Annotated in this window: 58 protein-coding genes and 3 pseudogenes (1 of these 61 only partly in view); 26 read left to right on the top strand and 35 right to left on the bottom strand. The window is 38.0% G+C overall.

Features of this window, described 5'->3' with window-relative positions; translation table 11 throughout:
- From HMPREF2574_RS02660 to HMPREF2574_RS02635, 7 genes are all read right to left on the bottom strand, one after another.
- Positions 1–187: the 5' portion of an IreB family regulatory phosphoprotein gene (locus HMPREF2574_RS02660; RefSeq protein WP_009569646.1), read on the bottom strand. 80 nt of this gene lie to the left of the window's left edge; the window shows 187 of its 267 coding nt (coding positions 1–187); its start codon is at positions 185–187; the stop codon falls past the left edge of the window.
- A 280-nt stretch (positions 188–467) separates the two neighbouring features.
- On the bottom strand, positions 468–605 hold the full coding sequence (locus tag HMPREF2574_RS10795; protein ID WP_024053217.1) for a hypothetical protein: 138 nt from the start codon (positions 603–605) through the stop codon (positions 468–470).
- Positions 606–632: 27 nt separating this feature from the next.
- Positions 633–1,025 carry an SP0191 family lipoprotein gene (locus tag HMPREF2574_RS02655; protein ID WP_224784203.1) on the bottom strand — a complete coding sequence of 131 codons (393 nt, stop codon included), beginning with the start codon at positions 1,023–1,025 and terminating at the stop codon, positions 633–635.
- 103 nt (positions 1,026–1,128) lie between these two features.
- Positions 1,129–1,698 (bottom strand): SP0191 family lipoprotein, encoded by a 570-nt coding sequence (locus HMPREF2574_RS02650; protein ID WP_024053219.1) that lies wholly within the window; start codon positions 1,696–1,698, stop codon positions 1,129–1,131.
- Positions 1,699–1,783: 85 nt separating this feature from the next.
- Complete coding sequence (spx, locus tag HMPREF2574_RS02645; RefSeq protein WP_003026638.1) at positions 1,784–2,182, bottom strand: transcriptional regulator Spx; 399 nt, start codon at positions 2,180–2,182, stop codon at positions 1,784–1,786.
- 86 nt (positions 2,183–2,268) lie between these two features.
- Positions 2,269–3,414 carry a recombinase RecA gene (gene recA, locus HMPREF2574_RS02640; protein ID WP_003026640.1) on the bottom strand — a complete coding sequence of 382 codons (1,146 nt, stop codon included), beginning with the start codon at positions 3,412–3,414 and terminating at the stop codon, positions 2,269–2,271.
- A 44-nt stretch (positions 3,415–3,458) separates the two neighbouring features.
- A complete protein-coding gene (locus tag HMPREF2574_RS02635; protein ID WP_070812169.1) occupies positions 3,459–4,730 on the bottom strand; it encodes a competence/damage-inducible protein A in 1,272 nt (423 codons plus the stop codon).
- Between the two features lie 658 nt (positions 4,731–5,388).
- Here HMPREF2574_RS02635 and HMPREF2574_RS02630 point away from each other — a divergent pair.
- Positions 5,389–5,750, top strand: a pseudogene (locus HMPREF2574_RS02630) (EamA family transporter).
- 102 nt (positions 5,751–5,852) lie between these two features.
- On the opposite strand, the gene HMPREF2574_RS02625 reads toward HMPREF2574_RS02630, so the two are convergent.
- Both HMPREF2574_RS02625 and ruvA read right to left on the bottom strand, forming a co-directional pair.
- Positions 5,853–6,431, bottom strand: a complete 579-nt coding sequence (locus HMPREF2574_RS02625; protein WP_070242127.1) for a DNA-3-methyladenine glycosylase I — start codon at positions 6,429–6,431, stop codon at positions 5,853–5,855.
- Positions 6,432–6,441: 10 nt separating this feature from the next.
- Complete coding sequence (gene ruvA / locus HMPREF2574_RS02620) at positions 6,442–7,032, bottom strand: Holliday junction branch migration protein RuvA (RefSeq protein WP_003026647.1); 591 nt, start codon at positions 7,030–7,032, stop codon at positions 6,442–6,444.
- 161 nt (positions 7,033–7,193) lie between these two features.
- Here ruvA and HMPREF2574_RS02615 point away from each other — a divergent pair, with 161 nt between their 5' ends.
- Positions 7,194–7,637, top strand: a complete 444-nt coding sequence (locus tag HMPREF2574_RS02615) for a helix-turn-helix domain-containing protein (protein ID WP_024053224.1) — start codon at positions 7,194–7,196, stop codon at positions 7,635–7,637.
- Positions 7,638–8,085: 448 nt separating this feature from the next.
- Here HMPREF2574_RS02615 and mutL read toward each other — a convergent pair whose 3' ends face one another.
- The gene (gene mutL / locus HMPREF2574_RS02610) at positions 8,086–10,032 is read right to left on the bottom strand and encodes a DNA mismatch repair endonuclease MutL (protein ID WP_024053225.1); all 1,947 of its coding nucleotides are present in this window, start codon (positions 10,030–10,032) and stop codon (positions 8,086–8,088) included.
- Positions 10,033–10,285: 253 nt separating this feature from the next.
- Here mutL and HMPREF2574_RS02605 point away from each other — a divergent pair, with 253 nt between their 5' ends.
- Positions 10,286–10,726 (top strand): LytTR family DNA-binding domain-containing protein, encoded by a 441-nt coding sequence (locus tag HMPREF2574_RS02605; protein WP_070242129.1) that lies wholly within the window; start codon positions 10,286–10,288, stop codon positions 10,724–10,726.
- The gene (locus tag HMPREF2574_RS02600) at positions 10,723–11,181 is read left to right on the top strand and encodes a DUF3021 domain-containing protein (protein ID WP_024053227.1); all 459 of its coding nucleotides are present in this window, start codon (positions 10,723–10,725) and stop codon (positions 11,179–11,181) included. The genes HMPREF2574_RS02605 and HMPREF2574_RS02600 overlap by 4 nt, the downstream gene beginning before the upstream one ends.
- A gap of 188 nt (positions 11,182–11,369) precedes the next feature.
- Here the strand turns inward: HMPREF2574_RS02600 and mutS are convergent, their stop codons facing one another.
- Both mutS and argR read right to left on the bottom strand, forming a co-directional pair.
- Positions 11,370–13,931: a DNA mismatch repair protein MutS gene (gene mutS, locus HMPREF2574_RS02595; protein WP_070812168.1), complete on the bottom strand. Its 2,562-nt coding sequence runs from the start codon at positions 13,929–13,931 to the stop codon at positions 11,370–11,372.
- Positions 13,932–14,301: 370 nt separating this feature from the next.
- Positions 14,302–14,742 carry an arginine repressor gene (gene argR / locus HMPREF2574_RS02590; RefSeq protein ID WP_070812167.1) on the bottom strand — a complete coding sequence of 147 codons (441 nt, stop codon included), beginning with the start codon at positions 14,740–14,742 and terminating at the stop codon, positions 14,302–14,304.
- Positions 14,743–14,845: 103 nt separating this feature from the next.
- On the opposite strand from argR, the gene argS reads away from it, so the two are divergent.
- Positions 14,846–16,534 carry an arginine--tRNA ligase gene (argS, locus tag HMPREF2574_RS02585; RefSeq protein ID WP_024053229.1) on the top strand — a complete coding sequence of 563 codons (1,689 nt, stop codon included), beginning with the start codon at positions 14,846–14,848 and terminating at the stop codon, positions 16,532–16,534.
- Between the two features lie 54 nt (positions 16,535–16,588).
- Here the strand turns inward: argS and nrdI are convergent, their stop codons facing one another.
- The 4 genes from nrdI to malQ form a co-directional block, all read right to left on the bottom strand.
- On the bottom strand, positions 16,589–17,044 hold the full coding sequence (nrdI, locus tag HMPREF2574_RS02580; RefSeq protein WP_024053230.1) for a class Ib ribonucleoside-diphosphate reductase assembly flavoprotein NrdI: 456 nt from the start codon (positions 17,042–17,044) through the stop codon (positions 16,589–16,591).
- 75 nt (positions 17,045–17,119) lie between these two features.
- Positions 17,120–17,629, bottom strand: a complete 510-nt coding sequence (locus tag HMPREF2574_RS02575) for an ABC transporter permease (RefSeq protein WP_024053231.1) — start codon at positions 17,627–17,629, stop codon at positions 17,120–17,122.
- Positions 17,630–17,780: 151 nt separating this feature from the next.
- Positions 17,781–20,039, bottom strand: a complete 2,259-nt coding sequence (gene glgP, locus HMPREF2574_RS02570) for a glycogen/starch/alpha-glucan family phosphorylase (protein WP_070584098.1) — start codon at positions 20,037–20,039, stop codon at positions 17,781–17,783.
- 25 nt (positions 20,040–20,064) lie between these two features.
- Complete coding sequence (gene malQ / locus HMPREF2574_RS02565) at positions 20,065–21,588, bottom strand: 4-alpha-glucanotransferase (RefSeq protein WP_070584096.1); 1,524 nt, start codon at positions 21,586–21,588, stop codon at positions 20,065–20,067.
- Between the two features lie 329 nt (positions 21,589–21,917).
- Here malQ and HMPREF2574_RS02560 point away from each other — a divergent pair, with 329 nt between their 5' ends.
- From HMPREF2574_RS02560 to pulA, 6 genes are all read left to right on the top strand, one after another.
- A complete protein-coding gene (locus tag HMPREF2574_RS02560) occupies positions 21,918–23,180 on the top strand; it encodes an extracellular solute-binding protein (protein ID WP_070242133.1) in 1,263 nt (420 codons plus the stop codon).
- A gap of 73 nt (positions 23,181–23,253) precedes the next feature.
- Positions 23,254–24,549, top strand: coding sequence for a sugar ABC transporter permease (locus HMPREF2574_RS02555; RefSeq protein ID WP_070812166.1), 1,296 nt, complete (start codon positions 23,254–23,256; stop codon positions 24,547–24,549).
- Between the two features lies 1 nt (position 24,550).
- Positions 24,551–25,393: a sugar ABC transporter permease gene (locus HMPREF2574_RS02550; protein WP_003026676.1), complete on the top strand. Its 843-nt coding sequence runs from the start codon at positions 24,551–24,553 to the stop codon at positions 25,391–25,393.
- A gap of 97 nt (positions 25,394–25,490) precedes the next feature.
- The gene (locus tag HMPREF2574_RS02545; protein WP_070584092.1) at positions 25,491–26,303 is read left to right on the top strand and encodes a DUF1189 domain-containing protein; all 813 of its coding nucleotides are present in this window, start codon (positions 25,491–25,493) and stop codon (positions 26,301–26,303) included.
- Between the two features lie 10 nt (positions 26,304–26,313).
- On the top strand, positions 26,314–27,300 hold the full coding sequence (locus tag HMPREF2574_RS02540; protein WP_003071525.1) for a LacI family DNA-binding transcriptional regulator: 987 nt from the start codon (positions 26,314–26,316) through the stop codon (positions 27,298–27,300).
- 13 nt (positions 27,301–27,313) lie between these two features.
- A complete protein-coding gene (pulA, locus tag HMPREF2574_RS02535; RefSeq protein WP_070812165.1) occupies positions 27,314–29,389 on the top strand; it encodes a type I pullulanase in 2,076 nt (691 codons plus the stop codon).
- Between the two features lie 221 nt (positions 29,390–29,610).
- Here pulA and HMPREF2574_RS02530 read toward each other — a convergent pair whose 3' ends face one another.
- The 4 genes from HMPREF2574_RS02530 to hisS form a co-directional block, all read right to left on the bottom strand.
- On the bottom strand, positions 29,611–30,546 hold the full coding sequence (locus HMPREF2574_RS02530; protein ID WP_024053240.1) for a YitT family protein: 936 nt from the start codon (positions 30,544–30,546) through the stop codon (positions 29,611–29,613).
- The gene (gene aspS / locus HMPREF2574_RS02525; RefSeq protein ID WP_070812164.1) at positions 30,533–32,287 is read right to left on the bottom strand and encodes an aspartate--tRNA ligase; all 1,755 of its coding nucleotides are present in this window, start codon (positions 32,285–32,287) and stop codon (positions 30,533–30,535) included. Before aspS ends, HMPREF2574_RS02530 begins: the two co-directional genes overlap by 14 nt.
- 119 nt (positions 32,288–32,406) lie before the next feature.
- Entirely contained in the window at positions 32,407–32,613 is a 207-nt protein-coding gene (locus tag HMPREF2574_RS02520) for a hypothetical protein (protein WP_003027825.1), read from the bottom strand.
- Between the two features lie 80 nt (positions 32,614–32,693).
- Positions 32,694–33,974, bottom strand: coding sequence for a histidine--tRNA ligase (hisS, locus tag HMPREF2574_RS02515; RefSeq protein WP_024053242.1), 1,281 nt, complete (start codon positions 33,972–33,974; stop codon positions 32,694–32,696).
- Between the two features lie 228 nt (positions 33,975–34,202).
- Here hisS and rpmF point away from each other — a divergent pair, with 228 nt between their 5' ends.
- Positions 34,203–34,385, top strand: coding sequence for a 50S ribosomal protein L32 (gene rpmF, locus HMPREF2574_RS02510; RefSeq protein WP_003026691.1), 183 nt, complete (start codon positions 34,203–34,205; stop codon positions 34,383–34,385).
- A gap of 15 nt (positions 34,386–34,400) precedes the next feature.
- Positions 34,401–34,550 (top strand): 50S ribosomal protein L33, encoded by a 150-nt coding sequence (gene rpmG, locus HMPREF2574_RS02505; protein WP_003026692.1) that lies wholly within the window; start codon positions 34,401–34,403, stop codon positions 34,548–34,550.
- Positions 34,551–34,719: 169 nt separating this feature from the next.
- Here the strand turns inward: rpmG and HMPREF2574_RS02500 are convergent, their stop codons facing one another.
- From HMPREF2574_RS02500 to HMPREF2574_RS02480, 4 genes are all read right to left on the bottom strand, one after another.
- Entirely contained in the window at positions 34,720–35,835 is a 1,116-nt protein-coding gene (locus HMPREF2574_RS02500; RefSeq protein WP_001124256.1) for a site-specific integrase, read from the bottom strand.
- A complete protein-coding gene (locus HMPREF2574_RS02495; RefSeq protein ID WP_000498227.1) occupies positions 35,828–36,031 on the bottom strand; it encodes a DUF3173 family protein in 204 nt (67 codons plus the stop codon). Before HMPREF2574_RS02495 ends, HMPREF2574_RS02500 begins: the two co-directional genes overlap by 8 nt.
- Before the next feature lie 216 nt (positions 36,032–36,247).
- On the bottom strand, positions 36,248–37,576 hold the full coding sequence (locus HMPREF2574_RS02485) for a Rep family protein (RefSeq protein ID WP_000746010.1): 1,329 nt from the start codon (positions 37,574–37,576) through the stop codon (positions 36,248–36,250).
- Between the two features lie 430 nt (positions 37,577–38,006).
- Positions 38,007–38,417: a hypothetical protein gene (locus tag HMPREF2574_RS02480; RefSeq protein ID WP_000157870.1), complete on the bottom strand. Its 411-nt coding sequence runs from the start codon at positions 38,415–38,417 to the stop codon at positions 38,007–38,009.
- Positions 38,418–38,667: 250 nt separating this feature from the next.
- Here HMPREF2574_RS02480 and HMPREF2574_RS02475 point away from each other — a divergent pair, with 250 nt between their 5' ends.
- On the top strand, positions 38,668–39,120 hold the full coding sequence (locus HMPREF2574_RS02475; RefSeq protein WP_000108044.1) for a helix-turn-helix domain-containing protein: 453 nt from the start codon (positions 38,668–38,670) through the stop codon (positions 39,118–39,120).
- Positions 39,121–39,326: 206 nt separating this feature from the next.
- Here the strand turns inward: HMPREF2574_RS02475 and HMPREF2574_RS10790 are convergent, their stop codons facing one another.
- Complete coding sequence (locus tag HMPREF2574_RS10790; protein ID WP_002892741.1) at positions 39,327–39,512, bottom strand: hypothetical protein; 186 nt, start codon at positions 39,510–39,512, stop codon at positions 39,327–39,329.
- Positions 39,513–39,540: 28 nt separating this feature from the next.
- On the opposite strand from HMPREF2574_RS10790, the gene HMPREF2574_RS02470 reads away from it, so the two are divergent.
- The 3 genes and pseudogenes from HMPREF2574_RS02470 to HMPREF2574_RS10785 all read left to right on the top strand — a co-directional run.
- Entirely contained in the window at positions 39,541–40,155 is a 615-nt protein-coding gene (locus tag HMPREF2574_RS02470; RefSeq protein WP_002911684.1) for a CadD family cadmium resistance transporter, read from the top strand.
- Positions 40,156–40,166: 11 nt separating this feature from the next.
- Entirely contained in the window at positions 40,167–40,505 is a 339-nt protein-coding gene (gene cadX / locus HMPREF2574_RS02465) for a Cd(II)/Zn(II)-sensing metalloregulatory transcriptional regulator CadX (protein WP_070242139.1), read from the top strand.
- 50 nt (positions 40,506–40,555) lie between these two features.
- Positions 40,556–41,767 (top strand): annotated as a pseudogene (locus tag HMPREF2574_RS10785) (helix-turn-helix domain-containing protein); the annotation flags it as partial.
- A gap of 390 nt (positions 41,768–42,157) precedes the next feature.
- Here the strand turns inward: HMPREF2574_RS10785 and HMPREF2574_RS02445 are convergent.
- Positions 42,158–42,457 carry a tyrosine-type recombinase/integrase gene (locus tag HMPREF2574_RS02445; protein ID WP_042754219.1) on the bottom strand — a complete coding sequence of 100 codons (300 nt, stop codon included), beginning with the start codon at positions 42,455–42,457 and terminating at the stop codon, positions 42,158–42,160.
- Positions 42,458–42,646: 189 nt separating this feature from the next.
- On the bottom strand, positions 42,647–43,510 hold the full coding sequence (locus tag HMPREF2574_RS02440; protein WP_049508792.1) for a cation diffusion facilitator family transporter: 864 nt from the start codon (positions 43,508–43,510) through the stop codon (positions 42,647–42,649).
- Between the two features lie 170 nt (positions 43,511–43,680).
- Here HMPREF2574_RS02440 and HMPREF2574_RS02435 point away from each other — a divergent pair, with 170 nt between their 5' ends.
- From HMPREF2574_RS02435 to HMPREF2574_RS02430, 3 genes are all read left to right on the top strand, one after another.
- Positions 43,681–44,202 (top strand): TetR/AcrR family transcriptional regulator, encoded by a 522-nt coding sequence (locus HMPREF2574_RS02435; RefSeq protein ID WP_037593732.1) that lies wholly within the window; start codon positions 43,681–43,683, stop codon positions 44,200–44,202.
- 65 nt (positions 44,203–44,267) lie between these two features.
- Positions 44,268–44,606, top strand: coding sequence for an MFS transporter (locus HMPREF2574_RS10780; RefSeq protein ID WP_257374145.1), 339 nt, complete (start codon positions 44,268–44,270; stop codon positions 44,604–44,606).
- Positions 44,506–45,441, top strand: a complete 936-nt coding sequence (locus tag HMPREF2574_RS02430) for an MFS transporter (protein WP_306806737.1) — start codon at positions 44,506–44,508, stop codon at positions 45,439–45,441. The genes HMPREF2574_RS10780 and HMPREF2574_RS02430 overlap by 101 nt, the downstream gene beginning before the upstream one ends.
- 66 nt (positions 45,442–45,507) lie before the next feature.
- Here HMPREF2574_RS02430 and HMPREF2574_RS02425 read toward each other — a convergent pair whose 3' ends face one another.
- Positions 45,508–46,092, bottom strand: coding sequence for a DNA-3-methyladenine glycosylase (locus HMPREF2574_RS02425; protein ID WP_024053261.1), 585 nt, complete (start codon positions 46,090–46,092; stop codon positions 45,508–45,510).
- A 252-nt stretch (positions 46,093–46,344) separates the two neighbouring features.
- Between HMPREF2574_RS02425 and HMPREF2574_RS02420 the strand changes: the two genes are divergently transcribed.
- Complete coding sequence (locus tag HMPREF2574_RS02420) at positions 46,345–47,169, top strand: Cof-type HAD-IIB family hydrolase (RefSeq protein ID WP_024053262.1); 825 nt, start codon at positions 46,345–46,347, stop codon at positions 47,167–47,169.
- Between the two features lie 128 nt (positions 47,170–47,297).
- Here the strand turns inward: HMPREF2574_RS02420 and dltD are convergent, their stop codons facing one another.
- From dltD to HMPREF2574_RS02395, 5 genes are read right to left on the bottom strand one after another with little or no spacing between them, the layout of a single operon-like run.
- Entirely contained in the window at positions 47,298–48,566 is a 1,269-nt protein-coding gene (gene dltD / locus HMPREF2574_RS02415; protein ID WP_070812163.1) for a D-alanyl-lipoteichoic acid biosynthesis protein DltD, read from the bottom strand.
- Positions 48,559–48,798 carry a D-alanine--poly(phosphoribitol) ligase subunit DltC gene (gene dltC / locus HMPREF2574_RS02410; RefSeq protein WP_003026725.1) on the bottom strand — a complete coding sequence of 80 codons (240 nt, stop codon included), beginning with the start codon at positions 48,796–48,798 and terminating at the stop codon, positions 48,559–48,561. The genes dltD and dltC overlap by 8 nt, the downstream gene beginning before the upstream one ends.
- A gap of 15 nt (positions 48,799–48,813) precedes the next feature.
- Positions 48,814–50,058 (bottom strand): D-alanyl-lipoteichoic acid biosynthesis protein DltB, encoded by a 1,245-nt coding sequence (gene dltB, locus HMPREF2574_RS02405; RefSeq protein WP_024053264.1) that lies wholly within the window; start codon positions 50,056–50,058, stop codon positions 48,814–48,816.
- Positions 50,055–51,581: a D-alanine--poly(phosphoribitol) ligase subunit DltA gene (dltA, locus tag HMPREF2574_RS02400; RefSeq protein ID WP_206151501.1), complete on the bottom strand. Its 1,527-nt coding sequence runs from the start codon at positions 51,579–51,581 to the stop codon at positions 50,055–50,057. Before dltA ends, dltB begins: the two co-directional genes overlap by 4 nt.
- A gap of 33 nt (positions 51,582–51,614) precedes the next feature.
- Positions 51,615–51,746 (bottom strand): teichoic acid D-Ala incorporation-associated protein DltX, encoded by a 132-nt coding sequence (locus HMPREF2574_RS02395; RefSeq protein WP_021002226.1) that lies wholly within the window; start codon positions 51,744–51,746, stop codon positions 51,615–51,617.
- A gap of 303 nt (positions 51,747–52,049) precedes the next feature.
- On the opposite strand from HMPREF2574_RS02395, the gene HMPREF2574_RS02390 reads away from it, so the two are divergent.
- The 3 genes from HMPREF2574_RS02390 to HMPREF2574_RS02380 are packed head-to-tail and all read left to right on the top strand — an operon-like array spanning position 52,050 to position 53,985.
- Entirely contained in the window at positions 52,050–52,376 is a 327-nt protein-coding gene (locus HMPREF2574_RS02390; RefSeq protein WP_003075404.1) for a PadR family transcriptional regulator, read from the top strand.
- On the top strand, positions 52,363–53,358 hold the full coding sequence (locus HMPREF2574_RS02385) for a DUF4097 family beta strand repeat-containing protein (protein ID WP_070812162.1): 996 nt from the start codon (positions 52,363–52,365) through the stop codon (positions 53,356–53,358). Before HMPREF2574_RS02390 ends, HMPREF2574_RS02385 begins: the two co-directional genes overlap by 14 nt.
- Positions 53,359–53,367: 9 nt before the next feature.
- Entirely contained in the window at positions 53,368–53,985 is a 618-nt protein-coding gene (locus HMPREF2574_RS02380; RefSeq protein WP_070812161.1) for an HAD family hydrolase, read from the top strand.
- A 148-nt stretch (positions 53,986–54,133) separates the two neighbouring features.
- On the opposite strand, the pseudogene HMPREF2574_RS02375 reads toward HMPREF2574_RS02380, so the two are convergent.
- Positions 54,134–54,457 (bottom strand): annotated as a pseudogene (locus HMPREF2574_RS02375) (hypothetical protein); the annotation flags it as partial.
- A gap of 484 nt (positions 54,458–54,941) precedes the next feature.
- Here HMPREF2574_RS02375 and HMPREF2574_RS02370 point away from each other — a divergent pair.
- Together HMPREF2574_RS02370 and HMPREF2574_RS02365 are read left to right on the top strand one after the other, a co-directional pair.
- A complete protein-coding gene (locus HMPREF2574_RS02370) occupies positions 54,942–55,823 on the top strand; it encodes a helix-turn-helix domain-containing protein (RefSeq protein ID WP_083307007.1) in 882 nt (293 codons plus the stop codon).
- A 17-nt stretch (positions 55,824–55,840) separates the two neighbouring features.
- Positions 55,841–56,614: a Cof-type HAD-IIB family hydrolase gene (locus HMPREF2574_RS02365; RefSeq protein WP_024053271.1), complete on the top strand. Its 774-nt coding sequence runs from the start codon at positions 55,841–55,843 to the stop codon at positions 56,612–56,614.
- 39 nt (positions 56,615–56,653) lie between these two features.
- Here the strand turns inward: HMPREF2574_RS02365 and HMPREF2574_RS10775 are convergent.
- The coding region (locus tag HMPREF2574_RS10775; RefSeq protein WP_257374141.1) for a YhgE/Pip family protein at positions 56,654–57,671 on the bottom strand (1,018 nt) is incomplete at its 5' end.

Here is a 57,671-nt window from a genome sequence, read left to right as displayed (position 1 = left end):
GATTTCGTGCATTATTATAGCGAGGTACATACGCAGGATCACCACTAAGTACGTATCCTACGATTTGGTTGATTGGGTTATAGCCCTTTTCATTCAGCGACACATAGACATCTTTCAATGTTTCACTAATCTCTTTTTTGTTTGAATCATCAAGATTAAAACGTACTGTCTCATCTGTAAATCCCACAATTACACCTTCTTTCACTAGAATACCTATATTATAGCACATTTCAAGACTTTTCACAAATGAAAGGTGTTGAAAAAGGGAGTGGGACAAAAATCGGTAATTTCGAAGAAATTTGATTTTGTCGTCCCACCCCCGCACAGTTGAGTAGGGCTGTAACGGTTGATTTATCAACCGCATAGAACTCACTCAACCACTGCAACTTGCAAGAAACTCATAAAAATCTGCCGAGGTTAAGGATTTTTGTCCCAGCCTCTTTTTGTTTCATTATACACCTATAAAATCATGGATTTGCAACTTCTTTAGCTCCAGCTGCTTTGACAGATTCAATATATTGTTTGGTTGTTAAATTTTTAATAGTTGAAAACATAGAGCCATATGTATCCAGTTTTGATGCTTCATCAAGGTTGATTTTGCTCATATCAATATTGATTGTAACTTTAATAATTTAGTCTTTTGTAATGTCTGTTTTAACATCAACACCGCCCAAAGACTTAAATTTATCCAATCCTGCAGCCTTTTCAAAAGCAGAAATCAAGTGCGGCTTAGTGCTTTCTAAATCTTGACCCGCTAATACACTCTTCATATTTTCAGGAAGTATTTGTTCAAGATTTATCACAAACTTCTTAAAGGGTTTTCCCTCATAAGAAATAGTTTGCGTAAGTGTTTGTTCAATCCCTTGGACAGTCTGTTTTTGTTGAAAAGACTTGGTCACAACAGAATCCTTTTTCACAATACTCAAACCAGTCTTACTATCCCCTGACTGATTCTGACCGGATTTTTGACCACAAGCTGTGAGCAGCAACAAACTTGCTCCTAACAAAACAACCGATTTTCTCATAAAAATATCCTCCTTGTATTTTAGAACTTTATAAGAATAGTATACCAGCTTTTGTAAACGTTGTTAAAACGACCTGTCTAAAAAGGCAACCAATGATTGACAGTTATTGATTGACTTCCGTTGCACCACTGGCAATCTGATCTTCAACATATTCTTTTGGTTTCATTTTTAAAAATTCTTTTAATTTCATATTCTTTAAATACTCAGTATTTGCGGCTTTATTAACATCCAAAACTTGAAAATCAAACGTATGAGTTCGCTTCAATTCTTGCTCATTTATAATTTCCAAAGAGGTTGAAAAGCCTTGCAAATTTTTTGCTTGTGTAACTTTTTCATCTTCAGCCAAAGATTTTTCCAATAATTTTTGCGCCTCAGCAACTCCAACTTCCGCAATTACTTTTTTCAATTCTTCTTTCATCGGCATGATTTGCTCAATCGTTAAACTTAAAAATTGATCGCCTTTGTAAGTAATTGTTTGTGTTTGTTGAACCCCTTCAGCTGTTTTAGGGAATGATAAGTTTTTTGTCACAACTGTTTCTTTTTCAGCGTTTGCAATAACTGGCAACGTACTATCAATTGATTGCTTGCTTGTTTTTGATTTTGTTTCTTTCTTTTGACCACAACCTGCTAAGACTGTGAGAATAATGGTTAATAGAATCAGGCTTCTTTTCATGGATTAACTCCTCCTCATTCTTTATTTTATCATATTTTTAATATCAATAAACATCGAAATAAAAAAAGAGTGGAAATTCCACTCTTTACAAGGCTGCGCGTAAACGCGCTTCTGTATTTTCAACATTACGAACCGAGCGAGGTAAGAATGCACGAATATCATCTTCTTTGTATCCTACTTGAAGACGTTTATCATCTACTAGAATAGGACTTTTCAAAATACGTGGCGTTTCCATAATCAAATCAATCACTTCACTCACACTCAATTCTTCGATATCTACGCCTAAACCTTTTGCATAACGATTTTTTGAAGACACAATACTTGCAACTCCATTTTCAGTTTTTGTTAGAATATCTAACAACTCTTCTTTTGTAATCCCTTCTTTACCAAGATTTTGTTCTTTATAAGTTAACTGGTGAGCATTGAGCCATGTTTTTGCTTTTTTACAACTAGTGCAACTTGAGACAGTATAAATTGTAATCATGTAAGTACTCCTTTCGCCACACGGTACTATTATCATACTATATTATACCACAAAATCCCTCCGTCTTGCGACCTATTTTTAAAAAATTATTCCTCAATCTCAATCGCGTCATCCAAATCTAGTGTGACTTCCTCTACTTTGTTTGTTGATTTGGTTGCTTCTGCATTTTTTTCATCTTCAGCATCATCCTCAATCAAACCATAATGCACTCGAACTTTATGATCAATTTCATCAAAAATTTCTGGATGATCCGCCAAGTATTTCTTAGCATTTTCAGACCCTTGACCAATCTTTTCATCATTATAAGAATACCAAGCACCCGCTTTTTTGATAATATCAAGGTCTGTCGCAATTTTAATCAACTCGCCTGTTTTAGAAATTCCTTCACCATACATGATTTCTACGAAAGCTTCCTTGAATGGCGGAGCAACCTTATTCTTCACAACCTTAATCTTAGTTTCCTTACCAACATTGGTATCTTTTTCATCACCAGTTCCCTTGATTTGGGTATTTCCGCGAACATCCAAACGAACAGACGCATAGAATTTCAAGGCACGACCACCAGGTGTTGTTTCTGGATTTCCAAACATAATACCAACTTTTTCACGCAATTGGTTGATAAAAATCGCAATTGTCTTCGTTTTGTTAATAGAAGCAGACAATTTACGCATAGCTTGACTCATCATCCGCGCTTGCAAGCCAACGTGGCTATCTCCAATGTCTCCGTCAATTTCAGCACGCGGTACGAGGGCAGCCACGGAGTCAATAACTACCAAATCTACCGCACCAGAGTCAATCAATTTACCAGCAATTTCAAGGCCTTGCTCGCCTGAGTCAGGTTGAGAAAGTAAGAGTTCATCAATATTAACCCCAAGAGCTTGCGCATAAGCTGGATCAAGAGCGTGTTCTGCATCAATAAAAGCTGCAATACCGCCTTCTTTTTGAGCCTGCGCCACCGCATGAAGAGCTACGGTCGTCTTACCAGAAGACTCTGGTCCATAGATTTCAATAATCCGCCCCTTTGGATACCCTCCTGCACCAAGAGCGATATCTAATGCCAAACTACCTGAACTCATGACTTGAACTTTTTGTTCAGCACGCTCACCTAGGCGCATAATTGCTCCCTTACCAAAATCTTTTTCAATATTTTTAAGTGCAGTGTCTAGCGCTTTTTGACGTTCCTCGCCAAATTTTTTTGAAATTTCTTCTAATTTTTTTTGTTTTTTCGCCATTTATTTCTCCTGTATAATGATAAATTATTTTTTTGCCTATCTAATTATTGTAGCATATTTTCGTTTTTTAATAAAGTTTTTCGTAGCAGATTGAAAGCATGCAGAACGGCTATTTTACGTACATCTGTCCGACTGCGACCGGCAATATTAACCTTAATAGACTGAACATCCCCTGTGGTTGCTAAACCGATATAAACTGTCCCTGCTGGATGTCCTTCTAAGCTGTCTGGACCTGCCACACCTGTCAAGCTCACCGCATAGTCACTAGCGGTCAATTTTCTTGCCTGCTCAGCCATTTTCTCCGCTGTAAAAGCTGAAACTACCCCATGCTTTTCTAAGTCTGCCAAGGGAATGCCCAGCATTCGGCTCTTTTCCTCCATACTGTAGGTAACAAAGCCACCACTAAAAACATTGGAGGCTCCAGCAAAGTTTGACAAAGTTGCTTGAAAGAGTCCTGCAGTCAAACTTTCAGCTGCTGTGACGGTCTTTCCTGCTCTTCTCAACAGTTCAAAAGCTGTTTGTCCCAGAGAATTATCATCTCCATAAGTATAGAAAAGATCTGCTAAATGTTGTTTCTCAAAAGTCTGTACAGATAAAATTTTCTTTTCTAAATGGGCAAACTTAATATCTGCTTCATTTTGACTAGCAGCCTTGGTGGACAATCGCAATGTCACCTCTCCCGTCTTAGCATAAGGAGCAATGGTCGGATCGGTCTGATTATCAATTAAATCTCCTAAAAGGGTTACTAATTGACTTTCACCGATACCAAAGAATCGCAAGACTCTTGAATACAATTTTTGACCAGTTGCTAACAGCGGAACCAGCTCATTATTTACCATAGGCTTTAATTCACTAGGCGGTCCGGGGAGAACAACATAAGTCACGCCACCGACTTCAATCACGCCTCCCACCGCAAGTCCGGTTTCGTTTTGGAGAGGAGTCGATCCTTCCACTATCTGAGCTTGCCGATCATTGTTTGGTGTTCGAGCATAATCCGGTCGACTTGCGAAAAAGCAGTCCAATTTATCCGTAGCCATTCGGTCAAATACCAACCTACGATTTAAGAATTTTGCCAAAGTTTGCTTAGTCAAGTCATCTTCTGTTGGGCCTAATCCTCCAGTTAAGATGACCAAATTACTACGATTTCGAGCAATTTCTAAAATGGATAACAGACGAGCTTCATTATCTCCAACCGCTGTTTGGAAATACACATCTACACCCAGACTCGCTAATTTTTCCGATAAAAATCGGGCATTTGTATTGACAATCTGACCTGTCAGAATTTCAGTACCCACAGCAATAATTTCTGCTTTCATAGAACCTCCTACCTTACTATTCGCAATTGATTTTATTTTATCACAAAAAATCTTAAAAACTTCATTTTAAGAAAAGAATCTGTAAGCAAATTGATAAGACTAAGAATTTTTCAAAAAGAAAAAGTCTGGAATTGCCAGCCTTCTAATTTATAACTATAATTGTGTCACATCAATAATATGATTACCTCGATTATGGGAGTGAGGTAGAACTCATCTTGAAAATTTTTAGTTCGTAATCTCACCTCCGCAAGCTTGCTCAACAGTCTGGGAGACTGTTGAGACGGTGGATAAAGAAAATAAAGTTTTCGTCAAAAGTGTTTTTGCGAGCTTGAAAAGCTAATACCCTGAGACTTGCTTCGCATCACCACAAAGCCGTGCTTTGAGCAATCAGCTACTACATCATTGATTTATCGCTTTATATACTTTGAAGTTGGAGACTTTCGCCCCAGCCTCTTCAAAAATGAGGATTAGCTTAGCAAAACTAGGGTTTATATAAAAAAACAGAGAATTTTGTACTGCCTGAGTGCCCTTAGTTTGCTGTGTTAGATAGAATCAAATGTGATAAAATAAAGAAAACAAAACATTTAAGGAGATTTAATGATGTGGGCAGTTTTTGCATTCCTTTCTGCTTTATTTGCAGCACTAACATCTATCTTATATCTTAGCCAAAATCGGGATTTCTGGCGTCAATTCTAATCTAGCGACAGCTATTCGGACAGTGGTCGTTGTTTTAATGGCTTGGGGTATGGTCTTTTTGACCAAAGGGCAACTCGGTCTTGCTAACATCAGCAAGAAAAGTTGGATTTCCTTGATTTTATATGGGTTGGCGACGGGCGCTTCCTGGCTCTGTTATTACCGAGCATTGCAGGAGGGAGAAGCATCCAAGGTCTTCCTATTGATAAACTTAGTGTTGTCCTCACACTCATTCTTGCTTTTATCTTTCTACACAAGGATTTTACTATGAAATCCTTGATTGGCAGCATTTTGATTACGATTGGAACTTTGGTCATGGTTTTGTAGTGATGTCATATCATCATAAATACAGCAACATTATGAAAAATATAAAACAGTATCGGCCAATAAATATTGCACTGACTGCTCACATAAAAGATAGCAAAGCTCTTAAAATCGTTTGATTATTTTTCTTGCTGAATTAAAATCGCAAGTCTCCTCATGGTCATTGACAAGACCTGCCGCCTGCAGGAAAGAATAGACACAGACTGGTCCTACAAATTCAAAGCCTCGTCTCTTCATATCTTTAGCCAGTTTTTCAGACAACGGAGTCTTTGAGGGCATCTGCTTGTAATCCTTGACAGGATTGTCAATCGGTGTAAAGTCTACAAAAGACCAGAGATAATGATCAAAACTGCCAAATTCTGCCTGTATTTTCAGAAAAGCTTGGGCGTTGGCACGTGTTGCATAGATTTTCCGACGATTTCGGACGACGGCAGGATTTTGTAAAATGCCTTCTAACTCCGCATCTGTCATGACTGCCACCTGATGAACATCATAGCCATGAAAAGCTTGTCGGAAGGCTGCTCGTTTATTAAGAATAGTCTCCCAAGACAGTCCTGCCTGATAGGTCTCTAGGCAGAGCAACTCAAATAAAGCCCGCTCATCATGCAAAGGAATCCCCCACTCTTGGTCATGATAAGCGACATATAAAGGGTTATTCTCTTTTGCCCAGCTACATCGTTTCATCTTTTCTCCTTTATTTTACCAGCATTTTGAGGGCAGATTTGATATAGTTTTCCGCGGTATCATTGGTTCCTTCAAAGAATTTCTTAATTTTCTTGAGTTCAGCCGCCTTGTATCCCAGAGCTAGCATGGCTTCCATGGCTTCTTCCAATTCTTTATTGTCACTAGTAGCTGCAACAGCAACTTGCTTAGGAGCAACACCTGTTGCCACAACCTTGCCTTCTAAGTCCAACACCATCTGCTGGGCTGTTTTTTTGCCGATTTTAGGAAATTTTGTCAGATAAGTGATGTTTTTCTGCTCAATAGCCTGCACCAAACCGGCATTATCATCGGCAGCGATTATCGCAAGAGCAGAAACAGGTCCAATACCAGAAACCGAAATCAAATTGAGAAAAAGCTGCTTTTCATCCTCTGTGCGAAAACCGTAGAGGAGCTGGGCATCCTCTCTAACCACCTGATGAACAAAAACTTGAATCTCCTGATTGACCTGACCTGAATAGGCATAGGGATTTGCCACATGCAGGATATAGCCAATTTGCCCCACCTCCACTACAATATATTTGGCTGTGATTTTACTTAAAATTCCTTTAAAATATTCGTACATGACTTCTCCTTTTCAACCCTTTTAGTATATCATATTCTGAGCGCAGAAACTGCAAATAAAAGTGCAACCTCCGGTTGACAAAAAGGAAAGCTGGCTATATGTTCAAGTTCTCTCAATCATGGTACAATACAAGTAGAGAAATATGAAAAGAGATTTAGCAAATGCAAATCAATAAACGAATTTTTGAACTGCGAAAGGAAAGAGGCTGGTCTCAGGATCAACTGGCGGAAAAGGTCAATGTCTCCCGGCAGAGCATCTCCAAGTGGGAATCTGCTCAGACCTTGCCGGAAATCGAGAAGGTCATCGAACTGAGCAAAATCTTTCAGGTGACGACGGATTATCTGCTACTGGATCAGGCAGATGAGAAAGAAGCCAGACCCAAGTGGACTACTTCGGAAAGCGAGGGCTATCAACAGGAGGTCAGAAGCTTTGGTCTGGTCAACGTCCTCTATATCCTCTTTCTGGCCATCACCCTCTTCTTTTTCGCAGGAGGACTCTATCTTCCCTGGAATCCATCCCTCATCTTTTTCCTCTTCTTTCTATCTGCCGGCGCAGCCTTAGCCTGCAAGAGGTATCTGACCATCAAGAAAACTTACTTGGACTAGATAACAAACTTTAAAGTAGAAAGTGCTGAACATCAAGAACCCCATTCCTATAGCCAAACATCTTAAATCACTGCTGAAACTCAATTACAGATAAAATCTTAACAACAGAAGCTGAGACAAAAGTGCTCAGCTTCTGTTGTTTATATAGCCAGAATTATAAGACGCAGTGGTTTGGAGAAACTTTAGTGACTTTAGTCAATGTAGAGTTTCCCATGCACAATTGATTAGGCACTTTAGTGCCAATCAATCACTGCTGAGTGGACTCTAATACGTTGATAACTCAACTTTTCCAGTCCTTTTGACCCAAGTTTCACTTGACTTTATTTCCAGCCTCGAAGGGTTCCCCAAACCTTTCGAGCTGTGCGGAGGTGGGATGATGAAATCAAGTTTCTACGAAACTACTGATTTCATCGTCCCACTCTCTGTTTTAGAGCTTTTATAAATAGTTTTAATACTTGCCCAATTCTCTCAGGCTAGTATGATTTTCCTGAATCCGACGGAACATTTTTTCCATATCAGATTTGGTGAAGTTGACCAAAACGGGACGACCGTGAGGGCAGTTGTAGGGATTGTCGCATTGTGATAACTGAAAAATCAAATCACGCGCTGAATAGTCATCTAAACTGTGATTGGCTTTAATAGAGCGTTTGCAACTCATCATAATAGCCAGCTCAGCGCGATATTTCTTGATAGAGACTTCCTTGGTTAGAAGCAGCATATCGCACATCTCATAAATACCTGATTCGATTTCCTCTTCCTTAAACCAAATGGGATGTTCACGAAGAATAAATTGATTAGTCCCGTATTCTTCAAGGAAAACACCGACTTCTTCTAAAAGAGTCATTCGTTGTTTCAGACGCAACATATCATCAGCTGGAAATTCAAAGATATAGGGAACCAGAAGCTGCTGCTGACTAGCATCTACATCTCCGATTTTTTCACGATAATATTCGTACTTTACTCGCTCTTGAGCTGCATGTTGGTCAATAATATAAAGACCACCGTTTCCTTGAGCAAAAAGGTAGGTGCCGTGCATTTGCCCGAAATATTCCAATTCTGGAAACGTTGAAGTTTCTTCTCTATTTAGCTTATCTAAAGCTCTCTCTAAGCTCGCCTGATCCAGCTCTGGATGATCTAGTTGATTGTAAGAAGGAGATTGCCTTTCTGCAAATTTGACAGAAGCAGCTTTTGAATTGAGTTCATCTGTATCAGCAGATTGTTGGTCTAATCGGGCAGATTCCTCAAAAGAAGGTTGAGCTTCTGACACTTGTGGTTTCACAAAGAAGTCATTTCTTTCTTTATCGTAATAAAGTCGGTTCTCTTTGAGAGGGAGGCTGGTCTGCTCAGGCTTAATTGCTCGGTTAATGGTTGATTTGGCTAAATTCTCTAATGCGTCCGGAATCAAATCTTGCTCTTTCAAACTTGCAGCAATAGCTTGCGATATCAAGGTCATGAGCTCTCGCTCCTTTGAAATCCGCACTTCTTGCTTGGTCGGGTGAACATTGACATCAGCAAGATATGGGTCAATCCGAATATCAATCACAGCAATCGGGAATCGCCCAACCATGAGCTTACTACCGTAACCATCAAGAATAGCTCGATTGAGCAGGAAATTCTTGATGTAACGACCATTGATGAAAATGGTGATGTAGTTACGATTGGCACGCGTCAACTCTGGTAGACTAATATAGCCTGATACTTCAAAATCCAGATTAGAAGCTGAAATTTCAATCATTTTTTTGGCTGTTGTCAGTCCATAAATGCCAGCAATTGCTTGACGCAGATTTCCTGTTCCTGCTGTCCGTGTCATCTCTTTACCGTCATTAACAAGAGTGAAAGCGACCTCCGGATGAGCCAAGCTCAAACGGTTAATCACATCTACAATGTGAGATAGTTCCGCTTGTTGACTTTTCATATATTTCAAGCGAGCAGGCGTGTTGAAAAAAAGGTCTTCCACTTTGATTTTGGTGCCCCTAGGACAGCTACTTGGCTCTAAAGTCTCAACTTCTCCACCTTGCGCAATCAGAAGCGTTCCATGTGCACCACTACTTGTCGCAGTTTCAATCGTCAAACGTGAAACAGAGGCAATGGATGGAAGTGCCTCTCCCCGAAAGCCCAATGTCCGAATTCGAAAAAGGTCGGCTTGTTTCTTGATTTTACTAGTAGCATGCCGCCGCAAAGCCAAGGAAACCTCCTCATGCTCAATTCCTTCACCATTATCAATGACTTGAATGCTCCTGAGTCCCGCTTCTTCAATCTCAACTATAATCCGAGTAGCACCAGCATCAATGGAATTCTCTATCAACTCCTTGACCACGCTGCTAGGTCGCTCGATGACCTCACCTGCTGCAATCTGATTAGCAAGATTTTCTGGTAGTTCAATAATTTTTGACATAGTTTTCTCCGTAAGTATTCTAGCTATTATTATAACATAAAGCTGTTTTTCTATCAGAAGCCCGATGTGAGGGGAACACACATCGCTTCCTAGAAAGAACCAAATAGACAAGCAAAGCAACCACTTAGGTAAAAGTCCTTGTTTTCCTAGTCGAAATAATGTTTAATAGATTTAGGAAGAAGGAGGTAGTTAGTGACCTCTTGGTATTAACGAAAATCAGCAGCAAACCAACATCTGGAAAGAAGGAATGTTTATGAAAGTTCAATTGCATATTGACGAAAAGTTTTCAGAGGAAAAAGTCATTATCGAAGCACCGGCTTTGTCAGATACCATTCAGCAACTGCTGAAATTTGCTCAACAACTCGATAAAAACAAAGTTATTCGAGCCAAAAAAGAGGAAGAGATTTACCTATTAGATACTACTGAAATTCAGCGGGTTTATATTGAAAATCGCCAAGTTTGGGCTGAAACAGTAACAGACAATTATCACTTAGGGCTTCCACTTTATCAAGTTTTGGAATTGCTTCCTGCTGATTTTCTACAGATTTCCCAATCTGAAATCATCAATACCAAACAGATTGATCATCTGAAATTGACCGGCAGCGGTCTGATTCAGATTACACTAAAAAACGGTCAGATAACTTATTCATCTCGCCGTTATCTCAAAGCTATAAAGGAGAAATTACAACTATGAAAAAAACATTATTCAGAGATGCTCTAGGAGGCATTGTTATCGGACTCCTCCTATCCGTCATCTTTTCTTACTTTTTTGCACCTGTCTATCATCCGCTCAACCCTTATTCAGCAGTTGGTCTTTGGATGGAACAGCATCATATTCACGGCGCCTTAGTCGTTCTCTATTGCGCAGTAATTTGGAGTCTAATCGGCTTGCTCTTTAGCTTAGGAAAAGAGCTTTTCAAAAAAGATTGGAGCATTCTCAAAGCAACAATCTACCACTATGGGCTTATGATTTTAGGGTTTATCCCTCTAGCTCTATTAGCCGGCTGGTTCCCAAGCGAACCCATTTTCATCTTACAGTTGATTTTGGAATTTACTGTTGTTTATCTCATCCTTTGGGCAATCCTGTCTTATCTGACTAAGAAGAAAATTGAGAAAATCAATCATCACTTAAACAAACAAAGCAAATAGCAAGAAATAACCGCTGTGAAAAAACTCACGGCGGTTATTTGAGCCCAACTTAGAATGCAGATTGATAGAAAACGATCATAGCTTACTAAATTGTTGTGGTTTGAAGATTAGACCCTAGCTGCAATTCTGGTATGATATTTCAGCAAATTAAGCTGTTAGGCAGTCACATCCACTATAGCTTCAACATTTTAAAGTTTCTTCTTTATCTCTGCCACAGCCAACATCACTTCCATTGGGGTCATATTATAAATGTCCAACTGGCGCAACTCGTCTAAAATAGGTGATTCAGTTGTTTCTGTAAATAAAGACATCTGCTCAGCCACTTGATTTTTTTCACGAGCATCCGCAGGCAATGTATTAAAGATGCCAAAAGATGGCTTCTCATTTACTTGGCTTTCTAATCGTGTCAATATTTGATCCGCTCTTGTCAACAAATCATTTGGCAAACCTGCAATTTTTGCTACATGAATCCCATAAGATTTATCAGCAGGTCCAACCTCAATCTTATGAAGAAATGTTACTTGACCATCTTTTTCTAGGGTTGCTACATGGACATTTTCTAGTTGTGTCAAGCTAGTTGACAGTTCTGTCAACTCGTGATAGTGAGTCGCAAAAAGTGTCTTGGCTCCTGTCCGATTGTGAATATACTCAATAATAGCTTGAGCAAGAGCCATGCCATCATAGGTGGCTGTTCCTCTTCCTAACTCATCAAAAAGAATGAGTGAATTTTCTGTTGCTTGAGAAATAGCATGGTTCGCTTCCATCATTTCAATCATAAAGGTTGATTGTCCAGAAACCAAGTCATCAGCTGCACCAATTCGAGTAAAGATTGCATCAAAAATCGGCAATTGAGCGCTTTCAGCTGAAACATAAGAGCCCATTTGAGCCATAATCACAACAATCGCTAACTGCCGCATATAAGTTGACTTCCCACTCATATTTGGGCCTGTAATTAGCTGAACATTAACATTCTCATCCATTGAAATGCTATTAGGAATATAGGTTTGTGCACCCATAACTTTTTCTACGACCGCATGCCGCCCTTTATCAATTTGGATAGAGCGCTGCTCAATAAATTCTGGTCTCACAAAGTGTTGCTTTTCAGCTACAGCTGCAAAGCTTTGCAGCACATCAACTGTTGCCAGAGTTTGCGCCAAGGATTGCAGGCGTTTGATATATTTACCAGCTTCCTCACGAATGCGCATAAAAATCTCGTATTCCAAATTAGCTGATTTTTCACGCGCTTCCAACATCTCCCCTTCAATACGAGCCAGTTCTTCCGTACCAAAACGCTCTGAATTTTTCAGAGTTGCCTTGCGGAAAAAATGACTGGGAACGTGTTCAAGCTGGGAATTTGTGACATGGAAATAATAACCATCTTTTTTATTGTAATCAATCTTCAGGTTGTTAATTCCACTAGCTTCTCTTTCTTTCGCCTCAATATCTGCAATCCAGCTCGTTCCATCTCGTATAACCACTCGATATTTATCCAAGGTTTCATCAAAACCTGTTTTAATAATATTACCCTCTGTAATGACATTTGGAGCATCCGGCGAAATTGCTGACTGAATTAAGGACGCCAGTTCAGGAATTTCATCCAATTTTGCAATCAAATCTTCCAAAACTGGGCTATCAATTCCTTTTAAAATTCCCTTAATTTGTGGCACATGACTCAATGTCGCAGCAAGTTGTAATAGATCTTTCGGATTGGTCTTGCCAAACGAAACCCGACTGGCTAAACGCTCAATATCATACACTCCTTTGAGACTGTCTGATAAGTCACTGCGCTCAAAGAAATGATCTAAAAAGACTTGCACTACATCCTGCCGCTTGACGATCCGCTCTTTATCAATCAACGGACGTTGAATCCACGCTCTCAACAATCGTGTTCCCATAGCTGTCTTAGTCTCATCCATCAGCCAATAAAGGCTCCCGTGCTTCTTTCCTGTTCGAGCATTCTCTATTAAATCCAGACTTGCCATAGTTGAGTAGTCCATCTGCAAGAAATCTTTGATTTCATAATGATGAACTTGTTTCAAATGACTAAGCTCACGTAGCTGCGTTTTATGAACATACTGTAATAACTTTCCAGCTACTTGGCGCTCTAGCGGCGACAAGTCCTTTCCTAGTAGCTGAACATCATCAAATGTAGTTTCTACTTGCGATAAAAGGAGATTCATTTGAGTCTCCAATACTTGGCGCTCCATTTCAGACAATTCATACCCTAAGACCACTTCACGCGCTCGCAGGTTTCGGATTTCTCCACAGACTATGTTAAAGTCACTAAGACTTGTGACCTGAAATTCACCCGTTCCCACATCCATATAAGCCAGTCCATATATACCTGACAGCTTATCCAAAGCCACTAAAAAGTTATTCTGACTGTCTGGTTTTGAAGAATCAACTACTGTCCCCGGCGTAATCACCTGTACTACTTCGCGTTTGACTACTCCAACCGCTTTTTTAGGATCTTCCATTTGCTCTGCAATCGCAACTTTATAGCCTGCTTCAATTAAAACATCAATGTATTGCTGCACTGAATGGTAAGGAACTCCTGCCATTGGGATTGGATTTTCCGAGTTTTTATTGCGACTAGTCAGAGCAATCTCTAAAATCTGTGCCGCATTGGTCGCATCATCATAGAATAATTCATAAAAATCTCCCATGCGAAACAACAAAAAAGCATCTGGATAATCTTTTTTTATATCTAAATACTGTTGCATTCCTGGAGATAGTTTTTCTTTTGTCATTCTCATCCTTTCTGTTGGTTAATAGTGATAAGAGTGGGATAGAAATCAATAGTTTCGTAGAAACTTGATTTCGTCGTCCCACATCCACATAGCTGGAGTAGGACAAAACTCATCTTGAAAATTTTCAGTTCGTAGTCTCACTCCCGCAAGGTTGCTCAACAGTCTGGAAGACTGTTGAGATGGTGGATAAAGAAAACAAAGTTTTTGTCAAAGGTGTTTTTCCGAGTTTGAAAAACAACAGCTTGAGACGTGCTTCGCAAGTCCTATCCGCCACCTCGAAGCATTGCTTTGAGCAATCAGCTACTGCGTCTTGTTGACTACATAAACAAAGGAAGCTGAGCTCTTTGTCCCAGCCTCATCATTCATTTTCTTAATCCATTTTCTCAAGAAGCTGCTCTTCCATTTGTTTTGCAGCTGCTGTATCACGACAGATAACTAAGAGCGTGTTAGCTCCTGCTACCGTTCCTAAAATTAGCTCACCTTTATTGGCATCCACAAAGTTAGCCAGAATAGAAGCATCCCCTAAGCGAGTATGAAGAACCAAGGAAAATTCCGCCCGAGAAACGCCCTCTAGATGATAAGACAAGAACTCAATCAAATCGATTTTATTTGTTTCATCTGCTAAAACATAATAAACTTCATTGTTTTTCTTGGCTTTCGTCAATCCAATTTCACGTAAGTCCCGAGAGAGGGTTGTCTGTGTTACAATGATGCCTTGTGCCTTTAAACGATCCTGAATATCTTTTTGTGTACTCAGTTTTTCTTCCTTAATCATTCGCTTAATTAGTTTATGACGTTCACTCTTTTTCATTTTATCCTCAATAATGTATATTTATACTCAAAATTATACCAAAAAAATTGAAGATTCGTCAAAAAATATGTTAAAATACTAGTAAAAGACCAAAGGAGAAACCATGGACAATAAACAATTGATTGCAAGTGAATTGGCTAAGGTCATTGACAGCTTAGACCAAGACGCTATTTTAAATTTACTAGAAAAACCCAAAAGCTCAGATTTAGGTGATATCGCTTTTCCTGCCTTTTCTTTAGCGAAAGTAGAACGAAAAGCGCCTCAAGCAATTGCAGCAGACATTGCAGAAAAAATTGACTCAACAAACTTTGAAAAAGTAGTGGCAACTGGTCCTTATGTTAATTTCTTCCTTGATAAATCAAAAATTTCAGCTCAAGTTATCAAAGAAATTGTAAAAGAAGGAAATAACTATGGTCAGCAAAATGAAGGAAATGGAGAAAACATCACCATTGACCTCTCCAGCCCAAACATTGCAAAACCATTTTCAGTTGGTCATTTGCGCTCAACTGTTATCGGTGATGCCCTTTCTAATATTTTCCGTAAATTGGGCTATAACACCATTAAAATCAATCACTTAGGTGACTGGGGAAAACAATTCGGTCTTTTAATGGTGGCTTATAAAAAATGGGGCAGCAAAGAAGCCGTCGAAGCAAATCCAATTGATGAATTACTGAAACTGTACGTTCGTATCAATGCGGAAATCGAAACAGATCCTGAGCTTGATGACGAAGGTCGCCTCTGGTTCAAAAAATTAGAAGACGGTGATCCTGAAGCTACTGAATTATGGCAATGGTTCCGCAACGAAAGCCTGAAAGAATTTAACCGTATCTACAAATTGCTTGGTGTTGAATTCGATAGTCTGGCTGGTGAAGCCTTCTATAATGACAAGATGGACGAAGGCATCAAAATCCTTGAAGAAAAAGGATTGTTGGAAGAGTCTAAGGGGGCTAGCATTGTCAACCTTGATGATGTCAATCTGCCACCAGCTATGATTAAGAAATCTGACGGAGCAACACTTTACATTACACGTGATATTGCGACAGCTATGTACCGTGCTCGCACTTACAACTTCGTTAAAAACATTTATGCTGTAGGTCAAGAACAAGCTAATCACTTCAGACAATTAAAAGCCGTTTTGAAGAAGATGGGATTTGACTGGAGCGATGATATGATTCATGTAGACTTTGGCTTGGTAACAAAGAACCGCCAAAAATTGTCTACACGTAAAGGAAATATCATCCTTCTTGAACCAACTCTTCAAGAAGCTATCAATCGTGCTCAGTCACAAATTGAAGCCAAAAATCCTGGCCTTGAAAACAAAGAAGCTGTTGCTCGTGCTGTCGGAGTAGGAGCTGTTAAATTCTACGATTTAAAAACAGACCGCCGCAACGGTTACGACTTTGATTTGGAAGCCATGGTATCCTTTGAAGGAGAAACAGGTCCATACATCCAATATGCTTATGCACGTATCCAATCAATCCTTTGCAAGGCTGACTTCAAGCCAAGTTCTGAAGTAACATACAGCCTAGATGATGCTGAAAGTTGGGAAATCATTAAACTGCTACAAGATTTTGCCCGTGTTGTCAAGCGTGCAGCTGACAATTATGACCCATCACTCATTGCAAAATATGCAATCAGTCTTGCACAAGCATTTAACAAATTCTACGCACACACTCGTATCTTAGACGAAAGCCCTGAACGTGACAGCCGTCTGGCTCTCAGCTACGCAACAGCTGTTGTTCTAAAAGAATCTCTTCGTCTTCTCGGCGTTGATGCTCCAGAAAAAATGTAATTTTCTAACCCTATCAAAAAATCCTATCGGTATTTACAACGATAGGATTTTTTATTACATTCCGTATAATTCTTCAATTTTCAGACCAATTCGTTTGACATCTTCATTCAAGCCACGAAGTTCAAATGTGTCCAAGACTGGAAAGCCAAAGCGCTCTGCATATTGCTTAGCTGTTAAACAATATTGGTTGTTAAAATTACGATTACCACTACCAACAATTCCAAAACAGCACTTGTAATTCTCTTCAAAAGCAATAAAGTCACCTAAATCATTGGTAAGAATCTCTACATCTCCATTATTCAAACCATTTCCACCTTCTAAGTAGGTTGGTAAAAAGGCTACAAAGGGCTGAGACATGGCGTAAAATGGTCGCTCCTCTTTCACCATATCTTTTATATCCACCTGCTCAATCTCAACATTTTCATGTCGCTCTTGCAAAAAAGTGGACAAACGTTTGATAAAACTCGCTGTGTTCCCACTTAAGCTAATATAAACCAAGGAAATCTTCATATTTTCTCACTTTCTAAAAATAAAACACATCTATCATTCTCTTAAAATTCTAAGCTGATAGATATGTTTTGTCAACTATTGTAATTTTTCTTTTGCTAAGTCTTGTTGCTGCCGTTTCATCTTGAAAAAGACAATAACAAGGAAAAGAATATTAAATGCAAAATAAATAATGGTCAAAACTCTTGTCGATGAGATTGCTGTGGCACGCATCGTTTGATCTTTATAAAGATTGTTGAGTGGCATACCACCGATATAATTGTAAATTGTCCCAATAATTCCTAATAATACATAGGCAATGTAGGCAAAATTAGCGTATAAAATGTTTTTCTTAACAATGAAAACAACAGCAGCTATCAACAACAGAATAGAAAGGATAATTAATAATTTATGGGGACCATTATGAAGAAAGACAAGACTCTTTTCAGTCACTTTCACTATTTGTTTTACAACTGTTTCAGATAAACCTTTGTAGGAACTTGTATTCGTTATTTTTTCACTGCCAAAAAAAGTTCCTATAAATGTAAACGATGATAAAATGGCTGATAACGTCAGCAATACATATAAATAAATTGGTCGTTTTTTCACAATAAGCCTCCTGCTTAAAAGAGTTTTCAGTTTTATTTATTATAACGTAAGCAGTCAAAAATGGCAACAAAAATTTCACTAGTGTCAATTATTTTTTTCAAACAAAAGAAAGCCCCTCAACTATCAATCAAGGGGCCAATTCGCTATTGAACTAGTTCAAATGCCAAATTTCATCGTTATATTGAGCAATCGTACGGTCAGCAGAGAAGAAGCCTGCTTTTGCGATATTGACAAGAACTTTTTCAAGCCAGACGTCACGGTCTTCATAATCCGCAAACATGCGTTCTTTTGTTTCGATATAATCTTCCAAGTCAAGAAGCGTCATGAACCAGTCTTTATTGATCAATTCATTGTAAAGTCGTTCCAAGCGCTCTTTCTTACCAACTGCAAGAACAGCATCACTGACAATGAAGTCAACCAGCGGTTTGATTGCTTTACGAGCATAGAATTTACTTGACTTATAAGCTTCTTTGGCATACAAATCAATAACTGTTTCAGAATCTTCACCGAAGATATAAATGTTGTCATCTCCGACTAATTCATGAATTTCAACATTTGCCCCATCTGAAGTACCAAGCGTTAAAGCACCATTTAGCATGAATTTCATGTTACCAGTACCTGAAGCTTCTTTAGAAGCAAGGGAGATTTGCTCAGAAATGTCACCGGCTGCAATTAAGAAGCTAGCTGCTGTTACATTATAGTTTTCAACCATAACGACTTGCAAGTATGGAGAAACTTCTGGGTCGTTAGCAATTACTTCTGACAAGCAAAGGATTAAATGAATAATATCTTGCGCAATCGTATATGCTGGAGCAGCTTTCCCACCAAAGAAGACTGTAATTGGACGCACAGGAATGTTTCCAGCCTTGATGTCCAAGTATTTATGAATGACATAAAGAGCATTCATTTGTTGGCGTTTGTACTCGTGAAGGCGTTTGATTTGGATATCAAAGATTGATTCAGGATTGATTTCAACACCTTGGTGTTCTTTCAAGTGACGAGCTAATTTCCGTTTGTTGTGAGCTTTGATTTTTTCAAGTTCGGCTTTCACATCAGCCTTACCAGAAAATTCAAGTAAGTCTTCTAATTTTGAAGCATCATGGTGCCAATCGCGGCCAATCAAGCTATCAATGTAATTTGACAAGCGTGGATTTGCGTGCATGAGCCAGCGACGGAAGGTGATCCCGTTTGTTTTATTGTTGAATTTTTCTGGATAAATGTCGTAAAAGGCCTTGAGTTCTGAGTTTTTCAAGATTTCTGTATGAAGAGCAGCAACCCCATTGACACTATATCCATAGTGAATATCCATGTGAGCCATGTGTACACGATCATGTTCATCAATAATTTGAATAGCTGGATCTGCGTATTCAGCCTTCACGCGCTTATCCAATTCTTTGATAATTGGAACCAAGTGTGGAACAACTTCTTCCAAGAATTCAAGCGGCCATTTTTCAAGCGCTTCAGCAAGAATGGTATGGTTTGTATAAGCCGTCATATTCTTAACGATATTGATTGCTTCATCAAGCGAAATACCACGTTCTGTCAAAAGACGAATCATCTCTGGAATGACCATAGATGGGTGTGTATCGTTGATTTGGATAACAGCATAGTCAGCCAAGTCATTAAGATTGCTACCTTTTTCAATCGCTTCATCAATAATCAATTGTGCACCATTTGACACCATAAAGTATTGTTGGAAGATACGGAGCAATTCACCTTGCTTATTACTATCATCTGGATAAAGGAATAGAGTCAAATTACGAGCAATATCTGTCTTATCAAAGTCAATCCCATCTTCAATGATACTTGCATCTACTGAGTCAAGGTCGAACAGACGAAGACGGTTTTTAGTAGCTGTTTTATAACCAGGCACATCAATGTCATAAAGAGTTGATGTTAAAGTGAAATCAGCAAATGGTACTTGATAGCTACGGCTTGATTTTACTAACCAATTTTGCTCTGTCAACCAGAAGTTTGGTACTGTTGTTTGCTCATTATTTTTCAATACTTGTTGGAAAAGACCAAAGTGGTAGTTCAGACCTACACCGTCTCCATTCAAACCAAGTGTTGCAATAGAATCAAGGAAGCAAGCAGCCAGACGTCCTAAACCACCATTACCAAGTGAAGGTTCTAATTCGACTTCTTCCACTTCAATCAAGTCTTTACCAGCGTCTGCTAATTCTTTTTTGACATCATCATAAAGACCAAGGTTGATGAGGTTGTTTGACAACAGTTTTCCAATCAAAAATTCTGCTGAAATGTAATACAATTTCTTTTTACCAGTATTAACTGGTTTTTGTGCACTAGTCAATTTTGTATAGTTTAAAAGGGCAATATACAATTCTTCATTGCTGCATTCAGCAATTTCTTTTTGATAAGTTTGTTGGATAAATTCTTGTAAATTTGACATTTTTTCTCCTACCTAGAAAAGAACGTTACAATTCATTCTCTTTCTTTAATAATTTTTTATTTAAACGACGATATGTTTTCGTCAAGCTGTATAACTCTGCTTCAATCACGAGGTCCAATTCATCTGCTGTCATACGCCATGACCAATTGCCACCGATAGTTGATGGATAGTTCATACGAGCTGAACTGTCTAACTCTAATAAATCTTGCATGGTTGCAATTGCCATAAAGCTGACAGAAGCAAAGATAGTTCGTAACATTGCATGAGGAACTGTTTCATATTCCTTGCGATTGGTGTATTGAGCCATATATTCACGTGTAGCATCATCAATCTCATCACGGTACCAACCAAGAACAGTATTGTTGTCGTGTGTCCCTGTGTACATAACAGAATTGTTCGGAGCAAGATGTGGACTATCAATGCTTTCATCATTTGGATTAAAGGCGAATTGAGTCACTTTCATACCAGGGAAACCCGTTTTTTCACGTAAAGCAATTACTTCATCAGTCATAAAGCCCAAATCCTCGGCGATGATGTTTAGTTCACCCAATTCTTCCTTCACAGCTTTAAACAAAGCGTAATCAGGGCCTTTCACCCATTTACCAGGAGCGGCTGTATCGGATCCAGCAGGGATTTCCCAATAAGATTCAAAACCACGAAAATGATCGATACGAACCACATCGTAGATTTTGAAACTCTCACGCAAGCGTTCAATCCACCAGCTATACCCATCTTCATCCATTGCCTTCCAGTCATAAATTGGGTTTCCCCAAAGTTGACCGGTCGCAGAGAATTCATCTGGCGGACATCCTGCTACACATGTAGGCTGTCCTAATTCATCTGTTTTAAAGAAATGCGGTTGCGCCCAAACATCACAGCTATCAGCTGCCACATAGATTGGCATATCACCAACGATTTCAATATGATGGTCGTTAGCATAATTTTTCAATTCTAACCATTGTTTGAAGAAGAGATATTGCGTAACACGATGATAGGTCAATCGATCAGCTAGCTTTTCGCGATAAGTTGCCAAGCTAGACGCTTCACGACGACGTACCGCTGCATCTGGCCATTCCGTCCAAGCTTTCAAGTCGAAATGCTCTTTAATCGCCATGTATTCAGCAAACACTTCAAGCCATGATGCATTATCTGCTACAAATTTTTCATAGGCTGCTAAGTCTCCACGTTCTAAGAAACGTTTCACAGCTTTTTCCAAAACAGGCCTGCGATTGTTAAACACTTTCGCATAATCTACTTTTCTTGGATCTTGACCAAAGTCTAACCCTTCAAGATCACTTTGCACAAGCAATCCTTCTTCAATCAATCGATCAAAATCAATAAAATGTGTATTTCCCGCAAATGCAGAGAAAGATTGATATGGAGAATCTCCATAACTGGTCGTGCCTAAAGGCAAAATTTGCCAGTAGCGTTGCTTTGTTCTTACCAAGAAATCCACAAAATCGTAAGCACTTTTCCCAAATGAGCCGATTCCGTATTTCCCTGGAAGAGAAGAAATATGCATGAGAACACCACTTTGACGCTCTTTCATCTTATCACCTCAATAAATTTTTCTGTTAAATTTTGCATTCATTTAACGAAAACGTTTGCGTTGATTTGATTATAACTTAATTCCGACATGTGTGCAACCATTTTTCTAGTTTTTTTGTAAATTTTTAAAATATTTCGGATAATTGAATCATTTTCTTCTATATTCTATCATGATTTTTGGAGTGGAAAATAAAAAATTTTTAAGATTTTTTTAAAAAAGTGTTGCAACCGTTTTCTATTTGTGGTATACTAAGCATAGTTTAAGAAAACGTTTGCGCAAACTATTCTAAATTGTTATCTTATTATTTTATTCTTTAGGAGGAATAAATCATGAAACGTAAAATGTTGAAAAGTGTTGCAGTTCTTGGAACTGTAGGATTGGCTAGTTTGTTACTAGTAGCTTGCGGTAGCAAAAATAATAAATCAGCTTCTTCTGGTGATGGTAAAAACCTCACTGTTTACGTAGAAAAACAATACGAAGGCTACATGAAGAAAGCTGCTGCTGCTTTTGAAAAAGAAAGTGGAACAAAAGTTACTATTAAAACTGGCGACCAACTTAAAGGTCTTGAAAATCTTTCACTTGACAACCAATCTGGCAAAGCTCCAGACGTTATGATGTCTCCATATGACCGCGTAGGTAGTCTCGGTTCAGACGGCCAACTTTCTGAAATGAAACTTGATAAAGGTTCAATGACAGATGATACTACCAAAGCACTCGTAACAACAAAAGGTAAAACTTATGGTGCTCCTGCTGTTATCGAAACATTAGTAATGTACTACAATAAAGACCTTGTTTCTAAAGCTCCAACTACATTTGCTGAATTAGAAGAACTGGCAAAAGACAGCAAATATGCTTTTGCTAACGAAAATGGCAAAACAACTGCTTTCCTCGCTGACTGGACAAACTTCTATTATGCTTATGGTCTGTTAGCGGGTAATGGTGGATATGTCTTTGGTAAGAACGGTACCGATCCTAAAGACATTGGACTTGCAAATGACGGTTCTATCAAAGGTGTTGAATACGCTAAAAATTGGTATGCAAAATGGCCAAAAGGAATGCAAGATACTAAAGGTGCCGCAAACTTAATTCAAACTCAATTCCAATCAGGTAAAACAGCTGCTATCATTGAAGGCCCTTGGAAAGCCGCATCATTCAAAGAAGCTAAAGTGAACTATGGTGTTGCCACTATTCCTACACTTCCAAATGGTAAAAACTATCAAGCCTTTGGTGGTGGTAAAGCTTGGGTCATCCCTGCAGGATCTAAAAATGCCAAAACAGCTCAAAAGTTTGTTAACTTCTTGACTTCGACTGAACAACAAAACGCTTTCTATGATGCTACAAACGAAGTACCTGCAAACACAGAGGCTCGTAAATACGCTGAAGGAAAGAATGATGAATTGACTTCAGCTGTTATTAAACAATTCCAATCTGCTCAACCTATGCCAAATATCTCTGAAATGAGTACTGTATGGGATCCAGCAGCAAGTATGCTCTTTGATGCTGTAAGTGGAAAAAAAGATACTAAAGCCGCTGTAAATGATGCCGTTAAATTGATTAAAGATACTATCAATCAAAAATTTGGTAAAAAATAAAACAGATTGAGGTAGGATAGAACTCGATTGGCAGCACCAGTCGAGTTCTATATTTTAGAAAAAGGAGACTCTGATGACTACACAACAACAGCCACGTAAAGCATTGCTGCTCTCCCTCATCCCAGGACTTGGGCAAATTTATAATAAACAAAAAGCAAAAGGGGCTATCTTTTTAGGAGTTACCATTTTATTTTTGATTTACTTTTTCGCCATTGCTGCTCCTGAGTTAGGAAACTTAATTACTCTCGGTGAGATGCCTGGACGCGATAACTCTCTTTTCATGCTGATTCGTGGTGCATTCCACTTTATTCTTGTCATTGTTTATTTCATCTTTTATGCTCTCAATCTAAAAGATGCTTATACTATTGCGAAACGTTGGAATAATGATTATCCAGTTCCTACGACTTTCAAAGATATGTTAAAAGGAATTTACGCTAATGGTTTTCCTTACCTATTGATTATTCCTTCATATATTGCAATGACTTTTGCTATCATTTTCCCTGTATTGGTCACTCTTTTAATCGCCTTTACAAACTATGATTTCCAACATTTGCCTCCAACCAAGCTCTTGGATTGGGTTGGCGTGACAAACTTCACTAATATTTGGCGACTTAGCACTTTCCGTTCTGCTTTTGGAGCCGTTCTTGGTTGGACTATTATCTGGGCACTGGCTGCCTCAACTATCCAAATCGTTATTGGTATTTTTACCGCTATTATTGCAAACCAACCATTTATTAAAGGAAAACGCATTTTCGGCGTTATCTTCCTACTGCCTTGGGCTGTCCCAGCATTCATCACTATCTTAACTTTCAGTAACATGTTCAACGATAGTATCGGTGCAATCAATACCCAAGTTATTCCGCTTCTTGGTAAAGTATTGCCATTCTTAAATGGACATCTGATTCCTTGGAAAACAGATCCGACCTGGACTAAAATTGCTCTAATTATGATGCAAGGTTGGCTTGGTTTCCCTTACATTTATGTATTGACACTTGGTATCTTGCAATCCATTCCAAACGATCTTTACGAAGCAGCTTACATTGATGGTGCAAATGCATGGCAAAAATTCCTCAATATCACTTTCCCAATGATTTTAGCAGTTGCTGCTCCTACACTCATCAGTCAGTATACTTTCAACTTCAACAACTTCTCTATCATGTACCTCTTTAATGATGGCGGTCCTGGTACAGTTGGTGGTGGTGCAGGTTCAACTGACATCCTCATTTCATGGATTTATCGTTTAACGACAGGTGCAGCTCCTCAATACTCAATGGCTGCTGCGGTAACACTTATCATTTCTCTTATTGTGATTTCAATCTCCATGATTGCGTTCAAGAAACTACATGCATTTGATATGGAGGATGTGTAAGATGAATAATTCTATTAAATTTAAACGCCGTTTAAACCACTTTTTAACTTATTTCTATCTAGTGGCTTTATCTATTATCATTATCTATCCTCTCTTGATTACGATTATGTCTGCTTTCAAGACAGGGAATGTCCTTGCGTTTAAGCTAGATACAGATATTAATTTTAGCCTAGAAAACTTTAGCAAGCTTTTTACTGAAACTCTTTATGGGACTTGGTACTTTAACACTTTAATCATTGCTATCTTGACAATGATTATCCAAACAAGTATAGTTGTACTAGCTGGTTACGCTTATAGTCGTTATAATTTCCTAGCTAGAAAACAAAGTCTGGTCTTCTTCTTAATCATTCAAATGGTGCCAACAATGGCTGCCCTGACCGCTTTCTTCGTTATGGCTTTGATGTTAAATGCGCTCAACCACAGTTGGTTCCTCATCTTCCTTTATGTCGGCGGTGGTATCCCAATGAACGCTTGGCTCATGAAAGGGTACTTTGATACTGTGCCTATCTCGCTTGATGAGTCCGCTAAATTGGACGGTGCTGGTCACTTCAGACGCTTCTGGCAAATTGTACTGCCACTCGTTCGTCCAATGATTGCTGTACAAGCTCTCTGGGCTTTCATGGGACCATTCGGAGACTACATCTTATCTAGTTTCTTACTTCGTGAAAAAGAATTCTATACAGTTGCTGTTGGTTTACAAACCTTTGTTAGTGATGTGAAGAATTTGAAGATTGCTTACTTCTCAGCAGGTGCTATCTTGATTGCTTTGCCAATCTGTATCTTATTCTTCTTCCTACAAAAGAACTTTGTATCTGGTTTAACAAGTGGTGGCGACAAGGGATAATCTTGTCCCACCCTCTTTTATTTATAGTTGTATGATAGCTAATAAACTTTGCTTTATTAGCCATTACCTGATTATAAATTTTTAGAAAGAGTGTCTTATGCTACCTTATCCATTTAATTATTTTTCTAGTATTTACGGTTTTAAAAAGCCTTTTGCCAACCGAAAATTACTGACCTGGTTTCAATTGATTTTTACAAGCATCTTTTTAATTTCCTTATCCATAATACCAGTTGCTGTGCAAAACGCGTCTCTCAAGACTTATCCACTCACTACTTTTGTAGATGGTGTTTTTGACCCTGTTACAAAGGAAGTAATGGACGATATCACAGAGAATGCTAAAATAGAAAATTATCAATTCAGCTATGCTGGTCAGCAATCAACTCACAATAGCAAAGCAGGAACTGTCCTTCTAGGGAAAGAACAGTCTACCTTAGGAGAAAAACTAACACTTGCTTTTGGATCCAAACAACTGATTATCAGCAAAAAAGGAAAAAAACTGGCAGACATTCAATATCAGCATATCAATCAAGCTGCTCTAAAAAATAAAAAGTCGCTCAGTGCCGCCATTTCACAAGATTGGTTTCAACAAAATCGTGTGACAGTCAGTCTATTTCTCGTTCTCCTTTCTGGCGGTCTTTTGACACTGAATTTCTTCATCATCATCTTAGGAGCTACCTTTTTCCTTTATTTAACGAAAAAATCACGTCTTTTTTCTTTTAAAACCGTCAAAGAATGCTATCATTTTGCTTTGAATTGTTTAGGTTTGCCAACTTTGATTGCTGTTGCAGCAGGGTTATTGTTCGGTCAAGCCATGACCACTATGATTACCATTCAAAACATTCTTTTTGTGCTTTATCTCGTCATTATTTTCTATCGGACACATTTCCGTGATGAAAAAATGAAAAAGTAGGAGGTTTTTTATGCGAGTTACTATTAAAGAAGTTGCTAAATTGGCAGGAGTTTCGCCTTCTACCGTTACCCGTGTTGTCCAAAATAAATCCAGCATCAGCGATGAGACCAAAAAAAGAGTCCGTAAAGCTATGAAGGAATTGAATTATCATCCTAATCTCAATGCACGTAGTCTTGTTAGCAGTTACACACAAGTCATTGGTGTTGTTTTACCTGATGATTCCGATGCTTTTTATCAAAATCCATTTTTCCCTTCAGTATTTCGTGGGATTGCTCAGGTAGCTTCTGAATTTCACTACGCTATTCAAATTGCGACCGGGAAAAATGAAAAAGAGCGTATGGAAGCTATTTCCCAAATGGTTCTAGGGAAACGTGTGGACGGGCTCATTTTTCTCTATTCTCAGGAAAATGATCCATTAGTGAAAATGGTTAGTGAGGAACAATTTCCTTTCTTAATTTTAGGAAAATCTCTTTCTCCGTTTATTCCTTTGGTGGATAATGACAATATCCAAGCTGGATATGATGCAACAGAATATTTTATCAAAAAAGGCTGCCGCAATATTGCTTTTATCGGTGGTAGTAAAAGACTATTTGTAACGCAAGATCGTTATAAAGGGTATCAAAAAGCGCTGGAAGATTACCACTTAGAGCTTGATCCTCAAAACACAGCATTTGCAAATGAATTTTTGGAAGAAAAAGGATATCAATTCACAAAACATCTTCTAAATCATGATTCAAAAATTGATGCGATTATCACAACAGATAGCATGCTAGCAGAAGGGGTCTGCAACTATTTAAATCAAAATCAATTATCTATTCCTACTCTAGCTTTTGACTCTATTAAACCCAAACTTGACTTGGCAGCTTATGTTGATATTAATACGCTAGAACTGGGGCGGATTTCTTTTAAAACTATCCTGCAAATTATCAATGATACCAAAGAAAATCGACAAATTTGTTATCGCCAAGTAATTCCACATCGCATTATTGAACAATAAAGAAAGGAAGTTTATGGCTTTCCGAACATTCCAAGCCTACTTAGATGACCAAAGTCTCATCACGATCGAGTTAGAAAAACAATTTTATACTGAACAATTACAATTTACAATCGAAACGATTGATAGCACACAAACCTTACAGATAAGAACTCTGAAAGAACAAGATGACTTCGTGCAATACAGTCTTGCTCCTCTTGAGCCGTTAGATTTAACCAGTCATTATTGGATTTACGACCAAGATCGCAATAAAACCTTTTTGCAATTTCGCCATATTGTGAGAAAACCGATTTTTGACCAGACCTTTGCTTATGATGGCGATGACTTAGGAGCTCATTACACTCCTAAAGTAACGACTTTTAAACTCTGGGCTCCTATTTCCGAGCAAGTTTTGCTCCATTTACAAAATCAAGTTTATCCGATGACACTTGGTGAAAAGGGCGTTTGGCAAACAGAGGTCTCTGGAGATTTTGATGGGGCTGCTTATTACTATCTACACAAAGTGAATGGTCATTGGGTGGAAGTCCACGACCCTTATGCCCTATCTTCTGAAAGCAATTCTGGTGTTAGTTATGTTGTCAATCCAGAGAAAATTACTCGCCCAATTCACCGAGCAGCAACACAAATTCCAATAACAAAAGCTGTTATCTACGAGATGAGTGTGAGAGATTTTTCCATGCAAAAAGAAGCAGGATTTACCTACTCTGGGAAATTCAAGTCCCTAACAGAGTCTCCTGATTTACAAGAACACACTTTGGGAATGGATTATGTCAAACAACTGGGTATTACTCATATCCAACTCATGCCAGTGTATGATTTTGGCAGTGTTGATGAAAACCATCCAGAACTCGTGTATAACTGGGGCTACGACCCTATGCAATACAATCTTCCTGACGGTAGTTTTGCAACGAATCCACATGATCCTTATACAAGAATCGTTGAATTGCAAGGAGCAATCGCTGCTTATCATCAAGCCGACATCAGTGTTATCATGGACGTCGTTTACAATCATGTCTACAATCCCCAAACCTATGCTTTTGAAAAAATTGTCCCAGGCTATTTCTTCCGCTATGATCACAATGCCAATTTAACAAATGGGACTTTCTGTGGGAACGACGTAGCAAGTGAGCGGGCAATGGTTCGTAGCTATATTAAGCATTCCCTCAAACAATGGCTAACTCTTTATGGAATGGACGGCTTCCGCTTTGACCTCATGGGCATTCTAGATATGGAAACCATGAAACAAATCGCAGAGGAATTGAAGTTTCTTTATCCAAATGTTTATTTGTACGGAGAAGGGTGGCGTATGGCCACCGGACTGGATAGCAATCGGCTTGCACATCAATTCAACGCCGCTCAGTTACCAAGCTATGGTTTTTTCAGCGACCACTTCCGCAATACAATCAAAGAAACAATTTTAGAAGGCAGTCAAATCCAAGATTCCAAACCAATAGATACGATAGAAAATGTATTGACAGCTAATGTTGGATTAACGGAAACAGCACATTTTATCGCACCCCAGCAAGCTATCAACTACGTGGAATGCCATGACGATGCAACGGCTTTTGATTATTTTGCAATTAAAAAGCCAGATATCTCTCTAAATGAGCGGTTAGCAGATGCACGACTCGCTTTGCATATTACTTTGTTAGCTCAAGGGGTACCGTTCATCCATAGTGGGCAAGAGTTTTTCCGTAGTAAAAACCTCATGGATAATACTTATAATGCTCAAGACGCCATCAACCGTCTTGATTGGCTACGCTCAATTGAATATGAGAAAGACGTAGATTTTGTTCGCCAGTTGATCCAATTCAGAAAAGCAAATCCGCTTCTCGGTTTGGAAACAACGACAGAAATCCTTGACTTTTGCTCTGTCCAATGGCTCACCGATGTCCTTGTTGAATACAAAATTAAAAGGCAAAAAGAACAAATTACTATCCTCATCAATTTTGGAAATGAAGATATTGCTTATCAAAATCAAGAAAAACAAGCTATCTTTATCCAATATCCAAAAATCAACCTTGATACCCCCATTCAGGAAATCCAAAAACAATATACTGTTCCTGCAAAACAAGTTCTCGTACTTAAATAATCGTGAGGCTGGGCAAAAACACCATTTTTAATCTGAAATAAATAATCAACGACATCATAAAAGGCTTAAAATCAAGATTTATTTAAATCAGATTCTAAGCCTTTTTGCTTTTATGCTTGTTTTTGCCCATCCTCTATTTGTCCCGCACCGAAGGCCGCGAGACGGACTGCAAGTCATATAACAAAAAACATCAGATTGACCAAACTAGCCAATCTGATGTTTTATTCTTCTACGAAACGCCCAAGAATGTGAACATTATCTGCTACCGATACAAAAGCATGCGGATCGGTTTTACGCATAATATGTTTAAATTCATTAAATTCAGCATGCGTAATGACTGTAATCAAAACAGTCTTTTTCTCATGATTGTAAGTTCCTTCTGCACCATTAACCATGGTTGCACCACGATGCAATTTGTTATGAATTTTATCAATAACTTCTTCGGGATGACTGGTAATAATCATCGCCTGCATCTTCTTTTGCTTAGTAAAGACTGCATCTGTCACACGGCTTGACACAAAAATCGTAATCATCGAATATAGTGCATATTTCCAGCCGAAAGTCACACCGGCAATAATCATAATCATGCCATTGACCATAAAGGAAATATTTCCCACATTTCTACCGGTTTTCTTCCGAACCGTCAAGCTGACAATATCCGTCCCACCACTAGAAATATTGGAACGCAAAGCAAAGCCGATTCCCATTCCCATGATAACCCCACCAAACAAAGCATTGATAATCGGGTCATTTGTTAAGGTCACTTCAGGAACAAACTGGATAAACAGCGAACTCATGGAAACGGTTATAAAAGTAAATACCGTAAATTTGTGCCCAATTTGATACCAAGCTAAAATCATCAGCGGGATATTGATGAGATAGAAAGTCACAGAAACCGGAATAGTAAATCCTAAAAAACGCGTACTTAAAGCGGCTAAAATCTGTGCCAATCCAGTCGCACCGCTTGAATAAACATGTCCCGATTGAAAGAAAAGATTCACTGCAACCGCAGATAGAAAACCATAAATGAGCGAAGCAGAAATCTTTTCATCGTACTTCTCACGAGAAATACTCTTAAGTACTCGTATCAACTTAAAATCATAGGCTAGACGGCGCAAATAATAACGCAATCGTTTGTAAATCTTACTTTTCTTCATGAGTTTCTACTTGTAAACTTAATTCTTCAAGTTGTTTAGCGTCGACTATGCTTGGCGCCTGAGTCATTGGATCACTTGCTTTGTTGTTTTTAGGGAAAGCAATCACTTCACGGATATTTTCCTCGCCAGCCAGCAACATGACAAAACGATCTAGCCCAATTGCCAATCCACCATGCGGTGGAAAACCATAATCCATTGCTTCTAGCAAGAAACCAAATTGATCAGTAGCTTCTTCTTCAGAAAAACCAAGAGCTTTAAACATTCGTTCTTGCAAATCTTTGTGGTTAATACGAAGACTTCCACCACCCAATTCATAACCATTCAAGACAATATCATAAGCAATAGCACGAACCTTGCTCAAATCACCTTCTAATTCATGAGCTGTGTCTGCTTGTGGAAGAGTGAATGGATGGTGCGCACTCATATAGCGACCTTCTTCTTCCGACCATTCAAACATTGGCCAATCCACAACCCAAAGATAATTAAATCTCGATTCATCAATCAAGCCCAAATCTTTTGCAAGACGAACACGAAGAGCTCCCAAGGATGCATTGGCAACTTCTAGAGTATCAGCTACAAAAAGAACCAAATCATTGTCTTCAAGCTGTAAAGCATCTGTCAACTCACTTGTCAAGTCTTTCAGAAACTTAGCAACTGGGCCGTTTAATTCACCTGATGCCACCTTCACCCAAGCAAGCCCTTTTGCTCCATACTGTTTTGCTTGCTCTGTCAACTTATCTATATCTTTCCGCGAATAGCTGTCAGCTGCATTTTTCACAACAATAGCTTTAACGGCTGGTGCTTCTGAGAAAACTTTGAAGTCAACTTTCTTGACAATCCCTGTCAAGTCTTGTAACAGCATCTCAAAACGTGTATCTGGCTTATCACTTCCATACAAAGCCATTGCATCATCATAGTTCATGCGTGGGAAGGGCAGAGAAACCTCAATCCCCTTTGTTTCTTTCATCACTCGAGCAATCAAGCCTTCTGTAATATCCTGGATTTCTTGATCAGATAGGAAAGAAGTTTCTAAGTCAACCTGTGTAAACTCTGGTTGACGGTCTCCACGTAAATCCTCATCACGAAAGCATTTTACAATTTGATAATACCGATCAAATCCAGCATTCATCAACAGTTGCTTGGTAATTTGAGGACTTTGTGGCAGTGCATAGAAATGACCTTGGTTCACTCGACTTGGTACCAAATAATCACGCGCCCCTTCTGGAGTTGACTTAGTAAGAAACGGCGTTTCCACATCAATAAATTCAAGCTCATCTAAGTAATTACGAATTGAATGTGTTACTTTAGCTCGTAATTTCAAATTTGCCAACATTTCAGGACGACGAAGGTCTAAATAACGGTAACGGAGACGGGTATCATCATTCGCTTCAATACCGTCTTTGATTTCAAATGGAGTCGTTTTGGCCGTATTGAGAACTGTCAAATGCTCCACGTGTAATTCAACAGCTCCTGTTGCCAATTTATCATTCGCCTGCGTACGGACTTCTACTTTTCCAGTCACTTCGATCACATATTCGCTTCGCAAACTTTCAGCGGTTTCCATGACTTCTTTATCCACATTTTCAGGATTGATAACTAGCTGCATTATGCCTTCACGGTCACGCAAATCAATGAAAATCAGTCCTCCCAAGTCACGACGACGGGACACCCAACCTTTCAAAGTGATTTTTTGACCAACATGTTCACTACGAACACGCCCGACATACATTGAACGTTTCATTTTTATTCTCCAAACTTTTAATTCTTTTACTATTTTACCACAAAAGCGATGAAAAAGAAGACATGCTTTTCAAAATCTTCATATCTTAACGTAATATTTTTACAAAAGAAGATGACGACTCACCTCTTACTTTCTTTGTCATATAATTCAGGATGCAAAACCTTGACCACATAACTTGATGCTAAGCGCAATAGCCCTGCTGCCAAGCCAAAAATCGGTGCTAAAAACCGAAAAAAGAAATCCCCTCTTACAAAATAGGCAATTCCTCCTATAATCAAAAAAACAATTAGAAACTGAATTACAGACGGAATGATTATTTTTTTCATTGTTCTCTCCACTTCTACTTCAACATTCTACTATGTTATGAGAGAAAAAAGCCATTTGACTGGCTTTCTCCCTTTTTAAATTAAAACCCCAGTTGTTCAAAAATTGTTTGAAAATCTTTTTGAATCTGATTTAAGCTGACTGTCAATTCTTCACGAGTTTGATTGTTTTTGATGATAACTTGATTGCTTTCAATCTCACTTTCACCAAGAGTTATCAAAGTCTTAGCAGAGAAAGTATCTGCTGACTTGAATTGCGCTTTTAACTTACGATTTAAATAATCACGTTCAGCTGTAAATCCTTGCTTGCGAAGTGCTTGTACAATTTCCAAAGCTTTGTTATTAGCACCGTCTCCCAGAACCGCAATATAAACGTCCAAACTATCCTCTAGCGGCAAGGCTACACCCTGCTTTTCAAGAACGAGGAGCAGACGTTCTACGCCCATCCCAAAGCCAAATCCAGCCGTCTCTGGTCCACCAAAATAAGCAACAAGGCTATCATAACGACCGCCTGCACAAATAGTCAGTTCATTACCGGCTACATCTGCAGTAAATTCAAAAATCGTGTGATTGTAATAATCCAATCCGCGGACCATATTGGTATTGATAACATAAGGAATTCCCAGTGCTTCCAACATCGAACGCACAGCTTGAAAATGAGTTTGGCTTTCCTCATCTAGATAATCCAGAATAGAGGGTGCATTTTCAACAGCGAGTTTATCTTCTTTTTCCTTACTGTCTAGCACACGGAGAGGATTTTCTTCCAGACGACGCTGACTATCTTTAGAAAGACTGTCTTTCAACGGCGTCAAATAATCAATCAATGCTTGACGATAAGTGGCGCGACTCTTCGCATTCCCCAAACTATTCAACTGCAACGTTACACCTTGAATACCAATTTCATTGAAAAATTGAGCTGCCATGGCAATCGTCTCTACATCAGTCGCAGGATTATTGGAGCCAAAACACTCTACACCAATCTGATGAAACTCACGCAAACGCCCTGCCTGTGGACGCTCATAACGAAACATAGAACCCATATAATAAAGTTTCACCGGCTTTTGGACTTCTGGGGCAAAGAGTTTATTTTCCACATAAGAACGCACAACTGGTGCTGTTCCTTCTGGGCGTAATGTGATATGACGGTCGCCTTTGTCATAAAAATCATACATTTCTTTGGTTACAATGTCAGTCGTATCTCCAACAGAACGACTAATCACTTCATAATGCTCAAATAGTGGGGTGCGAATTTCTGCGTAATGATATTTTTTAAATGTTTTGCGAGCAAATTCTTCTACATATTGCCATTTGACAGACTCTTGAGGGAGAATATCCTGAGTCCCTTTCGGTTTTTGTAATTTCATAGCTTTCCTCTTCATTCATATAATATAATTATTTTACCACAAGTAACAGATTTTGAGGACTGTTTCGGTATATTTTCTCTAAAAAGCTAGCATGCTCTGCCATTTTCCAAAAAATAAAAGAAAATCTGTCAAGTAACTTTACTTTACAATTTTTTTTTGATATACTATTACAGTTGATGAAAATCAAAGAGATTGAATCGAACTTATATTAAAAGGAGAATAAAGAAAATGGCAGTACCTGCACGTCGCACTTCAAAAGCGAAGAAAAACAAACGCCGCACTCACTACAAAATTACAGCTCCATCTGTACATTTTGACGAAACTACTGGAGATTACTCACGTTCTCACCGTGTATCCCTCAAAGGATACTACAAAGGACGTAAAATCGCCAAAGCTGCAGCAGCAGAATAATAGAAGGGAGCTATCATGCGCGTAAATATCACACTTGAACACAAAGCATCTGGTGAACGCTTGTACCTTACTTCTAAAAACAAACGCAACACTCCAGACCGTCTTCAATTGAAGAAATACTCACCAAAATTACGTAAACATGTAGTGTTTACTGAGGTTAAATAAGAGTTAAATTAGTGAAAATAGCGTTAAATCAACGTTTAAACACTTAATAATAGCCGAGTGGGAACATTTTGGTAACAAAAAAGGTAGTAAGATACAATCTTGCTACCTTTTTATAATCTCCGTTTTCGTATAACAGACTTCGCTAGTGATACGAAAGCCGTGATTGAAATTAAAGTGATATTACCCCCTCTAGTTTATCCGCTACCTCTTTCATAGCAGAAGGGCGAAGATGGGAATATACTCCCAAAGTCGTCTGTATATCTGCATGACCTAGCCTATTTTTAAGTTCTAGGTCATTCATACCCAAAGAGAGCAACAGACTAGCATGGGAGTGTCTTAAATCATGAATACGAATACTTTTAACACCTGCCATTTTCCCATGTTTCTTCATGCTATTAGCAAGCATTGTCTTAGTCACAGGTAAACAGTTATAAGAAAAGACAAAACTTATTTTTCCTAGCTGTTTCTGATGATTTTTCCATGAGGATAGCGCCTTAATCGTCATGGCATCAAGATAGATTTTTCTATTACTTGAAAAAGTTTTTGTGGGGTTAATTTGCCAATTATTTTTATTTTGATAAAACATAGACTTATTGACTTGTACAGCTTTATTTTCAAAATCAACATCTTCCCACGTTAAGGCTTGTAATTCACTAATCCTCAATCCTGTCATAAAGAGAAATAGAAAACAGGTATATTTCAAATGTTCTACAACATCATTTTTTTCAAATGTTTTGATAAATTTTTCAAATTCTTCTTTTGTCCAAAAATCAACCTTTTTTCTAGTCCTCTTCATATTTCCAACCTGCCGAGCAGGATTTTCACTCACAACACCCAAAGTAAGAGCCATATCAAACAACTCTTTTACTGTTTGATGTAAGTCTTTCAAATAGTTATTAGATAACCCCTCTTCCAAAATGTCTGTATGCCATTTTTTTATATGAATAGGCTTAACATCAACCATTTTCATAGGATAAAAATATTTCAATCTTTTCAACTTGGAAGAAAAGGTCATAAATGTCCTAGCAGTTACTTTATTCTTATAGTGAGGTACAAAATACTTTTCCAAAAATAACTCAACTGTTAAAGTTGCACCATGTACAATAGCTTTTTTCGAGTGTTTCGCTATAAAATCATCATACCATTTCTTGGCTTCTGTTTGAGTTTTAAACCCTCTTTTCTTTTTCTGCATTCTTTTACCGGTCACTTCATCAAAACCTAGAGAAGCAACCGCATAATAAGAACTACTAGCCTTGTCATAATATACATGAGGGATTTTAGGCATATTCTTCCACTTCCTCAAAATTTAATTTTGTACCCAAAATTTCCTCAACAGCTTCAACAGGAACTTGACCCAAACCCTTGGAATTATAGTAAGCAAAGCCCTTTTGTACCATCAAAGCCTTAGCCTGTTTAATCAAACTGTAAGCCTGATAATTTCCAAAACCTAATTTTTTCAAATCTTCTTTTGTTACGAACATAGCATTTTTCTCCTTTTCATGTTATAATATAACTAGTTGTTTTTATATGTGATGCGGTTTGCCGACTGCATCATTTTTTTTATTTCATAATACCGAGCTTTATCCCTTAAAAAAACATATATATCAGGGAGATATTTCAAAACCCTAGACTTAACAATAACTTCTACAGGTTCTTCTTGACCATAATCTCGACATTTTGTTATTACGATTATCTTTTTAGTCATTTGTCACATCCTTTGCTTTCTTTGGCAATATTCTAGGATAGATACAATCTTCAAGCAATTTACGAATAAAATCGTCCTTATCTTGCGAACAAAACAAATCTTCATAGTCAAAGTTCAAAACAACACTAGAACCATCAGGGCGTTGATAATGACCATTTTCTCTATTCTCTCGAACTTCTGAAACACTATAAAATCTTTCTTCCATTCCATGCTTTCTAGCGATTTCAGAAGAATAATTGACCCGTCTTAAATACTGGTTTATATCTTCTTCCTGAATTTGTCCGAAAAATTGTTTTGGAGACATATAAGCAGACATAATAACCAATCTCGGAACTACTAGCTTATTTCGATAGCGTGCCGACATTCTAGCCGAATTGATTGGGTCGAATAACTTCAACCAATCTGCAGGGGCTAGGCTATCTTCTCGCAAGTCGTCCAAAATCAGGATTTCTTCTCCTGAATAGTTGTCAAAAGGATTTTTTGAGCTTGCAGAATATGAGCCACCTCTTAAACCTACATTTTCAAGTGCTCCTTGCACCTCTAAAGCAATATCTCTAGCAAGTGTAGACTTGCCAATCCCGGGCTTACCTTGAATATATAGGACAGTCAAATCATACTCCCCATTTTGCAAGGCTTCTAGTCTTAGCACGCTTTCACGCTCGCCAAAAATATCAAATCCTTCAAGGAATTTCTGACGATTGTTTGCCATAAGATAATACAAATTATTGTCTTTCATAATATCAAAATAAGTCAGTTCCCCCTTATATACTTTAGATAATACCAAATCTAGACTTTCATCTGATTTCTCACGTTTTTTTTTGGCTGCATACTTCTCCAAATCTTCTTTATTCTGATTGATAAAGGCTTCATAATCAAGCGTATCAAATGTTTCCACATCACTAGCAGGATACTGATATTTATCTTTATCTTTGGCATGAATAAGGTAAGCTAAAGCATTGATACGTGTATACGCTCGACCGCCTTTTGATTTTGGAGTTTCAATGCGTTCACGTTCTACACCTAGGACAGAAGCAACCTTTGATAAGTCGAATTTCTTTGGAAAATCAATATACCCATGCACATGCGGTTCTACTAGTTTAGCCCCATAGGAAATATCTCTATCATGAACAACTATTGCAAATTCCACAAACTCATCTTCTTCAACCAAAGTTCTAACTCGGTCAAAAATCAATCTAAAAATTTTATCTTTATTGGTTTCCCAATCATCTAATAATTGTTTATCTTGAACAGACCAATCCCAAAATTTTGGTTTTAATTGTTGTTCAAACAAAAAACGTTTATTGATAATTCGTTTTTTCATAAAACACCTCTTTTATAGAAATACATTTATTTTGTATAATATTTCACTTTTTTTGTTGCTATACTCAACTTTTTGGAGAATAGCAACAAGTATGGCAACAAGTAAAGCAACATGATTTTTCACTCTTTTTCTTTCCTAACGCATACGCTGGACCGTTCCGATGTCCCACGGAGAAATGCTTTCAAATCAAGGCTTTTCCTTGTTTTGCACCATTCTATCGTCAAGTCCAGAATGGCGCCCGCGCATAGATTTTGTGTCTATGTTGCTATACTATCCTATAAAACTCTTGAGCAAAAAATCATGAATATTCTTCCGCTTAAAATACGGAAAAATTCGGGTTGAGCGGTGTAGACGGGTTACACGGTCGGGGGCTACGCCTTTCCCGACCTAACCCTACACCTAACCCTGCTTTTTTCCGTATTTTAAGTTGTCACAGCAATTTCAAGCCACTAGCAACTAATTTCAAGCCCTTGTAACCTGGATTGCGACCGTCAACCCATTGAGCCATGACACGAGTATCTAGTAACTCTACAAAAGTGAATTGAGCTGCTGCCATAGCTCCCTCAATCTCATCAAAGCTACCTAATACTTCAATCGTGATTGTCTTGATGTCTTCCATATCAATCAAACCTTGTTCTACTGCGCCTGCTGTACGTTCATCAATACCATTAAGCATATAGCTTTCAACTACATCAGTTGCCTTACCGTCTTTATATTTATTACGTGGGCGAACTTGTGTAAAGTCAACTTTTACCTTTTTAGGAATATAGAATTGAGAACTATCAAGAGCCATTTCTTTAAGTGAGAGTTCGCTTGTTAATTTCATTTTGTTACTTGCCATTAGTTTTTACCTTTATCTTTCTTAAAAATTGTTATATAATTTAGATAGTTATTTTTGGTAAGTCTTTGAAAAGTTCTGCTTCTCAAAGACTTTTTTATACAATCATAGCTATGTCCTCCTTGAAAAAATTCCACAAAATATGATATACTATATACGTCACTTTGTGATATATTTTATATTATCTCATTTTGAAGTGTTTGTCAACTGTAAAACACGTCTTTATGAGATTTGTTTTGAAAGGATTGATTTAATGAGTACATCAAGCATATTTCCTCAACGGCTTAAGGAACTTCGATTAAAAAAAGGGTTCACACAATCAGAACTAGGTGAAAAAGTTGGAGTCAAACAGAACACTTTTACAAATTGGGAAAACGGAAAACGTGAACCAAATTTTGAAAAACTATTATTATTAGCCAAATATCTTGAAACAACAACAGATAACTTATTAGGTCGAAGTATTTTAAGCATTGACACCGTACCTCTTCCAATCACTAGTTTTGACTTCTCTCAAATAGAAAATATACCATTAGAGCAATATCCAAATTTAAAACAAGCTATTGTTCTAGAATATATGCGACACGGCACAAGAAGTACACAATTATTACAAGAAATAACTGAGAAATATCATTTAAACAAACAGCAAATAAAATTACTAAAAGAAATCATAGAAGATACAAAAAGTGCCTTTATTGATGAATTCTAGTTTCGGCAACAATTCGGAAACAACAGAAACAGAATAACCCTATTTTTAGTAACTTAAAACTTATCAAAACTTAATAAAATATAGCGTTTTTGTTAAAGCAATAGATGTATATTACAGAGGTTAAGTAAGGGTTTCAGTACACGTCAATAGACGTCAAAATATTGATTTTAAGCGATTTTTGATTTTTTGAAACTCATTATATCGCACTACAAATCAATAAAAACTCTACCTTTTACTCTACCTTTTTTAGATAAATATATCATCTGGATATTGAAGTTAAGCCCTGCTATCATTTCGATGGCAGGGCTTTTTAATATTTGGTACACTAACTTCTTATCTATATTTTGGTGGATTTTAAGTTGACATCTACAAAGTTTAATGTTAGAATACATTCAAAAATATATTTGAATGAGGTGTTTTATGATTCAAAATATTGTTACTTCAATAATCCTGTATTCTGGGACAGCCGTAGACTTACTTATTATCCTAATGTTATTTTTTGCCAAAAGAAAAAGCAGAAAGGACATCATTAACATCTATTTAGGGCAATTTCTAGGCTCTGTTAGTCTAATATTCCTAAGTTTGCTTTTTGCATTTGTCTTAAATTATATTCCTAGTAAAGAGATTTTAGGTTTACTCGGTTTGATTCCAATTTTCCTAGGCCTCAAAGTTTTGCTTTTAGGAGATTCTGATGGAGAAGCTATTGCAAAAGATGGTTTGCGAAAAGACAATAAAAACCTGATTTTTCTAGTCGCTATGATTACTTTTGCAAGTTGTGGCGCTGACAATATTGGTGTCTTTGTCCCATATTTTACCACCTTAAATTTAGCGAATTTGATAGTGACTTTACTTACTTTTCTAGTCATGATTTATCTCTTGGTTTTTTCTGCCCAAAAATTAGCACAAGTCCCTTCTGTTGGAGAAACTTTGGAAAAATATAGCAGATGGTTTATTGCCGTTGTCTATTTAGGATTGGGGATGTATATCCTGATTGAAAACAACAGCTTTGACATGCTATGGGCTGTGTTAGGCTAGGAGAAAAAATTATGAATAAAGATAGTATCTGTCAAGTGGATGTTATAAATCAACAAAATGTTACAACCGCAACGAACTACCTTGAAAAGGAAAAAGTCCAAAAATCACTTCGCATTTTATCAAAATTTACCGATAATAAACAGATAAATATCATCTTTTATCTCCTTGCCGTCGAAGAACTCTGTGTCTGCGATATAGCCTGTTTATTAAATCTCAGTATGGCATCTGCCTCCCACCATCTTCGTAAACTAGCCAATCAAAACATCTTGGACACTAGAAGAGAGGGGAAAATTATATATTATTTTATAAAAGATGAGGAAATCAGAGATTTTTTTAATCAACTAGGATAACAACTATTTTTACTACTTTCTACTTTTCCATGATTATAGGGGGATTATATATGAAATTTTTTGAAGAAAATTATTCACAAGAAATACCTACTCGTATCAAAAATTTAAGAAAAAATACAATATTACACAAAGCGAACTAGGCAATGCAGGTCAAGTTAGTCAAGTTGAAAGTGGTAAGCGACCAATTACGAGTTCGATGTTAGTTTATTTAAATGCTCTAACCGCTTCGAGCTATACGTATATCGTTTTTGGAGAGTTAGATGAGTTTATTGAGAATCTGTTTCATTATTTTTTCAGTTCTATTTTATATAGAGATTTAGAGGCTGTAGATGAAAAACTATATTCTTTCATGAGTGATGATTTAATTTCAATCCAATCAAGTTGTCTAAGTATTGCCAAGACATTTGCAAATTTCAATATTCAAAGAAAAAGATTTATGATTTCTACTGAAACTGAAATGGATACTTTTCACAAGAAAGATGACATTAACGTATGGTCGGTGGAAAAAGTTATAACCCCGCTAGAAGTTTTAGAACCCGTACCATCAATGAATTGACTGTCATTGATTTTGAAGAAATATTTGATATTCTTTAGTTGATGTTAGGGGATAATTTAATTAAATCATTTGAAGTTAATGTCTGTGGTATCCTATTTGAATTAGGCGGAAATGACATACCCTCAACATTTAGGCAAGAAAACATTGACCCTCTCATCAATAAATGGTGGTATGATAATGTTTCGACAGAAATTATCCCTAATCTAATAAAAAAACTCAAAGAAAATCCCTTATTTAATATCGGATTTATGGTAAATGATATATTAGAAAGAATGTATAAAGAGAATAGTCCAAAATCTTACCTTACATCCGTCCCGTTAGTTATTTCTCAAAAAGGAAGAACAACCTCTTCGTTTAGTATGACTGGTGGTCAACAAATAGATGGAGTGAAATTCAAACAGATATCTGAGGACTATATGAAATTACTCAGTCAAGGTAAGGATATCACAGAGTTATATCAAAAATATTCTAAAGAAGAGTTGGCAAATCTAGGCATTAATATTTATCAATCCAATGATATAGAAAGGACTGAGGAAAGAACTTTTGATGAAATTATCAGTTGGGTTCCAACCCTTATGCAACAAGACCAATTCAAGAAAGGCACACTATTCAATTAGAGCCAACAAGATTTTCACTAGAGGATAAGAAAAGAATTGAAGAAGCTGCAGCTCAAGGACTAAGCGAAATCGACCTTATTGATTTAGTTCTCTTTTTATCTATCGAATCAATCATCGAGCTATTTTTGACTTATTTACTCATTTACAAAAGAATTCTTACTTTAAGCATGATGAATATATAGAAAAAAATAAGCAAGAAGAATTCAATTTGTTAAAGGAGCGAAATCAATTTAATGAGTTACAAAAGGATAGGATTATGGAAATTATGCTTTTCATCGTTAGTTTGGTCTCTGTTCTTCAAGTTGTAGATATTTTTACTAATAATATAAAAATATTATCGATAAGTGCTTTGATTACTATCTCTTTGTCTATTGGAATACTCATTTATAGAAATCGCAAATGATATTTAAAGCCTATGAAATCAATCTTTCAAAGGTTTTTTCTTATATCTCAAACTAAATATCAAATATTTATAATCATCAAGAAATCATTTCAGCCAAATCTATCATAGCTTGTTCAATCTTATGTTTCCCTTTTTGCATGACATAAAGGTAGATTTTTTCTATCTCTCTACTATCTTCTGAATGTCCCACAAATTCTCGGATAACATTTAGGCTTACATTCTTATCAGCCATGACTGAAACAAAACTATGTCGAAACATGTGGGGAACTATGTGAATAGGTCTACCAAAATCGACTAGGTCGTCAATATCCTTATAGGGTTTTCCACTTTTCTTATTATATTTTGCTGACTGACTAGTCCTACCTCTTAAGAACATTGAAGTTTCTGTATGATACAATGGGCTACCTTACTGATTCTTACATTTAATATACGTGATACTAGTTTCCATATTTTAATTTATAAGTAAAATAATCAACCATTTTATGAAAGTAGAATTTTCAACAATCATTAAAAAGAAAACATAGAAATAAAGAGTTTAAAACATCTGTCTTAAACTTTTTGCCCCTCACTGTTGCTCACCAATACAGCATTCTTCGTGCTCATCTAAACTTTCGTCTGTCTGAATGGTTACTTTTGTAATTCCATACATTTTGAGATGTTGGCGAATGAGCTGCTGAGTTTCTGCTTGTTGTTCGGGATGTTTCATGCAAATATGAATCATCGCAAATTTTTCTAGTCCATCGGTTGTCCAAACATTTAGCTGAGTGACTGTTTGGATATTCTCGATTGTTTGAATTTCTACATAAAGGTCATTCAGATTTACATCGCTCGGTACGTGATCAAGAAAGATTTGAACATTTTCCCAAAACTTTGGTAGTGCTTTACTCAAGATAAAGGTTGAAATGATGAGTGAAAGCAATGGGTCAAGGAAATACCAGTTTGTAAAACGAAGAATGAAGGATACAAAGATCACAGCCAACCAGCCTAAAATATCTTCTAAGAAATGCAGACTCAGAATGGATTCATTGTGCGTCCGTCCATGACTAACCACCCTGCTGGCTGCAAAGTTGATTACAATTGCAAAAATTCCCAAGATAAGCATACCGTCGTAATTTACCCGTTCAGGCGCAAACAATTTGGGTACATTTTCAACCAGAATGAGAATAGAACCCACTATTAAAATGGTAGAAGTCAACATAGCTCCCAGCAAACTATACCGTTTATAGCCTAATGTATAGTTTCTATCACCTCGTCTATTGGAAATTTTTTCAAAAAATGCTGATAAACCAATCGCTAGGGCATCACCCGTATCATGCACCGCATCTGCTAACACAGCACTAGAATTAAAAAGAACTCCAAAGATAAATTCAATAACTGCAAAAGAAAAGTTTAATAGAAATGCAATCCAGACATTTTTGCTTGATTTCATTATTGTCTCCTTCTAATCGAACATTGAGATTTGATTTTATTTATTGTATAATGTATTCAAAACAAAACACTTTGTTCAATTATATTATCTACTATTTTAACGGAGGAAACAAGAAACAAATCTAATGCTTCGTTTGATAGTGTACATTTAAGGAGATTTGTTCGGAAATGATGGATAGACGAGTTAAAAAATCACGCACAGCCATTTATCAGGCTTTTCTCACTCTTTTGAATCAAAAAAGCTATGAGTCCCTCACAGTTCAAGAAATCATTGACCTTGCAGATGTCGGTCGGTCGACTTTCTATGCTCATTTTGAGACAAAAGAGGCACTACTTGAAGAAATGTGCCAAGATTTGTTCCAGCATACGTTTGTTGAGCGCTACCAAGCAAGCGAACTTTTTGACGCAACAGCTCATATTTTTTACCATTTCAGGAAAAACCAAGATAAAATAGCCACTTTATTATTGTCAAAAAATATTTATTTTATCAATCGTTTAAAATTAGAGCTAGAACACTATCTCTTTCCTCTCATTCGCGAAAAGCTATTGACACAAAAATCTAATTTACCAGAACCATTTTTAAAAAATTATGTCACGACAACTTTTATCGAAACGGTTACTTGGTGGTTGGGACAACGAAATAAAATCGATGAAGCCACTATTACAGCCTACTATCTTGAGCTAATGCACTAATATAGGGCTATAATTTTGGTTATCGCTATGGTATAATTTTTTTAAGAACCCTTCTAGGAGAATTTATGAAAAAACAACATTCTATCTTTTTATTACCAGGAATTATCATGATGGGTGTCGCTTTGCGGACGCCCTTTACAACGCTTCCAACTGTCTTAACAGACATTGCCAACAGGCTTCATGTTTCAGTTAATTCCCTCGGTCTTTTGACCAGTCTGCCCTTAATCATGTTTGCTCTCTGCTCTTCATTTTCGGCGCGTTTAGCGAGCAAAATTGGGCTCGAACGGCTTTTTACTCTCATCCTTGCTCTGCTTACCATTGGATCCTTCATTCGGATTTTTAATCTACCACTTCTTGATGTGGGGACGATTCTCATTGGAGTTTCCATTGCAGGCAGTACTTAATGTTTTACTTCCAAGTGTCATCCAAGCCAATCAACCGCATCGGATTGGACTCTTGACAACCATGTATGTAACCTCTATGGGGCTATCAACCGCTATTGCTTCTTCTATTGCAGTGCCGATAACAAAAGCAACTTCATGGCAAGGTCTTGTCCTTTTTTTGACAATGGTTTGTCTTTTAGCATTTTTAGTTTGGTTGCCAAATACTTCCTACAATCACTACTTAGTCAGCAAAGACAAATCAAGTCAAGGCAACACTATTTGGAAAAATAAAAAAGTCTGGGCTATTATTATTTTTGGTGGTCTGCAATCACTACTCTTTTACACTTGCCTAACATGGTTGCCGACGATGGCCATACAAGCTGGCATTTCAAATGCTTCTGCTGGATTTTTAGCTTCTGTTTTTAATCTGATTAGTCTGCCATTTTCAATGACCATTCCTAGCTTGACAACACGGCTGTCTCCTCGTCATCGTATGATAATGTTAGCAATTATCTCTGCTGCGGGTGTCCTTGGTATTAGCATGCTCTTAATCCAAACGAATGATTTCTTTTATTGGCTCATTGCAAATATTTTCATTGGGTCAGCTGCGAGTGCTCTTTTCCCATATCTTATGGTTACTTTTTCAACAAAAACGAGTAGCCCTGAACAAACTGCTCAGCTATCTGGCTTAGCACAAACAGGTGGTTATTTACTAGCTGCTTTTGGACCAGCTCTATTTGGTTATAGTGCCGATTTCTTCCATTCTTGGCTACCTGCTGTATGTGTCTTGCTCATTCTTACAATCATTATGATTATTGCTCTCTTTTATGTAGAAAAATCTGATAAAATTTTATAAAAATCAAAAACAGAATGGAGAGTGAACCTTTTTCAGTTGTTGGGTTCTTTTCTCCACTCTGTTTTTTTAATTATCTATTTTCCATGTCTTAACATCTGGCAATAAACCTACCTTCGAAATTTTAGAAACGTGCCGATTGCCCATAACATAAAAGCCCAGAGGCACAGCTCGCCATTCATCTGTGCAGGTCACGCCAATTCGAGAGCGCGAGCCAATTTGAAGCGGGACAGCATTTTCTACTAATTGCAACCTTGAAGTGGTCAAATCTTGACCATCAAATTCCTTGCTAATCCTTGCAAATTTGGTTAATTTTCCTGGGCCGTTGGCAAGCAATGTCCCGTCTGGTAATTCCAAGGCTCGAATCAAGACGGCTTCTGCGACATTCTCAGCCCTTGTGACTAAATTCAGCATTTGATGCCCGTAGATTTGATAGACATACCAGTGTCCAGCAGATAAGTACATAGACTCGTTTTTTGGTGTTCGTCTGCCACACGCACTATGACAAGCACTATCTTTAGCTCCCAAATAGGCTTCTGTCTCAACAATTCGTCCCAACACTTGTCCGTCTAAGCACAATTGCATACCTAACAAAGACTTAGCCGTTGCGACTGTATCTGTCTGCATGATATGTTTAAATTCTTTTGATAACATAATTTCATTATAACATGAATTCCATACAAAAAAGCAATCGAGAAAGACTGCTTTTTTGTTTAGGAGATTATGATGAAAAAAGTTTTTTAGGATTAGTTATAATATACCTTGTTTTGCTTAAATTTGTCTTAATAGAAAACAGCTAAACCGCTTTCAAAAATTCTTTTTTGTGTTAAAATAATAACAAAGAAGAAAAATGAACATTCTGATTATCACCCCACAATGATATCATGCTTATAAGGAAGAAATTTTATGAACAAACGACCTATCCGCCTTGTCATAAGCGATATTGACGGTACCATTTTAAATGACCAACACCAAGTTGATTATCAGCTAAAAACACAGCTTCCTCTTTTGCAGGAAAAAGGAATCCCTTTTGTGTTGGCATCTGCGCGTTCACCACTTGGCATGGAACCAATCGCACAGCAACTTGGTCTCATTGACAATCCATTGGCCTGCTACAATGGCGCTCTTGTCATCAAAGGAAATTCCCAGAATTATGATGTTTTAATGGAACACGGTTTGGATAAAAAAGAAGTTCAGTATTTGCTAGAGCTCGTCCAAGAGAAGTTTCCAGCTGTAGCTATTAATCTCTATTCAGGAAAGGATTGGTTTGCTGAACAGATTGACAAATGGGTTCAGGAAGAAGCAGATATTACCGGTGAAAATCCTATCCTTCAATCTCTAGTTTCTGTTGTAGAAGGGCGGACTTCTATTCACAAACTTCTTCTGATAGGTGAAGCAATCACCATCCAAAATCTTCACGACTCTCTGCAAAACACAAATTTTCCTAAAACAGCCTTTTATCTTTCCAAAGAGAATTATCTAGAAGTTACAGCTAAACAGGTTTCTAAGGAAAATGCTCTTCAAGAGATTGCTCATTTTTACCAAATTCCTCTCCAGCAAGTCATGGCAATTGGTGATAATTTCAACGACCTCCCCATGCTGAAATTAGCCGGATTAGGAGTGGCTATGGGAAATGCTCCTAAAGCAGTCAAAGAGCAAGCTGCAGCCGTTACCCACACCAATAATAATCATGGTGTCGCTCAAGCAATAGAGCAATATGTTTTAGATTAACAGCTATCTTTCCAAAATACAATAGAAAAGCTGACAGATTCATAAAATTCTCTAGTTCCCCATATAAAAAAACACGGACAAGCAAACTAGCAACCAACTAGTTAATTTGTGTTCGTGTTTTCTTTTTCTTATTTAAAATTCTCAATTGCTCCGTCATAATTTGCCCATTCTTTGCTGAAGAATCGATCATTCATCTGGTAAGTCGGAGCAGGATTGGGATTGGAAATAAAAGGATTGACAGCCTTATCAAACGCCAACCAGCCAAGCCAGCCCATGTGAATGGTGTCTTGCATAAAGTAGGGCTTCCCACCATCGTTTGAAAAGTCCGCGATATTGGTAAAACCTTGACTTTCCAACTGATAACGAATTTTCTTCACCGCTTGTTGATACTTTTCTTGACTCAAACCAGTATAGGCCATCCATTTTGCATTGACAGGGGGAATAACAAAGATTGGATTCGTTTTTGACTTGGCAAATTGCTTCAAAACAAGTTGTAAATCGTTATACTCGGGAGATTTGGTATAAGAAAACTTTGCTTGCTTTCCTTTAAACTTTTTAATACGTTTCCGCAAGCGATGCTTATAAAATTTATTATCAATTCCTAAATCATTATTAGTCGTGTTTCTTTGAGCATCTTTTGTCGCAAATTCTTCCAAATCCTGATAAGAAAATTTATCTGGCAAACGCTTAATTTGAGGCTGTACCAATTTTTCATAATTCTCATTACGTTCGGTAAAAAGAGAACTGAAAAGGGCATCCTCACGTTTATTTAAACGGCTGATAAGACGGATGTACTGTTTGTCAAAGTTTGACAGTTTCTGATGATTAGCTATTTTTTTTACATTGTCTTTCATAGCCACTGTCGGATACAGTTGTAAGAGACGCTTCGCCGCATATTGAGCATCAATGTCTCCTTCTTGCTGGCGCAAGAAACTAGTCAATTGATCACTATTAAAATATTGTTGAAATGCTGCTGGACTGTAGCCTTTTTTAGTAAACCATTGAGGAGAGACAACATAGACAGCTGGCTTATTTTTTAACTGCGGAAGCATTTGCTGCATGCCAAAATATTGCGTAAGAGATGCGGCTCCTCGTTGTCCTAAAAAATACGGACGATAATTACGCTTATATTTTTCTGACAAAACCGCAGGATGCATGCTGTCAAAGCGCAGCCATTCACTTGAACCAAAGTAAGGAACAAAGCGGTGCTTCTTATCTGTCAAAGCACGTACTTTTTGCGTTCTTCCCTTGAAACTTCCCGCCGTCAAAGAAACAGCCGAGCGCTTTTCAGCTTGGTAATCATGTTGTTGCTTGGTTGGGTAGAAAAATAGTAAAGCCACCACCATCAAAAGGGCGCAGAAAACTGGGCCTAAAATGAGCCACAATCGTTTAAGCATTACGAAGCTCCGTTACGCCTTCAATAATTTTATTAGCAGTATTCCAATCATCACGACCAAATTCTGAGACGGGAACATGAATGTCAAAACGGTTTTCTAATTCAACAATCAATTCAACCGTTCCCATACTGTCCAGAACTCCTGCATCAAACAAATCTTCGTCCATCATGTCTGATACATCTTCCATAAATAAATCATCAATAATTTCTAATACTTCTGCTTTTACGTCCATTAGAGAACTCCTTTTTTATTTTTTAAACCATAAGTCATTCAAAAATCCTGAGAAGATTAAGAATGAAAACATTACAACATTAAAGGTGATAAACATCCCTACTGCTTGTGTCCATTTGTTATCTGGTAATGGTGGCAAATTCTTCTTTTTCCGCTCTTTATTGATGGTCTTTTTCTTCCGCACCCAAGCGTCATTGATAACGAGTCCTAGACCATGAAAAAGTCCATAAGCAATATAATACCAAGTGACTCCGTGCCAAAAGCCCATGACCAACATATTGATGATATAAGCGACACTTGAAGTGGTATTCCGATTTTTAAAAACTTTGTTTCGGATAAGTACTGTGACTAGCCGCATAAATACAAAATCACGAAACCAGAATGACAGGCTCATATGCCAACGATTCCAAAACTCTTTCAAATCATGAGAGATAAATGGTTTGTTAAAGTTAATCGGACTTTTAATTCCCATTAGATTAGAAATAGCGAGGGCAAACATGGAATAACCCGCAAAGTCAAAAAATAAATCCAATCCAAATACATACATCACTCCTAGAGTTGGCAGGTTGAAGATACCACCCATTTGCACTGCATATTGCTTGAGAGGAGGCAAAATCATTGAGCCTAAAATATGTGCAAGAATAAACTTGTATAAGAAACCAAGCATTATGTATTGAACGGATTGCTCCAACATATCTAGCAGTTCATCACGCTCAGGGATATTTTCATAATCTTGATTGAACCGCTTAAAACGATCAATCGGCCCACTTGAAAAAGTTGGCATAAAGAGCATGAAACGTAGAAATTCCCATAAGTTAAAGTCTTTTAGAACACCATCCCGCAGCTCAATCATCATTCCTACTGAACGGAAAGTTAAGTAGGAAATTCCTAAAAAGCCCAAGAGTGATTGATGACCATAAATAGCTGGCGTTACCTTTACAAAGAAAAGCGGTAGGATAGACAAAGCAATGTGCAAATAGAAAATCCATTTGCTATCTCCCGTTTTTCGATAAATTTTATAAGTCCAAACCCAAAGTATTTGCCAAAGAACATAAAACAGTAGAGCATAGATTTGTGTTAATTTAGGTCCAATTAACATAAATATGATGAAAGCAAAGCTGACCAGAGCTTCATAAATGGGAAATCTTTTTTTGAAGAATAAACCAACAAAGATTGGCAAAACGGCTAAAATGATATAAACAAAATACTGCGGATCCCCGTACGGTTCCAAGTGAGGAAGCTGTCTTATGAAATCCATCATCGGTTGTTGACCTCGCTAATCAAACCTTTAATATCAATCTTACCATTTGGTGTCAATGGCAAGGAATCCCGATAAAGGAATTTGGAAGGCATCATATAAGACATCATAATATCTTGCAAATCTTCTTTGATAGCTTTGGTGATGTCAATCTCACGCTCAAATTGTTCCTTAACCCCGTCCTTCAGGATGACATAGGCTAGAAGGTTTTGTACTTTATGATCTTTATTGTAACGCGGTACAGCCACAGCTGAGTCCACATATTGAGACTTGTTCAGGTTTTGGGAAACATCTTCTAATTCAATACGAAAACCGTTGAACTTGATTTGGAAATCCATACGACCGCCATAAAGCAGTAAACCTTCATCTGTCATAGTACCAACATCGCCTGTATGATAGGCTGGTAACCCTTCAAACTCAAAAAATGCTTCGGCTGTTTTCTCTGGGTTGTTCATATAGCCTTTTGATACAGCTGGTCCAGATATAATGATTTCTCCTTGCTCACCATTCGGCAGTTTGTTTCCGTCTTCATCAATCACAAAAGTTGGAGAATCCGCTTTGGTATAGCCAATCGGCAAGCGTTTCATATTTGTCAGCATGTCATCCGTTATAGCAACAGCAGATAGAGCCACAGTTGCTTCTGTCGGACCGTAAGCATTAATAATACGTGCATTTGGAAAACGATCACGCAATTTTTGAGCTGTTTTAACCGTCAATTCTTCTCCGTCAAAGTAGAAATGCGTAATGCCTGGCATTTTTTCAGCATTGAAATCCTCAGACAGCATCGCCATATCTGCAAAAGACGGTGTTGATGTCCAAATAGCGATTGGCAAGTTCAAAATAGTCTCAAACAGCTGCTTGAAATCTTGCGTAATGGCAGACAGAACTGCAAAAAGTGTTCCTCCAAGTGCCAAGGTTGGCGCCCAGTACATAACCGATAAGTCAAAAGAATAAGGTGGCTGCGCCAACATTTGCGGACGAGCTGGAGTCGCAAATTCCTTATCTGTAATCATCCAGTTGGTAAAGCTAAGCAAATTATCGTGCGAGATTTGCACACCCTTTGGCTTTCCAGTCGTTCCCGAAGTGAAAATGATATAGTAATTATCATCACCTTTAACAGGGTGTGTAATTTCGTAAGGATGTTTGGCTGCAAAAGCAGTTTGAACTGCTGCCAAGTCAAGAATTGGTATGTTCACATCTTTCAGCGGAAAGTCATTGATTGCAATGATGAGACTAGGCTGTGCCACTTCCACAATCGCTGTCACGCGCTCCAGAGCTGAATGACTATCAATCGGAATATAAGCATGCCCTGACTTCGTCAAAGCTACAAAGGTTGCCAGCATGTCGTATTCTTGCCCACCAAACACCACCACTGGTGACTTTTCAGGAAGCGCAAGGCTGTCAATCTTTGCAGCGAGCGAATCCGAGTCCACTTTCAAATCATGATAAGTATGAACTTCTCCTAGAACATTGTAAACTGGAAAATCTGGTTGAGACTGAGCAAAATACTCAATCGTTTCAATCATGTCGTTAATTACTGAATTGGTCACAGTCTGCTCCTAAAATTCATTATAGATAAAACCACCTTGGCCTTGGCCAAGATAATTAAAGAAATAAAGCAACGCTAGAAATATCACAAAATAAAGCAGCGTCTGTCCAAGAAATTTAAAAATTATTTTATGTTTTTTCATCATATTCATCACTTTTGTCTTACTTCTAGATAAGACTTAATATATTTTACCATTTTCTAACGCTATTTTTCAATACAAAACATTCTTTAATTGAGGAATTAAGCTAGAATTAAGGTTTATTTACAACAAACCTAGGGAAATCACAGATGTGCTGTCTCAAAAAACTAGAAAAGAAAATAGTTTTAGACTTACCTTTTAAAAATATATAAAAATTTTATATATTTTCTTGAATTTGAAAGTGAAAAGCGCTATACTATGTATAGAAAAATTATATATAAAAATATTATACATAGGAGGTGGCTCATGTATTTTCCAACATCTTCTACCTTGATTGAATTTCTCATTCTAGCGATTTTGGAAAGTGAAGATTCCTATGGCTATGAGATTAGCCAAACGATTAAATTGATTGCCAATATCAAGGAATCAACCTTATATCCTATTTTAAAAAAGTTAGAAAAGAATCGTTACTTAACAACTTATTCTCAAGAATATCAAGGCCGAAAACGAAAATATTACTCTCTTACTCCAAATGGACGGGAGCAACTAAGTACCCTTAAGGAGGAGTGGAAAGTGTATACAGCGACAGTCAACGGTATTATAGAAGGGAGCGTTCGTCATGACAAGAACTGATTATTTAGCCGCATTAGAGAAATCCTTGAAAACATTGCCAGAAGCAGATTATAAAGAAGCAATGGATTATTTTACGGAATACTTCGAAGAAGCCGGATCTGAAAATGAAGCACAAGTCATTGAGGAGTTGGGAGATCCCAAAGACGCAGCCGAAGAGATTATTCGCTCACTTTCAGCAAATCAAGCAGAAGAAACGTCAACTCGTCCTCAACACCAGTCATCTGCACACAATCACCAATCATATACCGACAATGCTTATATCTTTGAAGACTATGCAACAATCTCTGAATTGCATATTGATGTCACCACGCAAGATATTCTGATTGAGCCTTCACCTGATGATTTTTTCCACATCAAATACTATAATGGAAAAGGCAACAATCAAATCATTTCTACTGTTCAAAACGAGAAGTGGCACATTACAGAAAAAGGCAACACGCATTATAGTGGTTTGGACTGGATTATTAATGTCATGAAAAACGGTTTTGATAATCATCCCATCTGCATTCAAATCCCGAATGGCAAGATTCTTCAATCATTCTCACTTCAAGCAACTTCTGGTGATGTAGCTGTATCTCATCTTCAAACACAAAAAGGAACGATTGAGCTTTCAAGTGGCGATCTGACTATGCGGCATTGCCATTTGCAACAAACCGATGTTACCCTTATCAGTGGCGATATCCATCTGGCACATGCCAAATTAACAGATTGTAAAATTACTCTTGTATCAGGTGATCTCGACACGCATTCTTTAGAAATTGCTGGTAAAACCTCTATTCAAACAACAAGCGGAGATGTTACGCTTCATTTGTTGCACCATGATTTTAGCTATGATATTGAAACGGTACATGGAGATATTTCTATTTCTGAGCAGCTCCAGCCAAGCCACCAAATTGTTGGCAACACAATCCGTCATAAAGTATCAACTTCTACAGATTCTCTTGCTATCCAAGCTGTCAGCGGAGACATCAATCTTTATTAGAGGTTTAGCATGAAACAGATTGATTGGTTATTCTTTGATGTTGGCTCAACTTTGGTAAATGAAGAAAAAGCCTATCAAGATCGGATTAAACAGGCTATTGCGGATACTAATATTTCTTATGCAGCATTTTATCAAACTATGATCCACTATTTTATGGAAAATAAAAAAGGCGATGTAGAAGCTCTGAAATATTATGGTCTGAAGCGTCCGTCTTGGAGGTCTGATTTAGAGGTGCTGTATCCTGACTGCAAGCAAGTGCTGAAAACTCTCCACCAACACTACAAGATTGGGATTATTGCCAACCAGTTACCGAACTTGCAAGCAAGATTGAGAAGATTTGGTATTGATTCTTGGATTGATCTGGTGATTTCCTCTGCCGATGTTGGCTTGACAAAACCCGATTTCGCTATTTTTGAGTTAGCTTTCCAACAAGCGAACTGTTTGGCTGAACACGCTGTGATGATTGGCGACCGTTTGGACAATGATATTCTTCCGGCTAAACAACTTGGAATGCAAACCATTTGGATCCGACAGGGATTTAGCCACTTGAACCACATAACGAATCCAGCAGAAACACCAGATTGGACTATTGATAATTTGACAGAGATTCTAGAGATTTTAGGCTGAGCATGCAAAAAACTAGAGTTGTTTCGCTCTAGTTTTTTTAACGTTATCAACTTTATTATATCATAAATTTTCCTTTAAAATAGACTTGTTTTTTCTTATTTTTGTGATACATTTAGGTTGAAAAAGGAAAAAGTGAGGTTACTAAACATGAAAAAAAAGCCGACTTTTCCTCTTCCCGCTTGGCTGCCCGATAAGGTTTCAGCGCATCGCGAAGAGCTTGCAAATCAGCGTCGCGCAATTCGTCAGCCGCACTAATCGAAGCTGACTTTTCACTCGCCCGAATCTGACCGAGAGAGGCTTGATAAGCAGGCAAGGCTGCTTTTATCTTCTTGACGAGAGCGGTAATGCCATCCTCATTTTTAAAGTCGAGCGCTTCTTTCTCCACATCGTCTAAAAAACGAGTGATAAACTGCGTGAATTCCGCATGACGGAGATTACTAATCTTAAGTCCAATGAGCTTTTCTTGCTTCATAAATTCCTTCTTTCCTTTTTTACTTGTCACTTAAAGCGACTGTTTCAATGACTTCTCCTTTTTCCGTCAGCGCGGCGGATGACCTCAACTACTTTTTGTTTGCTTCGTCCGCCCGGCAGAAAGTTTCCCTTACTTTTGGTTTACTCCGTCCGCCCGGCGGACGAGATAAACTACTTTTGATTCATGCTGTCCGCCGGGCGGACGAAGTAAAATTGTCTCGCCTCACCTCATCAGCCAACGAAATCCAGAAAAATCATCTCATTTAGTATAACATGAATGGGAAATTATAGGAAATTTTCTGAAAAAGAGGATTAACCACTTTCAAAACAGTTTGAACACACAGTCCTTAATGGACGGCAGAAGCAGAAAAGGTATTTTTCTTCATCACTTTTTCTCCTTTCATCTATATGATATAATATGATGAAAAGGCATTCACAAAATGCCCACTATTTTCACATTTCATATTTAACACAAGGAGTCGCCTATGCGTTGGGATATTGGAACAGTTTACAAGACGATTCGAAAAGCAAAGGGAATCACCCAGCAAGAGATTTGCGGAGATTGGATTTCTCGCTCCAATCTTTCCAAGTTTGAAAGCAACCAATCCGTTCCCAGCTATGAAACCATGGAATTTCTGCTCCACCAGATTGACATGAGCTTTGGGGAATTTGAATATATTTGTGATTATTATCATTCAAATCACAGAATGAAGATTATCTTGCAATTTAAAAATTATTTATCTGTCGTTGAAACAGAACAATTACTGGATTTAACCAAACAGTGTGAAGCCTACTTGAAAGCTCATCATGATATTCCCATTAGCAATATTTTGCGTATGGCAAATATACTAATTGAAATTAGAAAAAATAAAATCAGTAGTCAAGCACAAGTTTTAGCCCAACAGTTATGGACAGATTTAGAAAAACGAGATACTTTTTATGAAAGTGACCTAAATTTACTAAGTGTTATTCTTTACTTCTTCCCACTAGAAACCATTCAAAATATAACGGAAAAAATCTTAGCCAGTCTCAACAAGTATAAGCATTACAAAGAAATTCACAGTACACAATTCTCCATTTTAGCCAACCTTTCGACCATCTACCTTTACAACAATTGCCTTGACGATTGCCAGCGTATCACCGAGATGATCTTACCGCTCGCCAGGCAAACAAAACGATACGACAAGCTCGGCTTTGCTCAGGTTCGTCTGGGTATTTGCCAAAGAGACGACGACCTTATCCAGAAAGGTCTCCAGTTGCTTGAGCTGACAGAAGAAACGACCTTGCTCGAAAACTTGAAAGAAGAAGTCAAACAGCATCGTACTTCCCCTTTCTCTCATGTTTCACGTGGAACTTCAGCACCTTAAATGAGACAGAGAAGCAAATGACTTACAACGGATTTGTATTTTTTGATATTGACGGCACCTTGGTTGATAGCCAAGGACAAGTCCCAGCAGACAACAAAACAGCCATTGCTCAACTACGAGCCAACGGCTTTCTGCCTATTATCTGTACGGGGCGCGGGCGCGGAGAAATGGGGACGGTTCTGAAAGACGCTGGGATTCATTCCGCTATCTTGCTAAATGGCATGGAAATCCTCCATGAAAAGCAATTCCTGTTTGAAGGACGAATTGCACAAAACAGCATTCTCAAGCTCCTGCAACTGGCAAAGGAAAATGAGCATGACCTCGGTTTTTATTCGCAAGGAGAAATGCGTGTGACGGCGCTCAGCCCGACCGTTCAGCAGAATTTCCGATATTTTCATCAAGACCTGCCCCAAGTCGGGCCAACCATTTATCAAAACCAGCCTTGTCAGATGTTGCTCATTTTTAGTGAAGAGCCCGAAAAAGACACCCAGTACCAAACAGAAGTCCCTGAACTGCACTTTTTCCGTAACAGCCCCTACTCGATAGACATCACGCCACACGGCTGTAACAAAGGCTCTGGGATTCAGCACCTGCTGACCTTGCTGGCAGATAAAGCACCGACTTACGCATTCGGAGACGGACTCAATGACCTGACCATGTTTGAAACAGTAGATTATCCCATTGCAATGGGCAATAGCCAAGCAACCGTCAAAGAAGCAGCCACTTTCATCACACACTCTAATGATGAAAATGGCATTCCACACGCCCTTGCTCACTTTGGTTTAATTTAAAAAAGAAGCTCCTGTATTCAAGATACAAGAGCTTTTTGATTAAACTAATTCTTTTTTATTTGGATTGTAAACCAAGAAACCAAGACCAACAAAGAGCAGCAGAACGATTGTCATGAAGGCAACCTGTCCGCCGACTTGCCCCGTCATCGAAATCGTTTGACGCAAAGCCGAAACAGAATAGCTCATCGGCAACCAAGGATTGACATCTTGGAAAATCTTATCCGTCAACGGAAGTGGGTAAGTCCCTGCACTAGAGGCTAGTTGCAACAATAACAAAATCAAAGAAGTGAAAGCACCAAGCTTAGTGTCCCACGTTACCAGAGCCGTCACCACCGCCATGAAGCACATGCTGGTCAAAAGAATGATACCAAGCGTTGCCCATTCGTGGTTGGCGGTTAAGCCAATCATATGTACCGCACCGTACACCAATAAACCTGCTAAGAGAGAAATCATGCCGTTGACTTGAATACGTGCTTTCAACCATTCCATACGTGTCTTTGGCTTCTTACCAGAAGGTAACGTGCTAAAGATGATATTGGTTGAAATAGCTGCTACAAAGAGTGCCACAGAAATCATGTATGGTGCCATCCCGATACCATTTTTACCAACATGGTCTTTATCTATTTTCTTCGTTGTCAATGGATTTGCGAGAGCTTTAGCATTGGCTTTATTGGTTGTCACCATAGATAATTGATTTTTGGCATCTGTCAAACCTGCTGTCAAGCTGTCCGCACCCGACACAAGTGTCCCCAGATTAGACGTGATAGTTGAGCTGCCGTCTGCCAGCTTCGTAGAACCATCTGCTATTTTACCAGCACCATCAGACAGTTTGTCTGCCCCTGACACGAGTGTAGCAGAATTGTTCACTAATTGACTAGCTCCGTCTGCTAATTTTGCCAAGCCGGCATCAATTTGACCATTATTATCCGCCAATTGATTAGCTCCGGAATTGATTTTTGCCATACCAGATGTCAATTGACTATTCTTACCAGTCAAGGTCTTAGAACCTGAACTGATTTTCGCCATACCAGATGTCAATTGACTATTCTTACCAGCC

This window comes from Streptococcus sp. HMSC034E12 (genome assembly GCF_001835915.1).
In the GTDB taxonomy this organism is placed as follows: Bacteria; Bacillota; Bacilli; order Lactobacillales; family Streptococcaceae; genus Streptococcus; species Streptococcus vaginalis.
Note: the sequence above shows the minus strand (reverse complement) of the source record. Positions and strands in the feature narration are given on the sequence as shown.

Coding starts and splice junctions, on each gene's coding strand:
- argR (WP_070812167.1), bottom strand. CDS start 14,742: ATGAAAAAGAGTGAACGTCATAAACTAATTAAGCGAATGATTAAGGAA.
- HMPREF2574_RS02390 (WP_003075404.1), top strand. CDS start 52,050: ATGTATTTTCCAACATCTTCTACCTTGATTGAATTTCTCATTCTAGCG.
- HMPREF2574_RS02445 (WP_042754219.1), bottom strand. CDS start 42,457: ATGTTCTTAAGAGGTAGGACTAGTCAGTCAGCAAAATATAATAAGAAA.
- dltA (WP_206151501.1), bottom strand. CDS start 51,581: ATGATTGAAACGATTGAGTATTTTGCTCAGTCTCAACCAGATTTTCCA.
- ruvA (WP_003026647.1), bottom strand. CDS start 7,032: ATGTACGAATATTTTAAAGGAATTTTAAGTAAAATCACAGCCAAATAT.
- HMPREF2574_RS02475 (WP_000108044.1), top strand. CDS start 38,668: ATGAGTACATCAAGCATATTTCCTCAACGGCTTAAGGAACTTCGATTA.
- HMPREF2574_RS02470 (WP_002911684.1), top strand. CDS start 39,541: ATGATTCAAAATATTGTTACTTCAATAATCCTGTATTCTGGGACAGCC.
- HMPREF2574_RS02485 (WP_000746010.1), bottom strand. CDS start 37,576: ATGAAAAAACGAATTATCAATAAACGTTTTTTGTTTGAACAACAATTA.
- rpmF (WP_003026691.1), top strand. CDS start 34,203: ATGGCAGTACCTGCACGTCGCACTTCAAAAGCGAAGAAAAACAAACGC.
- argS (WP_024053229.1), top strand. CDS start 14,846: ATGGACAATAAACAATTGATTGCAAGTGAATTGGCTAAGGTCATTGAC.
- HMPREF2574_RS02560 (WP_070242133.1), top strand. CDS start 21,918: ATGAAACGTAAAATGTTGAAAAGTGTTGCAGTTCTTGGAACTGTAGGA.
- HMPREF2574_RS02555 (WP_070812166.1), top strand. CDS start 23,254: ATGACTACACAACAACAGCCACGTAAAGCATTGCTGCTCTCCCTCATC.
- pulA (WP_070812165.1), top strand. CDS start 27,314: ATGGCTTTCCGAACATTCCAAGCCTACTTAGATGACCAAAGTCTCATC.
- HMPREF2574_RS02520 (WP_003027825.1), bottom strand. CDS start 32,613: ATGAAAAAAATAATCATTCCGTCTGTAATTCAGTTTCTAATTGTTTTT.
- HMPREF2574_RS02625 (WP_070242127.1), bottom strand. CDS start 6,431: ATGAAACGATGTAGCTGGGCAAAAGAGAATAACCCTTTATATGTCGCT.
- glgP (WP_070584098.1), bottom strand. CDS start 20,039: ATGTCAAATTTACAAGAATTTATCCAACAAACTTATCAAAAAGAAATT.
- HMPREF2574_RS02635 (WP_070812169.1), bottom strand. CDS start 4,730: ATGAAAGCAGAAATTATTGCTGTGGGTACTGAAATTCTGACAGGTCAG.
- HMPREF2574_RS02435 (WP_037593732.1), top strand. CDS start 43,681: ATGGATAGACGAGTTAAAAAATCACGCACAGCCATTTATCAGGCTTTT.
- HMPREF2574_RS02370 (WP_083307007.1), top strand. CDS start 54,942: ATGCGTTGGGATATTGGAACAGTTTACAAGACGATTCGAAAAGCAAAG.
- HMPREF2574_RS10795 (WP_024053217.1), bottom strand. CDS start 605: ATGAGCAAAATCAACCTTGATGAAGCATCAAAACTGGATACATATGGC.
- HMPREF2574_RS02495 (WP_000498227.1), bottom strand. CDS start 36,031: ATGTTCGTAACAAAAGAAGATTTGAAAAAATTAGGTTTTGGAAATTAT.
- HMPREF2574_RS02500 (WP_001124256.1), bottom strand. CDS start 35,835: ATGCCTAAAATCCCTCATGTATATTATGACAAGGCTAGTAGTTCTTAT.
- HMPREF2574_RS02395 (WP_021002226.1), bottom strand. CDS start 51,746: ATGAAAAAACATAAAATAATTTTTAAATTTCTTGGACAGACGCTGCTT.
- dltD (WP_070812163.1), bottom strand. CDS start 48,566: ATGCTTAAACGATTGTGGCTCATTTTAGGCCCAGTTTTCTGCGCCCTT.
- HMPREF2574_RS02655 (WP_224784203.1), bottom strand. CDS start 1,025: ATGAGAAAATCGGTTGTTTTGTTAGGAGCAAGTTTGTTGCTGCTCACA.
- mutL (WP_024053225.1), bottom strand. CDS start 10,032: ATGTCAAAAATTATTGAACTACCAGAAAATCTTGCTAATCAGATTGCA.
- HMPREF2574_RS02425 (WP_024053261.1), bottom strand. CDS start 46,092: ATGTTATCAAAAGAATTTAAACATATCATGCAGACAGATACAGTCGCA.
- dltB (WP_024053264.1), bottom strand. CDS start 50,058: ATGATGGATTTCATAAGACAGCTTCCTCACTTGGAACCGTACGGGGAT.
- HMPREF2574_RS10790 (WP_002892741.1), bottom strand. CDS start 39,512: ATGTATTCTAACATTAAACTTTGTAGATGTCAACTTAAAATCCACCAA.
- HMPREF2574_RS02530 (WP_024053240.1), bottom strand. CDS start 30,546: ATGAAGAAAAGTAAGATTTACAAACGATTGCGTTATTATTTGCGCCGT.
- HMPREF2574_RS02615 (WP_024053224.1), top strand. CDS start 7,194: ATGCAAATCAATAAACGAATTTTTGAACTGCGAAAGGAAAGAGGCTGG.
- HMPREF2574_RS02440 (WP_049508792.1), bottom strand. CDS start 43,510: ATGAAATCAAGCAAAAATGTCTGGATTGCATTTCTATTAAACTTTTCT.
- HMPREF2574_RS02540 (WP_003071525.1), top strand. CDS start 26,314: ATGCGAGTTACTATTAAAGAAGTTGCTAAATTGGCAGGAGTTTCGCCT.
- HMPREF2574_RS02420 (WP_024053262.1), top strand. CDS start 46,345: ATGAACAAACGACCTATCCGCCTTGTCATAAGCGATATTGACGGTACC.
- HMPREF2574_RS02480 (WP_000157870.1), bottom strand. CDS start 38,417: ATGGCAAGTAACAAAATGAAATTAACAAGCGAACTCTCACTTAAAGAA.
- spx (WP_003026638.1), bottom strand. CDS start 2,182: ATGATTACAATTTATACTGTCTCAAGTTGCACTAGTTGTAAAAAAGCA.
- rpmG (WP_003026692.1), top strand. CDS start 34,401: ATGCGCGTAAATATCACACTTGAACACAAAGCATCTGGTGAACGCTTG.
- malQ (WP_070584096.1), bottom strand. CDS start 21,588: ATGAAAGAGCGTCAAAGTGGTGTTCTCATGCATATTTCTTCTCTTCCA.
- HMPREF2574_RS02380 (WP_070812161.1), top strand. CDS start 53,368: ATGAAACAGATTGATTGGTTATTCTTTGATGTTGGCTCAACTTTGGTA.
- HMPREF2574_RS02550 (WP_003026676.1), top strand. CDS start 24,551: ATGAATAATTCTATTAAATTTAAACGCCGTTTAAACCACTTTTTAACT.
- HMPREF2574_RS10780 (WP_257374145.1), top strand. CDS start 44,268: ATGAAAAAACAACATTCTATCTTTTTATTACCAGGAATTATCATGATG.
- HMPREF2574_RS02605 (WP_070242129.1), top strand. CDS start 10,286: ATGAAAGTTCAATTGCATATTGACGAAAAGTTTTCAGAGGAAAAAGTC.
- HMPREF2574_RS02545 (WP_070584092.1), top strand. CDS start 25,491: ATGCTACCTTATCCATTTAATTATTTTTCTAGTATTTACGGTTTTAAA.
- aspS (WP_070812164.1), bottom strand. CDS start 32,287: ATGAAACGTTCAATGTATGTCGGGCGTGTTCGTAGTGAACATGTTGGT.
- dltC (WP_003026725.1), bottom strand. CDS start 48,798: ATGGACGTAAAAGCAGAAGTATTAGAAATTATTGATGATTTATTTATG.
- hisS (WP_024053242.1), bottom strand. CDS start 33,974: ATGAAATTACAAAAACCGAAAGGGACTCAGGATATTCTCCCTCAAGAG.
- HMPREF2574_RS02385 (WP_070812162.1), top strand. CDS start 52,363: ATGACAAGAACTGATTATTTAGCCGCATTAGAGAAATCCTTGAAAACA.
- HMPREF2574_RS02600 (WP_024053227.1), top strand. CDS start 10,723: ATGAAAAAAACATTATTCAGAGATGCTCTAGGAGGCATTGTTATCGGA.
- mutS (WP_070812168.1), bottom strand. CDS start 13,931: ATGACAAAAGAAAAACTATCTCCAGGAATGCAACAGTATTTAGATATA.
- recA (WP_003026640.1), bottom strand. CDS start 3,414: ATGGCGAAAAAACAAAAAAAATTAGAAGAAATTTCAAAAAAATTTGGC.
- HMPREF2574_RS02365 (WP_024053271.1), top strand. CDS start 55,841: ATGACTTACAACGGATTTGTATTTTTTGATATTGACGGCACCTTGGTT.
- nrdI (WP_024053230.1), bottom strand. CDS start 17,044: ATGAAGATTTCCTTGGTTTATATTAGCTTAAGTGGGAACACAGCGAGT.
- HMPREF2574_RS02650 (WP_024053219.1), bottom strand. CDS start 1,698: ATGAAAAGAAGCCTGATTCTATTAACCATTATTCTCACAGTCTTAGCA.
- cadX (WP_070242139.1), top strand. CDS start 40,167: ATGAATAAAGATAGTATCTGTCAAGTGGATGTTATAAATCAACAAAAT.